We start from the raw sequence: 51,292 nt of genomic DNA on the forward strand, positions 1-51,292 counted from the left end.
GGGGACGTACTTCGCCGGCTACGACAAGACGCAGGTCAGTGCCCTGTCCTGCCCGGACAACCTGGAGTTCGACCCGGCCGGCAACCTGTGGATCTCCACCGACGGGACCGTGCTCTCCACGAGGAACCGGGAGGTCGGCACGTACGCCGGGACGAACGACGGGCTCTTCGCCGTGCCGACGGCCGGGCCCGAGCGCGGGCACCTCAAGGCGTTCCTGACGGTGCCGATCGGTGCGGAGTGCAGCGGGCCGCTGATCACCCCGGACGTCCGCTCCGTGTTCGTCGCGGTGCAGCACCCCGGCGAGACCCCCGGATCGACCCGGGAGGCACCGTCCAGCACCTGGCCGGACCGGTTGGCCGAGCGGCCGTTCCCCCGGCCCAGCGTGGCGGTCGTCTTCCGGACCGACGGCGGTCGGATCGGCAGCTGACCGGCTGACGCAGGGGCCCGGCCGCACACGGCGGCCGGGCTCCTGCTGCGCTCTGGCCGCTGGACTCCCAGGCCGCTGCGGCCCACGTCGACCCGGAGCCGGCCGGACGGTCGCTGTGGTCCGACGCGCTGATCGGCGGCCACCTCGGGTCGCCGGCGGGAGTGCCTCGGCGCGACACGCCCGGTCGTCGCCGGGGCCCCCACCGGTCACCCTCGCTTCTGCTGCCGTTCACCGGCTGGGTGGGCCGCCCTTCCTAGCGTCCGGGTCGGACCGTCCACCCGACCAGAGGACCCCTCCCATGACGGACATCGTCCCCGCCCGCCGTCGTCTGCTGCTCCCGCTGCTGAACTCCGTCCGGCACGGCAGCCGCAGCCACACGACGTGCTACTACAAGTGCGGCAACGCCTGCGACGCCCCCGTGCCGAACAAGACGGACAACCCGACCATCGGCGAGGTCGTCGAGGGCGCGTTCAGCCGGCGGACCATGCTGAAGGCAGCCGGGGCCGGAGCCCTGGTCGTGGCGGCCGGTCCGCTGCAGGCCGCCCCGGCACGGGCCCATGAGACGGACCTGCTGAACTGGCGGCCGGCGCCCAACGCGCCGCTCACGTTCGAGCCGGTCGAGCAGAACCTCCTCGACGAACTGGTCACCGCCACCGGCTACACCTACGGCGTGGTGATGCGCTGGGGCGACCCGGTGCTCCCGGACGCCCCGGACTTCGACGTCGACGCCCAGACGCCGGAGGCCCAGGCCATGCAGTTCGGCTACAACTGCGACTACATCGGGCTGCTGCCGCTGGACCGGAAGGGGCGGCGGGCGCTGCTGGTGGTCAACCACGAGTACACCGACGAGCAGCTGATGTTCGCCGGCGTGGCCGACGAGGAGGCGCCCACCACCGAGGCGCAGAAGCGCATCGCGATGATGGCCCACGGGATCTCGGTGGTGGAGCTCCGCCGGGAGGGCAACTCGGGCAACTGGCAGCCCGACCGGAGGGGGAAGCGCAACCGCCGCATCACGGCGGTGACGACTTTCGAGCTGACCGGCCCGGTGGCCGGTTCGGAGTACGTGCAGACCACTGCCGACCCGGCGGGCCGGCACGTCCTCGGGACGCTGAACAACTGCGCCGGCGGGATGACCCCGTGGGGCACGACCCTGCACGGTGAGGAGAACTTCAACCAGTACTTCGGGACGTCGACGGTCATCACGGAGGACCCGCGGGAGCCCCGGTTGTCCCGTTACGGCATCTCCACCGACGAGCTCCCCGGCCGCCGCTGGGACGAGATCGACCCTCGCTTCGACCTCACCCAGGAGCCCAACGAGCCGAACCGCTTCGGCTACGTCGTGGAGCTCGACCCGTACGACCCCACGTCCACCCCGAAGAAGCGCACTGCCCTCGGTCGGTTCAAGCACGAGGGGGCCAACGTCCAGATCGCCGAGGACGGGCGGGTGGTCGCGTACTCCGGCGACGACGAGCGGTTCGACTACATCTACAAGTTCGTGTCCAAGGCGCGCTACCGGCCCGGCATCGACCGAGCGTCGCGGGCGCACAACATGACCCTCCTCGAGGAGGGCGACCTCTACGTCGCGCGCTTCACCGGCGACTCGCCGCCCGAGCAGATCGACGGACTCGCGACGCTGCCCGCCGACGGTGAGTTCGACGGAACCGGCCAGTGGCTCCCGCTGGTGAAGGACGGGCAGTCGATGATCCCGGGCAAGTCCGTGCCCTGGGTGCTCACCTTCACCCGGCTGGCCGCCGACCGGCTGGGCAAGGAGCTGGACGCCAACGGCGACTTCCCCGACCCGGCCGCCCCGGTGGTCCTCGACCCGTCCCAGCTGCCGACCCGGATGGACCGGCCCGAGGACATCCAGGTCAACCCGGTCAACGGCCGGGTCTACGCGGCGCTGACCAACAACTCCCAGCGTGAGGTCGCCGACGAGCCCAACCCGGTGTCCCGGTCCTTCGCCTTCGACCTCGAGGACGGCACCTACGAGGAGCGGGCCGGCAACCGGAACGGCCACGTCCTGGAGTGGCTGGAGACCGACGGGATCGCCGGGGACGACTTCTACTGGCGGGTGTTCATCGTGGCCGGTGACCCGGAGACCCCCGGGACGTACTTCGCCGGCTACGACAAGAGCCAGGTCAGTGCCCTGTCCTGTCCGGACAACCTGGAGTTCGACCTGTCCGGCAACCTGTGGATCTCCACCGACGGGAACGTGCTCTCCACCCGGAACCGGGAGGTCGGCACCTACGCCGGGACCAACGACGGGCTCTTCGCCGTACCGACGGCCGGACCGGAGCGCGGTCACCTCAAGGCGTTCCTCACGGTGCCGATCGGTGCGGAGTGCAGCGGGCCGCTGATCACCCCGGACTCCCGCTCGGTCTTCGTGTCGGTGCAGCACCCCGGCGAGACGACCGGGTCGACGCGTGAGTCGCCGTCCAGCACCTGGCCGGACCGGTTGGCCGAGCGGCCGTTCCCCCGGCCCAGCGTGGCGGTCGTCTTCCGGACCGACGGCGGTCGGATCGGCAGCTGACCAGCTGACGCAGGAGCCCGGCCGTACAGCGGCCGGGCTCCTGGTGCGTCACGCCCTACGCGGTCTCGCCCGCGTCGTCGAGGTGCACATCGGCTCGGCGGGCGAACTCGACGTCGAGCTCGGTGACGCCGTCCACCGAGTGGGTGATCAGGTGGACGGTGAGGTTGCCGTAGCTGATCTCGACGTCGGGGTGGTGGTCCAGCTCCTCGGCGACGTCGGCCAGGGCTGTCACGCACCGGGCTGCGCTGCGGAAGTCGATCCCCTTCACCCGGCGGTGGATGCCGTGGACGTCCCCCGCCCACTCGGGCAGCTCCTCCAGGGCGTCGGAGAGCTCGTCAGGGTTCAGCAGGATGCGGCGGGCCATGTCGGCAGTGTGCTCGCCGGGTCCGACAGGATCAGGTGTGCAGCCCGCACTCGACCTTGTTCTTGCCGGCCCAGCGGCCGGCGCGCGGGTCCTCGCCCGGGGCGACCGGGCGGGTGCAGGGCGCGCAGCCGATCGAGGCGTAGCCGATCTCCGACAACGGGTTGACCGGCACCTGGTGCTCGGCGACGTAGCGGTCGACGTCGTCCTGGGTCCAGGCGGCCAACGGGTTGACCTTGACCATGCCGCGCTTGGCGTCCCAGTCGACGACCCGGGTGCCCGTCCGGGTGGCCGACTCGTCGCGGCGCACGCCCGACCCCCAGGCGGTGAAGCCGGCCAGCGCCTGCGCCAGCGGCTGCACCTTGCGCATCGAGCAGCAGAGATCGGGGTCGCGCTCGAAGAGCTTCGGCCCGTGCTCGGCGTCCTGCTCGGCAACGGTCAGCAGCGGCTGGACGTTGTGCAGGGTGATCGGCAGGACGCCGGTGATCCAGTCGCGGGTGCCGATCGTCTCGGCGAAGTGGTAGCCGGTGTCGAGGAAGACGACGTTCACGCCCGGGACGGCGCGGCTGGCCAGGTGCGCCAGCAGCCCGTCGGCCATCGAGGAGGTGATGGCGAAGGAGTCGCCGAACGTCTCGCCGGCCCAGGTGAGCACGGCCAGCGCCTGCTCGACCGGGTCGCTGATGCCCTCGAAGCGCGCATCGGCCTCGGCCGCGAGCTCCGGCGTCGGCGTGGTGATCGCGATCGTCATGGGTGCTGCACCCCCGTTCCGGTCAGGCGCAGGGTGAAGGTCCGCAGGCAGGCACCGCAGTGCCAGCCGGTCGCGTCGTCACCGTGCGGGGTGAGGTCTTCTTCGCCGCAGTACGGACAGTGGAACGGTGGCAGCTGTCGCGTCCTTCCGGACGTGCTGTCTGTCACACCAGCCACTCGTCGTCGGCCCGCGCCACGTAGGCGGCGAACCGCTCGCCGGGCTCGCGGCGGTCGAGGTAGCCGCGGAGCACCCGCTCGCAGTAGTCCGCGGTCTCCTCCTTGGTGATCTTGTGGCCGCGGAACTTCCGGCCGAACGAGGCGTCGACACCGAGGTGGCCGCCCAGGTGGACCTGGAAGCCCTCGACGCTCTCACCTGCGGCGTTGCGGACGATCATGCCCTTGAAGCCGATGTCGGCCGTCTGGAACCGGGCGCAGCTGTTCGGGCAGCCGTTGACGTTGATCCCGATCGGTTCGTCGAACTCCGGCAGCCGGCGCTCCAGCTCGGCGTAGAGCTCCTGGGCGTGCTGCTTGGTCTCGACGATCGCGAGCTTGCAGAACTCCAGCCCGGTGCAGGCCATGGTGCCGCGCCGGAAGGCGCTCGGGCGCACCAGCAGGTCGTGCTCGGCCAGCGCGGCGACCAGGTCCTCGACGCGGGCGTCGGGGACGTCGAGGATGACCAGCTTCTGCTGGGTCGTGGTCCGGATGCGCCCGCCCTGGGTGCCGTACTCCTCGGCGAGGTCGGCGATCCGGGTGAGCAGCGTGCCGCTGATCCGGCCGGTGCGCAGCGCGAAGCCCAGCGCGTTGGTGCCGTCCTTCTGCTTGCTGACCCCGACGTGGTCGCGCTGGTCGTGCTTCGCCGGGGCCGGGGCCGGGCCGTCGGGCAGCTCGGCGTGCAGGTACTCGTCCTGCAGCACCTGGCGGAACTTCTCCGGGCCCCAGTCGGCCATCAGGAACTTGATCCGGGCGTGGTTGCGGGACCGGCGGTAACCGTAGTCGCGGAAGATCGAGGTGCAGCCGGCCCAGACGTCGGTGACCTGGTCGGGGCGGACGAAGACGCCGATCCGCTTGGCGAACATCGGGTTGGTGGACAGACCGCCGCCGACCCACAGGTCGTAACCGGCCTCGCCGGCCTCGTTCACCACGCCGACGAAGGAGACGTCGTCGATCTCGGGCTCGGTGCAGTGGTCGACGCAGCCGGACATCGACGTCTTCCACTTGCGCGGCAGGTTGCTGAACGCCGGGTCGCCCAGGTACTTCGCGACCGTCTCGGCCAGCACCTCGGAGGCATCGATCACCTCGTCGGCGAGGATCCCCGCCATCGGGCAGTTCAGCATCACGCGCGGGACGTCCCCGCAGGCCTCCATCGTGCTCAGGCCGACCGACTCGAGCCGCCGCCAGATCTCCGGCACGTCCTCGATCCGGATCCAGTGGTACTGGACGTTCTGGCGGTCGGTGACGTCGGCGACGTCCCGGCCGAACTCGGTGCTGATCCCGCCGAGGACGCGCAGCGCCTCACTGGTCAGCGCACCGCCGTCGATGCGGGCCCGCATCATGAAGTAGGAGTCCTCGAGCTCCTCGGCCTCCAGCACGGCGGTCTTGCCGCCGGGGATGCCCTGGGCCCGCTGGGTGTACAGCCCCATCCAGCGCATCCGCCCGCGCAGGTCGCCGGGGTCGATGCCGTCGAAACCGGTGTGCGCGTAGATGTCCAGGATCCGCTGGCGTACGTCCAACCCGTCGGAGTCCTTCTTCATCCGCTCGTTCGGGTTCAGCGGCTCGCGGTAGCCCAGGGCCCACTGACCCTGTCCGCGGACGGGGCGGTTGCTGCTGCGGGTGGGGGTCGACACGTCAGTCGTTCTCCTCTGCGCCGGCACGCCGAGCGTGCGCGACGCGGCCGGGTGTGGGTGCAGCAGGGAGGCTGCGGGGGAGCGGGCCGTGGTCAGCGCGCGGCGCGACACGCGGCGCTGGAGACCCGCGCCAGGTCGACGTGCAGGCGCTCCACGAGGAGCGCGCCGCAGTCCGTCACGGCTCGATCGTGCCACACCCAGCCGACTCGTGTTCCCGTCCGCACTCGCGGTCAGTCCGCGGCCGGGACGCCGAAGGAACGCCACGCACTGTCCAGCTCGATCATCTCGGCCACGTGCGGCGGCATGGTGCCGGCGACGACGTCGGCCAGGGTCACGTTCTCCAGCACCCGGCGGTAGGACTCCCGGGCCGCCACCCACACCGAGGCGAGCGGCCCGGCGGCGCCCGGGTACTCGACGTCCTCGGGGCGCTGCCCGTGCACCTCGGCGAGGAAGCCCTGCTCCACCCGCATGACCCGGGCGACGGAGATCTCCGACGGCGGCATCGCCAGCCGGTAGCCGCCCTCCCGGCCGCGCTGGCTGGTCACCAGCCGGGCGTGCTGGAGGTCACCGAGGATGGCCTGCAGGAAGCGGGCCGGGATGCCCTGTGCCTGGGCGATCCGCTCGGAGGTCAGCGAGTCGGGTGCCACGGCAGCCAGTTCGACGGCGGCGCGGACTGCGTAGTCGACCCGGGCGGAGATGCGCACGACGTCCATCCTGCCGTGTCTGCGACGCTGCTCCCCGTGTTCCAGCTGCGGTTCACCACCTTGGTGGAGGCGCCCCTGACCGTCGCCTTCGACGTCGCCCGGTCCCTGGGGCGGCCGTGGCCGCACCCGTTGCAGGAGGTCGTCTCCGAGCGGCCCTGGCGCGACGTGCACGTGGTGGCGCCCGGCCGCGGCTGGCGGACCCTGGTCCACACCCGTTCCTTCACCGCCACCGCGGCCGGCACGCTCGTCGAGGAGCAGGTCGACGCGGAGGCCGCGCTGCCGGGGTGGCTGGGTCGGCTGGTGCCGCGGCGCCGGGTCGCGCGGGCGATGCAGGCGCACCTGGACGCCTACGCAGCGGCGGCAGCCCGCCGGGCGCAGGAGGTCACCCAGGTCGTCGGTGCCGCACTGGTCGACGACCGGCAGCGGGTGCTGGTCGCCCAGCGGGGCTCGGGGCCGCTGGCCGGGCTGTGGGAGTTCCCCGGCGGCAAGGTCGAGCCGGGGGAGTCCGAGGTGTCGGCGCTGGTCCGGGAGTGCCGGGAGGAGCTCGGTGTCGGGATCGCACCCGAGGCGTTCCTCGGGGAGGTGCCGCTGGACGGCGTGGTCGCCGGCGGCGTGCCGGGGGCCTCGACCCTGCGCCTGTACGGGGGTCGGATCATCGCAGGTGAGCTGGTCGCCCACGAGCACAGCGAGCTGCGCTGGCTGGGGCCCGACGAGCTGGAGGGCCTGGCCTGGATCCCGGCCGACCGCCCGCTGCTCCCCGCCGTCCGCGACCTCCTCGCCCGCGGGTGACCCTCCGGCCCCGGGTGGGGCCGTCGGCAGCGGCGCGCACGCTGCGTGACCACGGCAGAACAGCACCATGATCACGTTGTCCGGGATGCACCGAGGACGGCCGGAAAGACTGCGGCGGAGGGCGCCGTATTGCCACGATGTTCCAGGTCCTCAGCGATGGTCGTTCGCACAGGTCACAAAATGATGACGGCCGTGGACGGCCTCTTCCAGCTCTGCCTAGGGTCTGGCCGTTGCGCTCGTCCGAAAGCGTCCCGACAGCTGGATGACAGTGCGTGTTCATGTAGGTGCCCAGTCCGCCGGGCGATCCCCGGTCGGTCAGACCTGATCGTTCCCCCCGCTCCTGCGGGTCGAGGAGGCAAGCGAACGTGAAGTTGAGCAAGCGCACTTCCATGCTCATCGCGACCGGGCTCACCGGTGCGATGGCGCTCTCGGCGTGTGGTGGTGGCAGCGACGACGGCGAGGGCGGCGGCGAGGCCAGCGGCGGCTCGGGTCGCGTCGTCTTCGGCGAGTCCACCGACTTCCCGGAGAACCTCTACCCCAACATCGCCGCGGGCAACGCCACCTCGGTGGCCAACGTCCTCATCAAGGTGCTGCCCTCGGCCTACCAGGTCCAGCCCGACTTCACCGTCGAGTACAACGACGAGCTGTTCACCAGCGAGCCGGCCCTCGAGGAGACCGACGGTCAGCAGGTGAACACCTACGAGATCAACCCGGACGCGGTCTGGAGCGACGGCACGCCGATCACCGCCGACGACTTCGAGTTCACCTGGCGGGCCAACCGCAGCGGTGACCCGGCCGACGACGGCTGCCCCGCGGTCCTGTCGACCACCGGCTACGAGCTGATCTCCTCGGTCGAGGCGGGCGAGGACGAGAACACCGTCGTCGTCACCTACGAGACCCCGTACGCCGACTGGCAGGGCCTCTTCGAGAACATCCTGCCGGCCCACCTCATGGACGCCGAGGACGCGGCTGCGGTGTGCGAGACGATCACGGCGGGATGGCCGATCGCGGAGGGCCTCCCGGAGAACATCTCCGGTGGTCCGTGGCAGGTGTCGAACGTCGACGCCGGCGCGCAGGTCATCGTGCTGACCCCCAACCCGGAGTGGTGGGGCGACGGGCCGAACCTCGAGCAGCTGATCATCCAGAACATCGGCAACGACCCGACGACCGCCGTCCAGGGCCTCTCGTCCGGTGAGCTCGGGGTCATCTACCCGCAGCCGCAGCTCGACCTCGTCGAGCAGGTCCAGGCCCTCGAGCCGAACGTCGAGAGCGAGATCAACTTCGGTCTCACCTTCGAGCACGTCGACCTCAACACCCAGGACCCGCACCTCGCGGACCCGCTGGTGCGCCAGGCGTTCGCGATGGCCCTGGACCGCGAGGAGATCGTGGACCAGACCGTCGGGCAGTTCTCGTCCGACGCGCAGGTGCTCAACAACCGGATCTGGCTGAACACCCAGCCGGAGTACGAGGACACCGCGCCGGACGAGGTCAAGAGCCAGAACGTCGAGATGGCCCGCCAGCTGCTGGAGCAGGCCGGGTACACCGCCGGGCCGGACGGGTTCTACACCCACCCCGAGCGCGGGCCGCTGAACATCCAGATCGACACCACGGAGAACAACCCGCTGCGGCAGACCACGATCGAGGTCATGATCCCGCAGCTGGCCGAGGCCGGGATCAACGCGTCGTTCAACGCCAACCCGGACATCTTCGCCGGTGCCGAGCAGCCGACCTCCCTGGAGGGCGGCGGCTTCCAGGCGGCGCTCTTCGCCTGGGTCGGCAACCCGTTCGTCAGCTCGACACAGTCGATCTACGGGTCCCCGCAGGGTGACAACATCCAGCAGAACTACAGCCGGATCGGCAACCCCGAGATCGACGCGCTCTTCGCGGAGCTGGCCACCGAGCCGGACCGTGAGCGGCAGGCCGAGCTGGGCAACCAGATCGACGCCCTCCTCTGGGAGCAGATGGCCACCATCCCGCTCTACCAGAAGCCGACCTTCATCGCGTACCAGTCCTCGATCGAGGGTGTGCAGGACAACCCCACCGAGGCCGGTCCGCTGTGGAACTCGGAGACCTGGACGATCGAGTGACCTGCAGCGTCACCCAGTACGGCTGAGCACGACGCAGCACGGCTGAGCTCCACCTGAGCACGACCGCACCACCCGGACCGGCGCCGCCCTCGGCGGCGCCGGCCACCGGCTGCCGTGGCCCCCGGGGAGACCGTTCCCGGGGGTCGCGGTGCGTCCGGACCCAGCACGACCTGCGCGGGTCCGGTGAAGGCACGCTGAACTGGTCGTTCGACCGGACGGCTTCCGCTCTCGGCGTAAGGTCACCACATGTTCTTCTTCACGATCCGGCGTCTGCTCGCGTCGGTCCTCGTGTTGCTGGTCAGCTCGTTCCTGGTGTTCGCGCTGTGCGCGGCGAGCTTCGACCCGCTGGAGAGGTACTACACGCAGAACCCCCGGCCGCCGGAGTCGTTCTTCAACAACCTCCGCGAGACGCTGGGCCTGAACGACAACTTCTTCGTCCGGTACTGGCGCTGGCTCTCCGGGGCGGTCACCGGCGACTTCGGCGAGACGATCAACGGCACACCGGTCGTCGACCAGCTCTGGCCGCGGCTGCTGGTGACCGGCCGGATGATCATCGGGGCCATCGTGATCGCCATCCTGCTGGCGATCATCGTGGGGGTCATCGGCGCGGTGCGGCAGTACAAGGCGTCGGACTACACCTTCACCTTCATCGCGTACATCCTCATCGCCCTGCCGACCTTCTGGTTCGCCGCGCTGCTCAAGGAGTACGTCGCCGGCGGCGTCAACGACCTGTTCGGGCAACAGCTCCTGTACACGATCGGTGAGGAGACCCCGGGGTTGTCGCTGTACGCCTCCGGCTGGGAACTCTGGTCCGACCGGCTCGGGCACCTGGTGCTGCCCACGGTCAGCCTGGCCGCGCTGTCCTTCGCCGCGTGGAGCCGGTTCCAGCGGGCGGCCATGCTGGACGTGCTGGGGTCGGACTACATCCGCCTGGCCCGGGCCAAGGGGCTCACCTACCGCCGCACCGTGGTCAAGCACGGGCTGCGCAACGCGCTGATCCCGCTGACCACAGTGGTCGCGCTGGGCATCGGCACGCTGTTCGGCGGCGCGGTCATCACCGAGACGGTCTTCGTCTGGCACGGCATGGGCGAGTACCTGATCAGCAACGGCATCCGCCAGGAGGACATCAACGTGGTGCTGGGCTGGCTGCTGGTCAGCGCCGTCTTCATCGTCGTCTTCAACCTGGTCGCCGACCTCCTGTACGCGGTGCTCGACCCGCGCATCCGGCTGTCCTGACCCGGCCCCGCGAGAAGGAACGAGCCCATGGCCACCACTCAGACCACCACCGGACCCGTGGTCCCGGCGACACCCGGCACCCCCGAGGGCGGCGGGGTCGAGCGCGAGTTCACCGTCAAGGCGCGCAGCCAGCGCCAGCAGATCTTCGGCCGCTTCCTGCGCAACAAGGTGGGCATGACCGGGCTGGTCATCTTCCTGCTGCTGCTGGCCTTCGGATTCCTCGGCCCGCTGGTCACCGGTGTCGACTACGCCGACCAGGACAGGGACTTCCAGTCGGTGCCCCCGGGCACCGCGGGCTACCTGCTGGGCAGCGATGCGATCGGCCGTGACCTGATGGCCGGGATCATGACCGGGGTCCAGCGCTCGCTGTTCATCGTCCTGCTCTTCGTGGCGATCGCGCTCCCGCTCGGCCTGCTGGTCGGGGCGCTGGCCGGGTACTTCGGCAAGTGGGTGGACAGCGTCCTGATGCGGCTGGTCGACCTGATCCTCACCGTGCCGCTGCTGGTCGTGCTGATCGTCGTGGCCAGCAACTTCCCGGGCTCCCGCACCCCGCTGGGCGTCGGGATCATCCTGGGGCTGTTCGGCTGGCTCGACCTCGCCCGGATCGTCCGCAGCCAGTTCCTCTCCCTGCGCGAGAAGGAGTACGTGGAGGCCGCGCACGCGATGGGCGCCTCGAACGTGCGGATCATCTTCAAGCACCTGATCCCCAACGCGCTGGGGTCGCTGATCGTCTGGACGACGCTGGCCGCCGCCACGGCGATCATCCTCGAGGCCTCGCTGACCTACCTGGGCTTCGGCGTCAACGGCGCCAACCAGACCTCGCTGGGGCGGCTGGTGTCCGACGGTGTCCAGGCGGCGAGCACCCGCCCCTGGCTCTTCTACTTCCCCGGCATCACCCTGCTGATCATCGTGCTGTCGATCAACCTGATCGGCGACGGGATCCGCGATGCCTTCGACCCGAGCAACCGCCGCGTGCGGGCCTGAGGAGCTCCATGTCCACGATCGGGACCACGGGCCCCACCACGTCCGGTGCCACCTCCACGGGCACCATGAACCAGGGCCGGACCACCAGCCTCCCCGGCTTCGACCCGAACGCGCCGCTGCTGGAGGTCACCGACCTCAACGTCCGGTTCCCCACCGAGGACGGCCTGGTCCACGCCGTCCGCGGCGTCGACTACGCGCTGCGCTCCGGTGAGGTGCTCGGCATCGTCGGCGAGTCCGGCTCCGGCAAGTCGGTGACGTCGCTGACGGTGATGGGGCTGCTGCCCGGCTCCGCCCGGGTCACCGGCTCGATCAAGTACCGCGGTCAGGAGCTGCTCGGGCAGAGCGACCGCAGCATGTCGCGGATCCGCGGCAAGGGCGTCTCGATGATCTTCCAGGACCCGATGACGTCGCTGGACCCGGTCTACAAGGTCGGCGTGCAGATCGAGGAGACGCTGCGCATCCACGACAAGTCGCTGTCGTCCAAGGCCGCGGAGGCACGGGCGGTCGAGCTGCTGGAGTTGGTCGGCATCCCCAACGCCGGCGACCGCGTGGACGCCTACCCGCACGAGTTCTCCGGCGGCATGCGCCAGCGGGTGGTCATCGCGATCGCCATGGCCAACCAGCCCGAGGTGATCATCGCCGACGAGCCGACCACGGCTCTCGACGTCACCGTCCAGGCGCAGATCCTCGAGGTGCTGCAGACCGCCCTCCAGGAGACCGGCGCCGCGATGGTCATGATCACCCACGACCTGGGTGTCGTGGCCGGGATCGCCGACCGCGTGCTGGTCATGTACGCCGGGCGGCCGGTGGAGATCGGCAGCGTCGAGGACATCTACTACGAGCCCCGGATGCCGTACACGCTCGGCCTCCTCGGCTCGCTGCCGCGACTGGACTCCTCGACCCGTGAGCGGCTCACCCCGATCCAGGGTGCGCCGCCCTCCGTGGTGAACATGCCACCAGGCTGCCCGTTCGCGCCGCGCTGCCCGCTGCACATCGCCGAGTGCGACGAGGCCGAGCCCGAGCGCTTCCAGGTCGGCCCCGGTCACACCGCCGCCTGCATCCGCACCGAGCAGGTCGCCGCCGCCCACGGGCGGGCCGCCGACATCTTCAGCGAGTCCGCCGCCGACGCCACCATGGCGGGCGTACCCGCCCCGGCCGGAGTCGCCGACGCCCAGAGCGACCTGGACGACGACGGTCCCGCCGTCCCGCCCGGCGACCAGACCGCGCCCCGGGCGGGTCTGAGCGACGCCGGCACCCAGAGCGTCGTCAGCGCCCCGCCACGCCCCACGAACGGAGACCGGGCATGACCGCCCCCACCACCCAGCGGCCTGCCGACGGCGCGCCCGACCGCGGCGAGCCGATCCTGTCGGTGCGCGGCCTGGAGAAGCACTTCCCGATCAAGGGCGGTGGCCTGATCAAGCGGACCGTCGGCGCCGTGCGTGCCGTCGACGGCGTCGACCTGGACCTCTACCCCGGTGAGGTGCTCGGCCTGGTCGGTGAGTCCGGGTGCGGCAAGTCCACGACCGGGCGCGCCATCCTCAACCTCCAGCCGGCGACCGGCGGTTCGGTGGTCTTCGAGGGCCGGGAGATCGTCGGGCTCAACCGCAAGCAGATGCGCCCGCTGCGCCGGGACATCCAGCTGGTCTTCCAGGACCCCTACGCCTCGCTGAACCCGCGGCTGCCGGTCTTCGACATCGTCGCCGAGCCCATGATCATCCACGGGCTCACCAAGGACGAGGCCGACCTGCGCTCCCGGGTGAAGGAGCTGGTGGAGACCGTCGGGCTGAACCCGGAGCACACCAACCGGTACCCGGCCGAGTTCTCCGGCGGGCAGCGGCAGCGCATCGGGATTGCCCGTGCGCTGGCCCTGCAGCCCAAGGTGCTGGTCCTCGACGAGCCGGTGTCGGCGCTGGACGTCTCGATCCAGGCCGGCGTCATCAACCTGCTCGAGGACCTGAAGAGCAGCCTGGGGCTGAGCTACCTGTTCATCGCCCACGACCTGTCGGTGGTCCGGCACATCTCCGACCGGGTCGCGGTCATGTACCTGGGGCGGATCATCGAGATCGCCGACCAGGAGGAGCTGTTCAACCGCCCGGCGCACCCGTACACGCAGGCGCTGCTGTCGGCGATCCCGCTGCCCGACCCGCGCCGCGAGCGCGCCCGGCAGCGGATCATCATCACCGGCGACGTCCCGAGCCCGGCCAACCCGCCCTCGGGGTGCCGGTTCCGCACCCGCTGTCAGAAGTTCGCCAACGAGCTCACCGACGGCCAGCGCGAGCTGTGCCTGACCGTCGACCCGAAGCTCGAGGACCGCGGCGCCGGCCACCTCAACGCCTGCCACTACGCCGAGGTCAAGGCCGTGTTGTGAGGTCGCGGTCCGGGGAGATCACACCGCGGCCAGCTGCCGTCCTCCCGCAGCACTGACTGTCCCCCCGCACCAACGCTGGTGCGGGGGGACAGCCAGTGATCAGGTCACCTGATCACTGCTGGGCGGGCCGTGTCGGGGCGGGCGGGCCCTCCGGGAAGATGACACCCGTGACTGCTCCACGCCGGCTGATGCTCGTGCACGCCCATCCCGACGACGAGACGATCAACAACGGGGCCACGATGGCCCGGTACGTCGCCGAGGGGGTGCACGTCACCCTGCTCACCTGCACGCTGGGGGAGGAGGGGGAGGTGCTGGTGCCCGAGCTCGCCCAGCTGGCCGCCGACCAGGCCGACCAGCTCGGTGGCTACCGGATCGGTGAGCTGGCCGCGGCGATGGCTGCCCTCGGCGTCACCGACTGGCGGTTCCTCGGCGGGGCGGGCCGGTACCGCGACTCCGGGATGATGGGGACGGCGGCCAACGACGCGCCCCGCGCCTTCTGGCGGGCCGACCTGGACGAGGCGGTCGCGCACGCGGTCGCCGTCGTCCGTGAGGTGCGCCCGCAGGTGTTGGTCACCTACGACGAGGACGGCGGCTACGGGCACCCCGACCACATCCAGGCGCACCGGGTCGCGATGGGCGCGGTGGAGGCGGCCGCCGACCCGGGCTACCGGGCCGACCTCGGGCCGGCCTGGCAGGTCGCGAAGGTCTACTGGAACGCCATGCCCCGCTCGGTGGTGCAGCGGGGGATCAAAGCGATGGCCGCCCTGGGGGAGGAGTCGCCGTTCGCCGCGCTGGGCGACCTGGACGAGGTGCCGTTCGCCGTCGCCGACGACGTCGTCACCACCGAGGTCGACGCGCGCGCCCACGCCGCGCGCAAGGAGGCCGCGATGCGCGCCCACCCGACCCAGATGACCGTGGACGGCCCGTTCTTCGCACTGTCGAACAACCTGGGCCAGGAGGTGCTGGCCACCGAGCACTACCGGCTCGTCCGCGGGGAGCGGGGCCCGGCCGGGTCGAGCCCGCAGGGCTGGGAGGACGACCTGTTCGCCGGGCTGCCGGGGTGAGGCTGCTCCGGCTGCTGGGCTGGTCGGTCGTGGCGGTGGTCGTGTCCGCCTGGCTCGCGCTGGTCGAGGTGTTCTGGCTGCCCTGGCGGGTCGGCGGGGTGCCGGTGCCGATCTCCCTGCTCGTGGCCGTGGTCGGCAACCTGCTGCTGGTCGACGCGGCCCGCCGGCTGTCGGGCTCGCGGCTGGTCGCCGTCCTGCCCGCGGTGGTCTGGTTGGCCGTCGCGCTGACCGGCACGATGCGCCGGCCGGAGGGCGACCTGCTGCTCCCCGGCGGCGGCGCCGCCACGCAGGCGATCACGCTCGGGTTCCTGCTGGTCGGCGTGGTCGCTGCCGCCTTCGCCGTCGGCCGGGCGCTGGGCGCTGCGCCGGTCAGGCCGGCCGGTGCCGGTAGTGGTAGCGGTGGTGCTCGATGAACCCCGCCTGCCGGTAGAGCGCCCGGGCTGGGGCGTTCCCCGCGGTGACCTGCAGGTAGACCGAGTGCGCGCCCCGTTCGGCCGCCCACCGCCCCAGCGCGGCCATCACGGCGGTGGCCAGCCCGCGACGCCGGTGCTCCTCGGCCACGGTGACCGCGGTGACCCCCAGCCAGCCGTCGGACAGTGCACCCCGGGCGACCGCCGCCAGCGGGGCCGGGGCCGGGGCGAGCCGCACCGAGGCGAAGACGGCGTCCGCGGCGGAGGTGAGCACCTGGCGGGCGACCGGCGGCAGCGCCGCCCCCCGGTGCCGGTAGCCGGCCAGCCAGGCGTCGTCCGGCGTGGGGGAGAGGTCGACCGGGACGGCGGGCTCGGCCGGCCGGCCGACCGGTGCGGTGAGCACCAGCACGTCCTCGTCCCGGGTCCATCCGGCCGCGTCGAAGGCCGCGTCGGCGCGCCGGGACTGCACGCCGGGCAGTTGGGCGGACGGCCGGAGCCCTCGGTCGTCGTACCAGCGGGTGACGGCGGCGACCGCCTCCGGCAGCGGCAGCCCGGGGTCACCGACGACCAGCGCCGAGTTGGCCCGCCCGGTGAAGCCGCCACCGGCGCGCAGCAGCCAGTCGCCCAACCGCTCCTCCGCCAGCGCCTGCCAGCCACGGGCGGCCAGCAGCTCCAGCTCCGGTACCCCCAGGGGTGAGCGCCGCTGTCCCATGGGGTCGATCCTGCGGTCTCAGGTGGGCGGGGCCGTCACCGGGGTCGGCAGCCGCTCGGCGAGCCAGTCGAGGAGGTGCTCGGCCGCCATCGGCCGGGCCACGTGGTAGCCCTGGGCGACGTCGCACCCCCACTGCCGCAGTGCGGCCAGCGCGGCGGCGTCCTCGACGCCCTCCACCACGATCGTCATCCCCAGGTCCCGGCCCAGCTGGAGCGTGCTCCGCACGATGGCCGCGGCCCGGACGTCGGAGGTGAGCTGGCCGACGAAGCTCCGGTCCAGCTTCAGCTCGTGCACCGGCAGGGCGCGCAGGTACGTCAGGGACGAGTAGCCGGTGCCGTAGTCGTCGATCGAGAGCCGGACGCCGAGGGCCCGCAGCCCGGCGAGCACCTGGGAGCTGCGCGCCGCGTCGGCCATCAGCACGTCCTCGGTGATCTCCAGGGTGAGCGCGGCGGCGGGCACCTCGGTCGCCTCCAGCAGCATGGCGACCTGGTCGGGCAGGGCGACGTCGGCGAGGTTGGACACCGACAGGTTCACCGCCACCGACAGGTCGTGACCGGCGGCGCGCCAGCCCTGCAGGTCGCGGAGGGAGCGCTCCAGCACCCGCAGTGCGAGCCGGCGCATCAGGCCAGCCTGCTCGGCGAGCCCGAGGAAGGCGTCCGGGGCGAGCAGGCCACGCTCGGGGTGCTCCCAGCGCACCAGCGCCTCCACGCCGGTGACCTGGCCGCTGCGCAGGTCCAGTTGGGGCTGGTAGTGCGGCACGAGCTGGTCGGAGTCCAGTGCGCCGCGCAGCTCCTCGAGGGTCTGCAGCCGGTCGCGGGGGTCCGTGGCGCCGTCCGGCGTCCAGACCTGGGAGCCGTCCCGGGCCCGCTTGGCCGAGTACATGGCGGTGTCGGCGCGGGCGAGCAGCAGCGAGCGGTCCCGGCCGTGGTCGGGGCACACCGCGATGCCGATGCTGGCGTCGACGTGCAGTGACATGCCGTCGAGCACGAAGGCCTCGCGCAGGGCGGCGCCGAGCCGGTCGGCGACCTCCTGGGCCCGGGCGGCGTCGGCGTCGGGCAGCAGGACGGCGAACTCGTCGCCCCCCATCCGGGCCAGCAGGTCCGCCGGCCCCAGTGGTTGCTCGAGGCGGGGGCCGACCAGGCGGAGCAGTTCGTCGCCGACGCTGTGCCCGAAGCTGTCGTTGACCTCCTTGAAGCGGTCCAGGTCGATCATCAGCACCGCACAGGACCGGCCCGGCGTCGCGTAGACGGTGCGCTCCAGCTCCTCGGTGAAGCGCCGTCGGTTGGCCAGTCCGGTGAGCGGGTCGTTGTGCGCCTCGAGCGCCAGCTGCTGGACGCGCAGCTGCTCCACCGCCCGCAGCTCGGCGTTCTGCACGACCAGGGCACCTTCGAGGACCACCTGCTGGACGGCCTGGCGCTGCGCCGGGGACCACTCGCCGGCCCCGCTGGAGGAGCCGGTGACGACCATGCCGAGCAGCCGGTCGCCGGACAGCAGCGGCACGCTGAGGTAGGAGGTGAGACCCAGCGCCTGCACCAGCTTTGGGTCCAGCAGGTCGCTGGCGACGGCGTCGGGGACGAAGACCGGGCGCCGGTCGCGGACGGTCAGCTGCCACAACCGGACGTCGCTGACGTCCTGGCCGACCAGCCGGTCGCGGATCACCTGGATGTTCTGCTCGGGCCACCCGACGTGGCGGACCTCGCCCAGCCGGCCGGCGTCGTCGAGCAGGTAGGCGGCGCTGCGCTCGGTGCCGGCCAGTCCCCGCACCACGGTGGCCAGCACCTCGGCGGCCTCGGCCACCCCGGTCGCCGACGCCCCGTCGACGAGCAGCTGGCGGACGGCGCGGGCGGTGCTGAGCGACGCGGCGCGGGCCTCGGTGGCGCGCGCCTGCTCGATGACCCCACCCAGGTGTGCGCCGGCGGCCGAGGCGAGCCGGCGGACGTCCTCGGAGAAGGGCTGGATGGAAGGGCTGTCCAGGGTCAGCACGCCGGACAGCTGGGGGCTGCGGCCCAGGGGCACGGCCAGCCCCGAGGCGATGCCGAACGCGTCGACCCACCAGCCGGCCAGCAGGTCGGAGTCCCGGTCGGCGGACATCGGGCGACCGGTGCGCAGCACCTCGTCGGCCAGCCGGAGCGGCTCCGGTGCCTGGCGGAACTGCGTCCAGGAGCCGACGTCGCGCCGGCCGTCGGCGTAGCTGGCCATCCGCGGCACCAGGACGCCGTCCTCCAGGAGGAAGACGCAGGCGCGGTGGACCTCGCCCAGCGCGGCGAGCTGCTCGCAGGCCGAGCCGAGGAGCTGGTCCATCGACCGGGCGAGGGCCGCGCTCTCGATCAGGCCGAGCAGCACCTCGGCCTGGGCCAGCCGACGCTGCTCCGACCGGCGCGTCCAGGCCGCCTGCAGGGCCACCGCCAGCCGCGGGGTGGCGTGCCGCAGCTGCGACGCCGAGGCCGCCGCGGCCGGCTCGATGACGAGGGCACCGACGACCTCGTCGCCCACCAGGAGCGGTTCGCCGTGGGCGGAGCGGACGCCGTACCGGCCTGCCTCGTCGGCGAGCGACCGCGGGGCGTCGTCGAGGGTCATGTTCAGGGTGCGGCGCTCGCCGATCACCGCGGAGAGCACCGGTGAACGCTGCAGGGACAGCGGCACCCGTTCGCTGGGCGGCACCTGGCCGACCGGTCCACCGGAGCGGACCTGGCGGAAGGGGACGGCGACGCCGGTGCTGGCCTCGTGCACCCAGACGGCGACCCGGCTGGCGCCGGAGCTGCGCTGCAGCCGGAGCAGGAGCTGTTCGAGGGCGGCGACGGCGTCGTACGGAGAGGGTGGGCGCTCGTCTGCCGGCGCACCTGCACCGGACGTCCGGACCTCTGACACACCACTCCATCGGCGGGACGGGACGGTCCTGGAGGGTGTGCACCAGGTCACCCCCCGATCGGGTGGCGCGGTCCGGCGGCGCGTCGGCGGCCCACCCGTCGCGCTGAGCGGGCAGGCCTCGGGTGATACTGGACATGATCCACCGCAGTCCCTGGCCTGCCAGGGAGCTCACCGCCCCGCACGTCCCGGAGGAACCCCGTGACCTACGTCATCACCCAGGCCTGTGTCGACGTCCTCGACAAGGCGTGCATCGACGAGTGTCCGGTGGACTGCATCTACGAGGGCGACCGGATGCTCTACATCCACCCCGACGAGTGCGTGGACTGCGGCGCCTGCGAGCCGGTCTGCCCGGTGGAGGCCATCTACTACGAGGACGACGTCCCGGACAAGTGGAAGGACTTCTACAACGCCAACGTGGAGTTCTTCTCCGACCTGGGCAGCCCCGGTGGTGCCGCCAAGACCGGCAAGATCGACAAGGACCACCCGCTGGTGGCCGCGCTCCCGCCCCAGGGCGAGTGAGCGCGGTCCGGCTGCCGGACTTCCCCTGGGACTCGCTGGGCCCCGCCCGCGCCCGCGCCGCTGAGCACCCCGGTGGGGCGGTCGACCTGTCGATCGGCACGCCGGTGGACCCGACCCCGACCCTGCTGGGGGAGGCGCTGGCCGCGGCCGCAGACGCTCCCGGGTACCCGACGGCGTTGGGCACCGTGGACGCGCGGCGGGCGGCGGCCGGCTGGCTCTCCCGCCGGCTCGGCGTCCAGTTGGCCGACCCGCTGGGGGCCGTGCCCTCGGTGATCCCCACGGTGGGCTCCAAGGAGCTCGTCGCGCTGCTGCCGACGCTGCTGGGGCTCTCCGGCACCGGGACGGTGCTGATCCCCGAGGTCGCCTACCCGACCTATGAGGTGGGGGCGGTGGTCGCGGGACTGCAGGTGCTGCGCACCGACACCCCGCCGGCCGACCCCGGCGATGCTGTTCTGGTCTGGCTGAACTCGCCGGGCAACCCGCACGGCCGGGTGCTGACCGACGACGAGCTGCGCGCCTGGGCGGCCTGGGGCCGCACGCACGGCGTGCCCGTGGTGGCCGACGAGTGCTACGTCGAGCTGGGCTGGGACGGCGTCCGGCCCAGGTCGGTGCTGCACCCCGACGTCGCCGGGCCGGACCACACCGGTCTGCTGGCCGTCCACTCGCTGTCCAAGCAGTCGACCGCCGCCGGCTACCGCGCCGGCCTGCTGTCCGGTGACCCGGCGCTGGTCCGCCGGGTGTGGGAGGTGCGCCGCCACCTCGGTCTGCTGGTGCCCACGCCGGTGCAGGCGGCGATGGCCGCCGCGCTGGCCGACGACGGCCACGTGGACGCCCAGCGGGAGCGCTACCGGTCCCGCCGGGACCGGCTGGCCCCGGCCGTGCGGGCCGCTGGTGCCCGGATCGACCACTCCGAGGCCGGCCTGTACCTCTGGGTCACCCGCGACGAGGACTGCTGGGCGACGATCGACTGGCTCGCCGGGCTGGGCATCGTGGCCGCACCCGGCAGCTTCTACGGTCCGGCCGGGAGCCGGCACGTCCGGCTGGCGCTCACCGCCACCGACGAGCGGATCGACGCCGCCGTGGAGCGCCTCACCAGCTAGTACCCCGGCCGCCAACGTTCGCCCCCTGCCCGATGCGGCGCCGACTGTAGACGCAAGATGCCGAATGGCGAAAGGTGATGGTCATGACAGCACCGGACGATGCTCGTACACGCTGGCCTGACAGCGGCAGCCCCGACTATCAGCACTTGCCGGAGCCCGTAGCGCTCGAAGAGACGATCGCTCTTCACCCAGCCGGGCCAGCGGAGCCCCCGCCAGACGGGAGCACTGGCTTCGGTGACTCGGGGGACGACGGCGACGGCGAGGGCTAACGGGCACTACCGGAACCCCTCACTCGGTGTGACAGGTCGCGACGCGCGTGGCGCTGTCTCCGGAGCCGCCGTTGGGGCGAACGTTGCCGGGTGCGGCACTAGCTCGCGAGAGTGGCGCGGTGGGCAGCCGGGCTGACCCCGGTGGCCCGCTTGAACGCGGTGCTCAGCGCGAAGGGGCTGGTGTAGCCCACCCTGCGGGCGATGCCGGAGAGGGTCAGGCTGCGGTCGCGGAGCAGGTCGGTGGCGAGCGCGATCCGCCAGCTGGTCAGGTAGCTCATCGGCGGCTCGCCGACGAGCTCGGTGAACCGCCGCGCCAGCGTCGCCCGGGCGACCCCCACCGCGTCGGCGAGCGAGGCGACGGTCCACGGCTCCGCCGGGCGGTCGTGGAGCAGGGTCAGCGCGGGCCCGACGACCGGGTCGCCGGCGGCCACGTACCAGCCGGGCGCGCGTGCCTCCGGGCTGGCGGCCCAGACCCGCAGGGCGGACACGAGGGTGACGTCCAGCAGTCGGTCCAGCACGGCCTCCTGGCCGGGCGCCTCCCGGGCCACCTCCGCGGCGAGCAGCCGGGTCACCGCGGACGTGCCCTCGTCGGCGGGGACGACCACCAGTGGCGGGAGCGCCCGCACCAGCCGCTCGCCCACCGCGCCGGGCCGGGGGTAGGTGCCGGTGAGCAGCACGGTGCCCCCGGCGGCGTCGTTGCCCCACGCGCGGGTGCCCAGCTCGGCCATCCCGGTGCCCGACCCGACGGGGGTGCACTGCTGCCCTGGGCCGACGGACACCTGCGGCGGTGTCGACGGCTCGTCGGCCACCGTGTAGTGCTGCGGGCCGCGGACCAGGGCGACGTCGCCGGCGCCGATGTGCTCGGTGCGCCCGCCGGCGAGCACCACCCACGCCGAGCCGTGCAGGACGGCGAGCAGGGTCAGTGGCGCCTCGTCGGCGATCCGCATCGACCAGGGCGGGCTGAGCAGGGAGCGCAGCAGGAACGCCCCGCGCGCGTACGGGCCGTCGAGCAGGGCGGAGACGGCGTCCATGCGGCGCAGCGTAGACGCTGACGCATGTGATCGCGCTCCTCGGCGATGGATCGTCTCGATCCGCCTCGCTGTACTGACGTCATGACCGAACAGCTGATCCTCGTGACCGGCGGCACCGGGACGACCGGTGGCCGCATCGCCCATCGACTGCGGGCCCGTGGCGTGCCCGTGCGGGTCGCTTCCCGGCGCGCTGCCTGCCGGCTCGACTGGGCCGACCCCACCACCTGGGACGCCGCCCTGGCCGGCACCTCCGCGGTGTACCTGGCGTACGCGCCGGACCTCGCCGTCCCGGGGGCGGACGACGTCCTGGCCGCCTTCACCGACCGGGCCGCCCGGGCCGGGGTCGGCCGGGTGGTGCTGTTGTCCGGGCGCGGCGAGCCCGCCGCGCAGCGGGCGGAGCAGGCGGTACGGGAGACCGCCAGCAGCGCCGGGCTGGACTGGACCGTGGTGCGCTGCAGCTGGTTCGCGCAGAACTTCACCGAGGGGCAGTTCGCCGATGCGGTGCGCGCCGGTGAGCTGGCGCTGCCCGTGGACGACGTGGTCGAGCCGTTCGTGGACGCCGACGACATCGCCGACGTGGCCGTCGCCGCACTGCTCGACGACGGGCACGCCGGGCTCACCCACGAGCTGACCGGGCCGCGGGCGCTGACCTTCGCCGCGGCGGTGGCCGAGCTGGCCGCGGCGACGGGCCGGCCGGTGGCCTTCCGGTCGGTGCCGCTGGCGGAGTTCACCGCTGCCCTGGCAGGGGACGGCGTGCCGCCGGAGGTGGTCGAGCTGATGACCCACCTGTTCACCGAGGTCCTGGACGGCCGCAACGCCGCGCCTGCACACGGGGTGCAGCAGGCGCTGGGCCGCCCGGCCACCGACTTCACCGACGCAGTGCGGCGCAGCACGCTCGCCGGGAGCCGGGCGTGAGCGCGCGCCCACCCGTGCTGGTGGTCGCGACGGTCGGTTCAGGGCTGGTCGCCGGCGCCTTCGCCGTCTTCAGCCTGATGGTGGTGCCGGCCCTGACCGCCCTGCCCGGCGCCGCCGGTGCGACGGCGATGCAGTCGGTCAACCGCACGGCGGTCCGCCCGGGCTTCATGACGCTGCTGTTCGGCATCGCGCTGGTCTGCCTGGTGCTGGGCGGGGCCGAGCTGGCCGGGTCGCGCCGGCCGGCCGTGCTGACCGGCGTCGCGCTGTACCTGTTCGGGGTCGTCGGGGTCACCGTGCTGGCTAACGTCCCGCTCAACGACGCGTTGGCCCGGCTGGACGCCGCGGCGCCGGGTGCCGCGGAGGCGTGGCGGGAGAACGCCGGCCGCTGGACCCGGTGGAACACCGTGCGCTCGCTCGCCGCGACGGGCGCGGCGACCGCCTTCCTGCTCGGGTCGGCCGACTGACCGCCGGTCAGTCCAGGCGGAGCCGGAGCGGGAGCTCGAGGGTGCTCGGGGTGCTCTCCCAGCCGAGCGCGGGGGTCCAGCGCCAGCCGTCCATCGCCACCTCGGTGAGGCCGAAGCGCTCGGCGTACGCCACCGCCCAGGTGGCCTCATGGGGCCCGCCTTCAGCAGTCCTTCAACCGCCGCTGGGAGGCTGGACCGGTGGCACCAGTGAGGGGCGGTCCCAGCGGCGTCGTCTGTGACGACCGCGTCGCCATGCAGACCGCCGTGGCAGCGCTGTTCGACCGGAGCGGTGTCCGCTTGCTGCAGGTCACGCCTTCGTTCGCGGACCTGATGGCGCTGCTGGTGGCCACCTCTCCCGACGTGGTGGTCCTGGCGCTGCCCACTCCTGGGGCGGACGGTGTGGCTGCGGTACGGCAGGTGCGGCTCGCCGCACCCCGGGCACAGCTGGTCGTACTGTCCTCGTTCACCGAGCTGGAGGATGCTGCACTGCACGCCGGCGCGCATGCCCTGGTGCGGGACGAGGACCTGCGGGACCTTCGAGCAGTCCTGCTCGGCATCGCCTCCAGTGAGGTGCCGCCGGGGGACGCCGTTCAGCCGATCCGCGAGGCACCGGTCGACTCCGCGCCTCGGTCGCTCGTCGCGACGGCCGGCAGAGTCAGCTCGAACCCGGCGTCGTAGCGGAGGTCGCCGTTCATGGCCCGGGCGAGGCCGCGGGCCACGGGCAGACCGAGCCCTGAGCCGCCACGCCCGTCCAGGCTGACGAAGCGATCGAAGATCAGATCGCGGTCCTCGATCGGAACACCGCCGCCGTCGTCGGTCACCCGGATGACCAGCTGGGGTGGCTGGACGTCGAGGACGACGTGCAGCTCGGTGGAGGCGTGCCGGCGCCCGTTGTCCAGCAGGTTGCTCAGTACCTCCCGGACTGCGGCCCCGTCCAGCAGCCAGCGGCCCTGGGGAGTGCCGCGGAGAGTGAGCCGGACGTCGAGGTCCGGTGAGAGCAGGTCGACCCGGTCGACCTCGTCGGCGCACAACGCGACCAGGTCCACCGGCTCGGCAGCCAGTGGTCTGCCCTGGTCGAGACGGGCGATCTGCAGAAGTGAGCTCACCAGCCGCCCGGCGCGCGACGTCTCCCGCACCATGGTCGCCAGCAGACGGTGCCGGTCCTCCTCCGAAGGGCTTCGCAGCAGCGTCTCCGCACACGCCCGGATCCCGGTGACCGGCGTACGCAACTGGTGGGCTGCGTCTGCCAGGAACCGACGGGTCGCCTCCTCGGACGTCTGGGCCTCGTCCAGCGCGTCCTGCAGAGCAACGAGCGTCCTGTCCAAGGCGGTGGTCATCGTCCGCTGCGCAGTCAGGTCGTGGGCGATGCCGGAGAGCGCGACGACGCGGCCATCGGAGTTGCGCACCGGAGAGATCGCCACCGAGACCTCCACCGTGTCCCCGCCCCGGGTGAACCGCACGGTCTCGTGGCCGCTGACCCGCTCACCGGCGGCGGCCCGCCGCCGCAGCTCGTCGGTCTCCGACAGGCGGTCAACGGGCACGATCAACGAACTCTGCTGCCCGAGCGCGTCCCCGGCGCGGTACCCGTACAGCCGTTCCGCGCCTTGGTTCCAGGAGAGGATGACCCCGTCGAGACTCTCGGTGACGATGGCGTCCGCCGACCCCTCGACGACAGCCGCGAGCAGCGCGGAGTTCTGCTGAGCGGCCGTTGCCTCCGCCAGCGCTGCCTCGAGCGCGTCCAACATGGCGTCGTAGGCCGTGGCCATCCGCCCGAGCTCGGTGGCCGGACGGTCCGGACGCAGTCGTTCCGCCATCCCGCCCTCAGCTGTGCGGGTGGCGGCTGCGGTGACCTGCCGGACCGGACGCAGGGCGACTCGGGACACCTGGCCCAGCAGGAGCGCGGCCAGGGCGACCGCCACCGCGGAGCCTGCCACCTCCAGCAGGACCAGCCTGCGGAGGGCCTCGGTGACCCCCGAGGTCCGGGCGAACACCTCGACCTGGCCACCGTCGGGGAGCACCACGACGCGGGAGATCGCGGTGCCGGCGTCGGTGGCGAGCGGCAAGTTGCCGTTCAGCTGCGGGGAGGGCGGTTCGGCACGTCGGACGGTGCCGTCGGGACTGCGGACGACGGCCCGCAGACCGAGCTCCTGCAACCGTCCGGCCAGGGCATCGGGGGGCACGTCGTCCGCTTGGGCCCGGGCGATCGCCGCACGGTCGGCCAGCAGGTCCTGCAACGACTGCTCGAGACCTGACCGGAGCGCGACGTACAGGAAGACGTCGACCAGGAGCAGCACGACGACCACGACCGCCGTTCCCCATCCCACGATGCGGCGACCGAGGGCCGGGGTGGCCGTCATGCCCGGAGCACGTAGCCGGCGCCACGGACGGTGTGCACCAGGCGCGGCCCCGCGGCCTCGAGCTTGCGGCGGAGCGCGCTCATGTGGACCTCGACCAGGTTCGTGTCGTAGGCGTCGAAGCCCCACACCTGGGTGAGCAGCTGGGTCTTGGACAGCACCCTGCCGACCTGCTGGACCAGCATGACCAGCAGGTCGTACTCGGTGCGGGTCAGCTCGAGCGGGACGCCGGCGCGCACGACGATGCGAGCCGCGTCGTCGACGAGCAAGTCGCCGACCTGCCAGGAGGCGGAGGCCAGTCGGCCGGACCGGCGCAGCAGCGCCTGTACCCGGGCCAGCAGCTCGGCCATCGAGAAGGGCTTGGCCAGGTAGTCGTCAGCGCCGGCCTGGAACCCGGCCAGCCGGTCGTCCACGGAATCCGCCGCAGTGAGAAACAGGATGGGGAGGCTGCTGGCGCGCCGGATCAGACGGCCCATGGCGTACCCGTCGGGGCCGACCGGGAGCCGCACGTCCAAGACGGCGAGGTCCGGCCGGAAGTCCGCCACCACCTGCTGCAAGCCGGTCCCGTCCGGCTCCGCCCTCACCTCGTAGCCCTCCCCGCGAAGGGCGACCTCCAGCGCCGAGCGGATCACGGCGTCGTCCTCGACGACCAGCACCCGCGGCCTGTTCGCGGCCACGTCTCCCCCGTTTCAAGCCCCCCCGACAGCTGGCGTCGAAACTTTAGCCGCACAGGCGGTTCTTCAGGAGAGCTTCAGAAGTGCTTCAACCCATCCACAGGCTGGACCGTGAGTGTCTTCCCCAGGAAGTTCGGCAGCGGAAGTCATCCGCGCCCGCCGGACGAACACGCCGACGCCACACCGGGAGAAGCACGTGACCGCACCGAAGTACATCAAGCGCAGCGCCGCCGGCGCTGTCATGATCCCCGCGCTCCTCGCGGGCATGGTCGCCTTCGGCGGGCCGGCTGCCGCCGCTCCCGCCGCGTCCGCCGCATCCGCCGGAATCTGCAACGGCGTGACCAACCAGATGGCGCACCGCGGCACGGTGCAGGAGAACCTGCTGAGGGCAGCGGCCAAGAAGAACGCCGAGCTGATCACCAAGCTGCAGGCCGAGCGTGCGGCCCTCCAGGGCAGTGCGGCCACCCTCACCAAGCAGATCGCCGACGGCCGGGCGGCGATTGCGGCGCTCGAGGCGCAGGACAAGCAGCTGGACACCGACATCACGGCCGCCACCACCGAGCTCGCCGGCCTCGAGGCCAAGCGGACCGCCGCGCTTACGGCCGCCGCGGACGCCACGAAGGCGCTCGCCGACCTGACGGAGCAGCGGGACACCGTGGAAGCGCAGCTCCAGCCGCTGCAGACCCAGCTGGCCGCGGCCCAGGCCGTGTCGGCCGCGCTGACCGAGCAGGCCGAGGCCGTGGAGGCCGACCGCGCCGCCAAGCAGCTGCAGGTCGACGTCGCGAACCAGCAGCTGGCCACGCTCGAGGCCGCCGCCACCAAGGCTGCCGACGACCTGGCCGGGACGAAGGAGCTGATCGCCGCCGGCGATGCGCAGCTGGCGACGCTGACCGCAACGGCGGAGCAGGCCGAGGCTGCCGCGGCGACGGCGGCTGAGGTGGTCACCGAAGCCGAGGCCGAACTGCAGCGGCTGGTGGCGAGCGGCACCGCCGCGCAGGCCGAGCTGGACGCGCAGCAGGTGAAGATCACCGCGGCCAAGGCCACCCTGAGCACGCTGGAGGGCGATGCCGAGAAGGCCGCCGCCGCCGTCACCGCGAAGCAGGCGGGAATCACCAAGGCGCAGGGCGAGCTGAGCACGCTGCAGGCCAACGCGAATACCGCCGCGGATGCACTCACGGCGAAGACCGCCGAGATCACCAAGGCGCAGAGCGAGCTGACCACCCTGCAGGCCGACGCCAAGAAGGCCGCGGACGCCGTCGCCGCCAACACCGCGAAGACCGCAGCGGTCAACGCGGAGGTCACCGCGCTGGAGAAGCAGATCGCCGACAAGAACGCGGCGATCACCGCCAAGAAGGCCGAGCAGAAGAAGGCCGAGGACGAGCTGGCCGCGCTCCAGGCGCGCAAGACCTTCCTGGATGGCGAGATCACCCGGCTCAAGGCGATCAACGGCGGCAGCAAGGGGGAGAGGGAGGCGCGGGCGGCGCAGATTGCCGCGTACGAGGCCGAGCTGAACACGGTGAACACGCAGATCACCGACAAGACCACGCAGATCTCCGGGCTGTCCGGCGACCTGAAGACGCTGCAGGCGCAGGTCGACAGCTTGAACGGCCAGCTGGCGACCAAGAAGGCGGAGAGCGCTGCGCTGCAGGTGCAGGCCGCTCCGCTGCAGGCGACGCTGACCGCCGCCAACGACGCGGTGACCGCCAAGCAGGGGCAGGTGGCCACCCTGCAGGGTCAGCTCCCCGCGCTGCAGGCCGCGGTGGACCAGGCGAACGCGGCAGTCACAGCCAAGCAGGCCGAGCTGGACACCCTCCAGGGTCAGCTCCCAGGCCTGCAGGCCACGGCGGCCGAGGCCGCTGACGCGGTGGCGGCGCAGCAGCAGACGATCAGGGACCTGGAGGCGGCCCTGCCGGGGCTGACCGACGGCGTGGCCGCGGCCCAGCAGCAGATCGCCGACCAGAAGACCGTGCTCGAGGAACTCCGCGGCACGCTGGCGGAGGCCAACAAGGCCCTCGCCGTCGCCAACCAGGCGGTGCTGGACAAGGCGACCCAGGTGGCCGACCTGCGCAGCCAGCTGCCGGCGCTGCAGAAGGCGCTGGACGATGCGAAGGCCGCGGTGACCGCTCAGCAGGGCGAGGTCACCAAGCTCACCGGCGACCTGGACGCGGTGGTCAGCAAGCTGACCGGGATCAACACCCAGATCACCGCCAAGGAGGCCGAGATCCTGTCGCTGCAGAGCCGGGTCGCTCCGCTGCTGACCCAGCTGGACAAGCTGAGCGGTGAGGTCAGCGCCACCGAAGCCCAGCTCAAGGCCCTGCAGGCGCAGGTGATCACGCTGGACGGGCAGGTCACCGCCGCGCAGAAGGTGCTCCGCGACCTCCAGGCGCAGAAGAAGCAGAACAAGGAAGCGATCGCCGCGCAGGTCGTCACCGTCGCCGCGCTGGAGGACAAGCTCGGCGCCGTCCAGAACCAGATCAAGGCCATCGACGGCACGATCGCCCTCGGCGGTTGCGTCGCCTGATCCAGCCGGACGGGTGCGGGGCGGAGCCGGCGGCTCCGCCCCGCACCTGTCTGTGCGTCTCCGCCCACGCGAGAGCCGCGGCGGTGCCGGAGCTCCGCCGACCAACCGGAGGGTGAGCGGCGAATCCGCGGCCCGCCGAGCCGCCGTCCACCGCCTGCTGGCCCGGACCACCTCGGTCCACTGCAGCCGCTCGGCCTGCGCCACCGTCCACCTGGCCCCCGGCAACCCGGCCGAGGACCGCAATGACATCGGCGGGCCGGACGGTCGGCGCCGGCCTCCCGACGGACGACGTGGGCGACCGGGCCGCCCGGTCGTCGACCGGACCGGTCGCCTGGGTCGGGTGGAAGGTGCACGACAGCTGCGCGAGAGCGTCCGGGATGGAGGCGCCGGACAGTGTTCGGGCCAGGGAGTCCCAGTCGGTCGACCGGACCGCGATCCGTCCGGGGCTCATGACGTTGCTCTTCGGCCTCGCGGTGCTCGGTCTGGTGCTGAGTGGCGCCGAGTCGGCCGGTCAGCGCCGGCCGGCCGTGCTCCCCGGTGCCGCCCTGGAGCGAGACCCGGTGGGACCGCGCGCTCGCCCGCTGCTGCGGGCGCGGCGACGGCCTTCGGGCTCGTAGCGGCGGATTGAGCTCGGGTCAGCCCAGTCGCAGCCGGAGCGGGAGCTCGAACGTGCTCGGGGTGCTCTCCCAGCCGACCGCGGGGGTCCAGCGCCAGCCGTCCATCACCACCTCGGTGAGGCCGAAGCGCTCGGCGTGCGCCACCGCCCAGGTGGCCTCCGGCCAGCCGGCGCCGGCGATGGAGACGGTGCCGTCGGTCTCGACCGTGGGCGGGCCGGCCTCCCGCCGGGCGGCCTCGGTGACCACGGCCGTCCGGTCGGCCAGGGTGGCCGGACCGGCGCCCGGCGCCGCGCCGCAGGTCAGGGCCTCCGGGGAGGTGGCGAGCAGGGCACCGCTCAGCGCGCTCGCCATCGGTTCCCACTGCTGGTACAGCTCCGGGTAGCCGCTGCGCTGGACCGCCTGGGCCACCTCGGTGAGCCGTCCGGTCTCCCAGCCGGGCACCTCCACCAGGCCGTCGAAGAACTTGCCGGCCGAGTAGACCGGGTCCCGCACCTGCGCCTCGCTGCCCCAGCCCTGCGAGGGTCGCTGCTGGAACAGACCGAGGGAGTCGCGGTCGCCGTAGTCGAGGTTGCGCAGCCGGGACTCCTGCTGCGCGGTCGCCAGCGCGATGACGGTGGCCCGCGGCGGCAGGCCACGCGAGCGGGCGACCGCCGCGATCGTCGCCGCGTTGGCCGCCTGCTCGGCGGTGACGCTGACGTCCGAGCCGGGGACCGTGCACCCGGCGAGCACCGACGGCGTGCCCTCCTCCTCCCGCCAGAGCAGCGCGACGGCGGCGAGGAGGGCGGCGACGAGCACCAGCGGCCACAGCGTCCGTGCGCGACTCGTCCGGCGGGCACGGCGCCGCGGGGCGGGTCGGGCCGGGGGACGGCGCGCCGGACGTGCCGCGGGGCGGGCGGCCCGCGGCGGGGGCCGTCGGCCCGCGACCGGGGGGCTCACCATCGCGCCGATCGTAGGTCGCCGAACTGTCAGGTACCTGGAAGGCGAGGGCCCGCGCGGCGGCCCCCGACCTCAGTTGGCGTGCAGTGCGGCGTTGAGGGCGCCCCAGTCGCCGTCACGGGGCAGGGCCTCGAGCGCGCCGCTGAGGGAGTTGCGGCGGAACAGCAGGCCGTCGCGACCGGAGAGCTCGCCGGCCTTGATCGACGTCCCGTCGGGGAGCGCCACCTTCGACCCGGCGGTGACGTAGCAGCCGGCCTCGACCACGCAGCCGTCGCCGAGGGAGATGCCGATGCCGGCGTTGGCGCCCAGCAGGCAGCCCTTGCCGATCGAGATGACCTGCTTGCCGCCACCGGAGAGCGTGCCCATGATCGAGGCGCCGCCGCCGACGTCGGAGTCGGCACCGACGACGACCCCCGCGCTGATCCGGCCCTCCACCATCGAGGGGCCCAGCGTGCCGGCGTTGAAGTTGACGAAGCCCTCGTGCATCACCGTGGTGCCCTCGGCGAGGTGCGCGCCCAGCCGCACCCGGTCGGCGTCGGCGATCCGCACGCCCGAGGGGACGACGTAGTCGACCATCCGCGGGAACTTGTCGACCCCGAAGACGGTCAGGTGCCCGGCGTCCGAGCGCAGCCGGGCGCGCGCCGCGTCCAGTTCGGTGGCGAGCACCGGGCCCGCGCTGGTCCAGGCCACGTTGGCCAGCAGCCCGAAGACGCCGTCCATGTTGACCCCGTGCGGCCGCACCAGCCGGGCGGAGAGCAGGTGCAGGCGCAGGTAGACGTCGTGGGCGTCGACCGGCGGGGCGGAGAGGTCGGCGATGGTGGTGGAGACGGCGACCGACTGCACGCCGCGGGCCTCGTCGGTGCGGACCAGCCCGGAGAAGTCGGGCCCGAGCAGCCCCTCCAGCTCCAGCACCCCGATCGGCTGGGTGCCGCTCTCGCCCTGGTCGGCGCTGCTGAGCGTCGGGGAGGGGAACCAGGTGTCGAGCACCGTCCCGTCGGAGGTGAGGGTGGCGATGCCGACGCCGTTCGCGCCGATGGTCTCTGCAGCGGTCGTCACGGGCAGTCAGGCTACCCAGGGTGTCGCAGCGCGGCCTGGCTGCAGGGGCACGGCCTGGCGTCGGCGAGGGGCGGGGGGCAGCCAGGTCCTCCCTCACTACCCTCGGCGGTCGTGAGCCCCGCCGACCAGCCGCTGCCCCCGCTCGACCTGAGCGCCGACGTCCTCACCCTGACCCGGGCCCTGGTCGACGCGCCCTCGGTCTCGGGCACCGAGGGGCCACTGGCCGACGCCGTCGAGGCGGCGCTGCGCGGGCTGGGCGGCCTGGAGGTCGAGCGGGTGGGGGACACGGTGCTGGCCCGCACGAACCTGGACCGGCCCACCCGGATCGTGCTCGCCGGGCACCTGGACACCGTGCCGATCGCCGACAACCTGCCCAGTCGGATCGAGGTCGTCGACGGCGAGGAACGGCTCTACGGCTGCGGTACCAGCGACATGAAGGCCGGCGACGCGGTGATGCTGCGGCTGGCCGGGATGTTCGGCGTCCCCGGGGCGCAGCCGGCCCGCGACCTCACGTTCGTCTTCTACGACAACGAGGAGGTCGAGGCGGTCCGCAACGGCCTGGGCCGGGTGGCCCGGGAGCGCCGCGGCTGGCTGTACGGCGACCTGGCGGTGCTGCTGGAGCCCACCGACGGGGTGGTCGAGGGCGGCTGCCAGGGCACGCTGCGCGTCGTCCTCACCGTGCCCGGGACCCGTGCGCACAGCGCCCGCTCCTGGCTCGGCGTCAACGCCGTGCACGGCGCCGCCGGCATCCTCGCCACCCTGGCCGCCCACCAGGCGCGGGAGGTCGAGATCGACGGTCTCCGCTACCGCGAGGGGCTCAACGCCGTGCGGATCGAGGGCGGGGTCGCCGGCAACGTCGTCCCCGACGTCTGCCGGGTGACCGTGAACTTCCGGTTCGCCCCGGACCGGGACGAGGACCAGGCCCTGGCGTACGTGCGCGAGGTGTTCGCCGACGCGCTGGCCGCCGGGGTCACCCTGGAGCTCACCGACACCTCCGGCGGCGCGCTGCCCGGCCTGTCGGAGCCGGCCGCCGCGGCCTTCGTCGCCGCGGTCGGGCAGCCGGCCCGGGCGAAGCTGGGCTGGACCGACGTGGCCCGCTTCGCCGCGTTCGGCATCCCGGCGGTGAACTACGGCCCGGGTGACCCGAACCTGGCCCACACCGTCGAGGAGCACGTCCGGGTCGACCGGCTGCAGCCGGCCGAGGACGCCTTGATCGCCTATCTGAGCGGGAGTGACGCATGAGCCAGACCGACGACGGTGCCCGGCGGCGGCCGATCCGGCACCGCGGGCCGATCACCCTGCGCGGCGGCGAGCCCGACCCGCAGATGGCGGGGACGACGACCGACCAGCGCCTGCTGGACCGGCGCGGCAGCAGCGACTGGGTGCACACCGACCCGTGGCGCGTGCTCCGGATCCAGGCCGAGTTCGTCGAGGGCTTCGGCCTGCTGGCCGACCTGCCGCGCGCGGTGAGCGTCTTCGGCAGCGCCCGCACCCCACGGGACTCCGAGTACTACGCCACCGGGGTGCAGCTGGGCGCAGCGCTGGCCGACGCCGGCTACGCGGTGATCACCGGCGGCGGCCCGGGCGCGATGGAGGCGGCGAACAAGGGCGCCTGCGACGCGGGGGGCACGTCGGTCGGGCTGGGCATCGAGCTGCCGTTCGAGCAGGAGCTCAACGAGTGGGTCGACGTCGGCGTGCTGTTCCGCTACTTCTTCGTGCGCAAGACGATGTTCGTCAAGTACGCCCAGGCGTTCGTCATCCTGCCCGGCGGTTTCGGCACGCTCGACGAGCTCTTCGAGGCGCTCACCCTGGTGCAGACCCGCAAGGTGACCCGGTTCCCGGTCATCCTGTTCGGCAGCGAGTACTGGTCCGGGCTGGTCGACTGGATCCGGCAGACGATGGTGGTGCAGGGCACGGTGAGCCCGGGGGACCTCGACCTGCTGCACGTCACCGACGACGTCGCCGAGGCGGTCGCGATCATCCAGGCCGCGGACGCCACCCGCGCCGAGCACGAGTCGGAGCCGCCCGCCGGGGAGGCGGTCCCCGACTCTGCTCCCGTCCCCGGCTCGGCCCCGGTCGACGACTGAGCATGGCCGGACTCGTCTTCGTCGTCAGCCTGCTGCTGGTCGGCGGGCTGCTGTTCCTCGGCGCCTCGCTGCTGCTCGGCCGGGGCGAGACGCAGCCCCCGGCCGAGCCCGAGCGCTCCCCGGTGCAGCTGCCGGAGGGGCGGGCGGTGGTCGCCGACGACGTCCGGGCGCTGCGCATCTCGGTGGCCGTGCGGGGGTACCGGATGACCGAGGTCGACTGGCTGCTGGACCAGCTGGCCTCGGTGCTGGACGACCGGGACGCGGAGATCGCGGCCCTGCGCGCACAGCTGCCGGGCGTCCAGTGTCCGGTCGACCAGCGAGACACCGACCCCGGAGGCCTCCCCGTCCTGGAGGACGGCCCCGGGAGTGACGAGGAGAGGCGGGCCGATGCCTGAACTGGTGGAGCAGGTGGAGGTGGACGCACCACCGGAGCAGGTGTGGGCGGCGCTGGTCGACTGGGACCGGCAGGGTGAGTGGATGCTGCTCACCGACGTGCGGGCCGGTGCCCACGACGGGCAGGGCGTGGGCGGGGAGCTCGCGGCCACCACCGGCGTCCGGCTGCCCGGTCCGCTCGGGGGCCGCCGGCTGGGGGTGCTGGACACCATGCTGATCACCGGCTGGGAGCCGCCCCGCCGGGTCGACGTGCGGCACACCGGGCGGGTGGTGCGCGGCACCGGCACCTTCGAGGTGCGGCCCCGGGACGGCGGCGGGTCGACGTTCGTCTGGACCGAGGGGCTGGACCTCCCGCTGGGCGCGCTGGGCCGGGCCGGCTGGCCGCTGGTTCGCCCGGTGATGGCCGCCGGGGTCCGGCTGTCGCTGCGCCGGTTCGCCGCCTACGCGCGGGCCCACCCCGCCTGACCCGCCGCGGCCCCGGTCGCGCTCTGCACGTTCTTCGTCCGCTCTGCACGTGCCGCAGCACGTGCAGAGCGGACAGAACGCGCGCAAAGGGGCAGGGGAGGGGCGGCGCGCTCAGGCAGGTGTGGGCAGGGCGGCGCGTTCGGCGTCCCGGACCGTCGCCCGCGACCGGTACCACTGCCGCCACAGCAGGGCGGCCACCAGCACGTGCACGACCGTGCCGCCGTGGTACATCAGCTGGGCGCCGGCCTCGGCTCCGGTCACCCCGGCCGGCGGGGCTGCGTACAGCGCCTTGGCCAGCACGTCGTGGGCGGCTGCTCCCGCCGCCAGCGCCACCGCGCGGGCGACCACGCCGCGGCGGTGCCCGATCGGGTCCAGGGCCAGGACGGCGGCCGTGGCCAGCCAGCCGGTGAGCAGCACGTGCACCGAGACCAGCAGGTGCAGCCCCGGCGAGTGCAGCATCGCCGTCAGCAGGCCGGTGCCGTAGAGCAGCCAGAGCCCGGCGGCGTTCAGCCCGGTGGCCACGAACGGGTCGGTGAGCACCCGGACCGGTGCCGTCCGGAGCCCTCGGCTGACCCGCCGGGCGGCGGGCGCCGGCAGGGCGCGCAGCAGCAGGGTCGACGGGCGGGCGAGCACGAGCAGCACCGGGGCGACCATCCCCAGCAGCAGGTGGGCGGCCATGTGCGCACGCAGGTCGCCGTGGGTCGCGGCGAGCGGCCCGGTGAGCGCGACGGCCAGGCAGCCCAGCCCGGCCAGCCAGGCCGCCGTCCGGCCCACCGGCCACGGCGAGCGTGAGCGGGCCACCCCGGCCAGGTAGAGCGCAGCCGGCACCAGCACGAGGGTCCACACGGCCTGCGTCACGGTGCCGGGGCTCCCGGGGCGCTGCGGGTGCGGGCCCGCCGGAGCAGCAGCACACCGGCCACCAGCACCAGGGCACCGGCGCCGATCCAGGCCAGGTCGTAGCCGGTGAGGTCGACGCCGTAGCGGACCTGGTGCAGCCGCAGCAGCTTGTGGTGGACGACGCCGTCCCAGACCTGGAACGCCCCGGCGGCCACCAGCACCGCGCCCCACCAGGTGTCCGCGGCGAACGACCGCCGCCGGCGGACGTCGGCGAGCAGCGCCAGGCCGGCCACGGTCGCCGACCAGGTGGCGGCGTGCAGCAGCCCGTCGGAGACGAGCCCGGCGGCTCCGCTGGCCCGGTCGTAGAAGTGGTGCCAGTGCAGCAGCTGGTGGAAGACGATCTCGTCGATCGCCCCGGCGGCGCCGAGACCGAACAGCAGGCCGGAGACGAGCAGCCGCCGACGGTCGGGCCGCCCGGGATCGGCTGCGGTCACGGGACCTCCGTCGTCCGGCTGCGGGTGGTGCCCGGTCGCTGCCCGGCCGCCGACCGGGGGAAACCCCCAGCCGGTCGTACGACCCAGGGCTGAGCCGGCTCTCCGGGCTTCCGTCCCCAGGGCGACGCGGTGCGCCGGGGCGGCGGCCGACGATCGGTCCATGACCGCGACCCTCTCCACCCGGGACCTCCGGATGACCTACGGCGACGGCCCGGCCGCCGCCCACGCCCTGGCCGGGGTCGACCTCGACGTCGGCGCTGAGTCGCTGGCCGTGATGGGGCCCTCCGGCTCCGGCAAGACCACCCTGCTGCACTGCCTGGCCGGGATCGTCCGGCCGACCTCCGGGTCGGTCACCTGGCAGGGGCAGGACCTCGCCCGGCTGTCCGACGCGCGGCGCACGGTGCTGCGCCGGTCGGACTTCGGGTTCGTCTTCCAGTCCGGTCAGCTGCTGCCCGAGCTGCCCGCGGTGGAGAACGCGGCGCTGCCGCTGATGCTGGCCGGGGTCGACCGCCGGACGGCGACCGAGCGGGCGGCCCGCTGGCTGGACCACCTGGGGCTGGCCGGGCTGGAGCAGCGCCGGCCCGGTGAGCTCTCCGGCGGGCAGGGGCAGCGCGTGGCGATCGCCCGAGCCCTGGTCACCGCGCCGGGCTTCGTCTTCGCCGACGAGCCCACCGGTGCCCTCGACGCCGCCACCGGGCAGGAGGTGATGAGCCTGCTGGTCCGCTCCACCTCGGCGGCCGGGGCGGCGCTCGTCGTCGTCACCCACGACGAGGGGGTCGCCGCCTGGTGCGGGCGGGTGGTCACCATGGGCGACGGCCAGCTGGTCGACGACCGACGGACGCCGGCCGCGGCGCCGGGCGGTGGCGTCCGATGAGGGCCGCCCTGCGGTTGTGGTGGGCGCTGGCCCGCAGGCAGGGGCCCGACCGGCTGACCACCGGCCTGGCCGTGCTCGCCTTCACCGCGGTGACCTGGGCGCTGCTGACCACCCTGGGCGGGCTGCGCGCCTTCGTCGACCGCGCCGCCGTCGAGCGGGCCGAGCCGGAGCCCTCGGGCATGGCCGAGGTCTACGTCGTCCTCGCCGTCGTCGCGGCTGCCCTCATCCTGGTGCCGCTGGTCACGCTCGGCGGTGCGGCGGCCCGGCTGGCCGTCGCGCGGCGCAACGCCCGGATGGCGGCGCTGCGGCTGGCCGGGGCGACCACCGGGCAGGTCGCGGGGATGGCGGTCGCGGACGCGCTGGCCCAGGCGGTCGCCGGCGCGCTGGCCGGTGCGGTGCTCTACGGGGCGACCCTGCCGCTGGTGGCGCTGCTGCACTTCCAGGGCCGGGCCTTCGCGGTGGGGGAGCTGTGGGTCGGCTCCTGGGGTGCGCTCGCCCTGCCGGCGGTGCCGCTGGTGGCCCTGGTCTCGGCGCTGGCGGCGCTGCGCCGGGTGGCGGTCACACCGCTGGGCGTGGCCGCGCGCACCGGGGTGAAGCCGCTGTCCTGGACCCGGCTGCTCCCGCTGTTCGTGCTGGTCGGGGTGTTCCTGCTCGCCGCCAACGGGCTGCTCCGGCTCGACGCGATCGTGGTGCTGGCGATCCTCGTCGGGACGCTGGCCGGCGCGATGTGGGTGTTCAACCTGGTCGGCCCGTGGCTGATCTCGGTGCTGGGCCGGGTGGTCGCCCGGCGGGCGCGCAGCGTGCCGACCCTGCTGGCCGGCCGTCGGATCGTCGACGACCCGAAGGCGGCCTGGCGCAGCGTGGGCGGGGTGGCGCTGGTCGCCTTCGTCGCCGGCGTGCTGAGCGTCAGCCCGGGCCTGGCGGCGACCGGCGCGGAGGAGGACCACCTCGGGGTGGACATCGCGACCGGGACGGCGATCACGCTGGTGATCGCGTCGCTGCTGGCCGCGGTCTCCACCGGGGTCACCCAGGCCGGCCGGGTGCTCGACCACGCCGGGGAGTACCGCGCCCTGCACCTGGCCGGGACCGAGGTGGCCACCCTGCACGCGGCCCGGATGCGGGAGACCTGGATCCCGCTGGCGGTCTGCGTGGGCGGCGCGAGCGTCACGGCGCTGGCGCTGATCACCCCCTTCATCGACGTGCTGGCCGACGAGCCGATCGGGGTGGTGCTCTTCCTCGGCTCCGTGGTGGCCGGCTGCGCGCTGGTGCTCGGCGGCACGGCGGCCAGCCGGCGGATGGTCGACCGGGCCGCCGGGGCGGCGGTCGCGGCCTGACCGGGCGCGGCCTGCGGCCATGGGTCCGCCGCCGTCGGGACCGTCGTACCCGGGAGCCATGATGACCCGGTGACGGCGGCGGCTGGGGGACGAGGATGAGTCGGCGGGGCTGGGCGCTGTTCGTGGCGATGTCGCTGATCTGGGGTCTGCCGTACCTGCTGATCAAGGTGGCGGTGGAGGACTTCTCCCCGGTCGTGGTGGTCTTCCTGCGCTGCGCGATCGGCGCGGCGCTGCTCGTGCCGTGGACCCTCGCCAGAGGACATCTGGGCACCGCACTGCGCCGGCACTGGCGGGCCCTGCTGCTGTTCACCGTGCTGGAGATGACCGGCCCCTGGCTGCTGCTGCCGTACGCCGAGCAGTCGCTGTCCAGTTCACTGACCGGGCTGCTCGTCGCGGCGGTGCCGTTCGTGGCCGCGGTGGCGGCCCTGCTCGCCGGGGACGAGGACCGGCTCTCCCCGCTGCGGGTGGTCGGGATGCTGATCGGGGTGGTGGGCATCGTCGCCCTGCTGGGGCTGGACGTCGGCGGGGCCCAGCTCAGCGCGATCGGGGCGGTCGCGCTGGTGGTGGTCGGCTACGCCGTCGCCCCGATCGTGATCAGCCACAAGCTGCCCGACGTGCCGGGCGTGACGGCGGCGTCCTTCGCGCTGCTGTTCACCGCGCTGGTCTACGCCCCGTTCGCGGTGCCCCGGCTCGGCGACGCCGTCGAGGCACCGACACGGGCCTGGCTCGCACTCCTCGCGCTGGGCACGGTCTGCACCGCGCTGGCCCTCGCGCTGTTCTTCGCGCTGATCCGGGAGGCCGGCCCGCAACGGGCGCTGGTGATCACCTTCGTCAACCCGGCGGTCGCCGTGCTGCTGGGCGTCCTGGTGCTCGACGAGCCGTTCACCCTGGGCCTGGCGCTCGGGCTGCCGCTGGTGCTCCTCGGCTGCGTGCTGGCCACCCGGCGCAGCCCCGTCCGCACCGCGCGGTCGGAGTTCGACGACGTCGACACCGCCGTCCCGTGACCGGCCGGACGCCGGACCCCGTGGAGATGGCCGTGGTCGAGAGGTGCGGCTGGGCGACGAGTGCGCCCGAGTACGTCCGTTACCACGACGAGGAGTGGGGGGTGCCGCTGCACGGCGACGACGCGTTGTTCGAGCGGGTCACCCTGGAGGCCTTCCAGTCGGGCCTGTCCTGGATCACCATCCTGCGCAAGCGTCCCGCCTTCCGGGCCGCGTTCGCCGGCTTCTCGATCCCGGCGGTGGCCGCCTTCACCGGCGACGACGTCGAGCGGCTGATGGCCGATGCGGCGATCGTCCGCAACCGCGCCAAGGTGACGGCCGCAGTGCGCAACGCCCGGGCTGCGCTCGACCTGCCGGAGGGGTTGTCGGCCCTGTTGTGGTCCTTCGCCCCGACCGCGCCGCGTCCGCGGCCACAGGTCCTCGCCGACGTCCCGGCGACCACCCCCGAGTCGGTTGCGCTGGCCAAGGAGCTGAAGCGGCGGGGGTTCTCCTTCGTCGGACCGACCACCTCCTACGCCTTGATGCAGGCCACCGGGATGGTCGACGACCACGTCGCGACCTGCTTCCGGGCAGGGGCGACGCACCCGGACTGAGGGGTCCGGCTTGGTCGATGGCCGGGGATACGGGATCATGGACCGCACAGCTCTGCACGAACAGTCGCCACACCACGGTCCAGCCGGGCCGTGGGTGGCCGGTGAAGGAGGCACGCATGGCGGCCATGAAGCCGCGTACGGGTGAAGGTCCCCTCGAGGTCACCAAGGAGGGCCGCGGCCTGGTCATGCGCGTCCCGCTGGAGGGTGGCGGCCGGCTGGTCGTCGAGCTGTCCCCCGACGAGGCGAGCGCCCTCTCCGAGGCCCTGAAGGGCGCGATCAGCTGAACACCGACGCGAGTCTGCCCCCGGGCAGCCCCGCGACAGACGACGCGGCCCCGGCCGTCGGCAGCACGCCGGCGACCGGGGCCGCGCCGTTGCCGCGGGTCGAGGTGGTCCCGGCGCTGCCGGTGCTGGGTCCCGACGACGTCCTGGCCGTGCCGGTGGGTGCCCGCGGTTCCCTGCCCGACTGGCTCACCGCGGCTGCCCAGCCGCCGGTCGACCCGGAGTTCCTCGCTGCGGCCCTGGCCGACACCGGCAACGGCGGCAAGCCCGGCGGGATCACCAACGTGCCGCTGGAGAGCCGGCACCCGCGCAGTGTGCTGGCGGTCGGGGTGGGCGATGCGACCCTGCCGCACCTGCGCTCCTACGTGGCGGTCGCCGTCCGGCGGGCCCAGACGCTCGCCGAGTCCGGCGCCCGCCGGCTCGTCCTGCCGCTGGACACCGCCGTCGCCCCGGCCGGGGCCGACGAGGTCCGTACCGCGGTGGAGACGGCGCTGCTGGCCGGCTACCGCTTCCGGGACACCTCCACCCCGCACCCGCCCCGGCTCGCCGAGGTCCTCGTGGTGGTCGCCGGTGCCGACGACCCGGCGGTGGCCGCCGGTGAGCTCGCCGGCCGGGTCGCTGCCGAGTCGGTGGTGTGGGCCCGCGACCTGGTCAACACGCCCAGCAGCACCAAGGACCCGGCCTGGCTCGCCGACCAGGCGCTCGGGCGGCTGGGCGCGGTCGACGGCGTGACGGTCACCGTGCTGGGGCCCGACGAGCTGCAGGCCGGCGGCTTCGGCGGCGTGCTCGCCGTCGGCGGGGGATCGGCCTCCCCACCGCGCGTGGTGATCGCCACCTACCGGCCGCACGGGGCCGGTCCGGCGCACCCGGTGCTGGTCGGCAAGGGCATCACCTTCGACACCGGTGGCATCTCGATCAAGAAGAACGCGGGCATGCGCGAGATGAAGACCGACATGGCCGGCGCCGCCGCGGTCCTCGCCGCCGTCGACGCCGCGGCCCGGCTGCAGCTCCCGGGTGCCGTCACCGCCGTCGTCGCGCTCTGCGAGAACGCCGTCTCCGGTGCCGCCTACCGACCGGCCGACGTCGTGCGGCACGTGGGCGGCCGCACCACCGAGGTGCGCAACACCGACGCCGAGGGCCGGCTGGTGCTCGCCGACGTCCTGGCGCACGCCCGGCTGGCGCTGGGCGCGACTGTGCTGGTCGACGTGGCCACCCTCACCGGGGCGATGAGGACGGCGCTGGGGGCCCGCACGGCCGGGCTGTACGCGACCGCCGACGGGCTCGCCGACGCCCTGCGCACCGCCGGCGGGCACGCCGGCGAGGCGTTCTGGCGGATGCCGCTGAGCGAGGAGCACGTCGGGCACCTGCGCGCGCAGCTCGACTCCGCGGTGGCCGATGCGAACAACGCCCCGGGCGACCCCGGGTCGACCACGGCGGCGCTGTTCCTGCAGCCCTTCGCCGGGGGCCTGCCGTGGGCCCACCTGGACATCGCCGGCCCGGCGCGCGCCGGACGCGACGAGGCGGAGGTGGTCAAGGGCGGCTCGGGGTTCGCCGTCCGCACACTGCTGCGCTGGCTGGAGGCCGGTGCACCGGCCGACCTGCCGGAACCGGTCGTGCGCGACTGAGCGGTTGGCGCCGCAGGTCGGTGGGCACTGCCGGGGTCGAGCCGCGCCGTCGGGCGCGACCGCATCCGAGGGGGATCCCCATGAGCATGATGGACAAGGCCAAGGGCGCGCTGAACAGCGACAAGGGCGAGCAGATGAGCGACAAGGGCCTCGACAAGGGCGAGCAGTTCGCGGACAAGAAGACCGGGGGCACGCACGACGCCCAGATCGACAAGGGCCGGGACGCCGCCGACGGCAAGATCGGCAACCAGTAACCGACGGTGCCGGCGGCTGGGGCCTGAGCGCCCCAGCCGCCGCCGGTCGGCCGGGTCGGGCAGGATCGGTCCGTGACCGAGGAACAGCGCGGAGTCGTCTTCCCAGCCGGGCCCGACGGCCGGCGCAGCACCGCCACGCTCGGCCGGGCGGTCGTCGCCGACGCGCTGCGGCCGGTCGACCCGACCGGGGCGCGGGCAGCTGAGCAGGAGACCAACTGGCGGGCCGGCTACCTGCCCCACCTGCGCCGCACGGTGGAGGCGGGGCTGAGCTCCCGCGACGCGGCGCTGCAGATCGCCGGTGCGGGGCTGGACTCGCTGCACGCCCGGATGCGGGTGGCCGGGCCGGACGGCGAGACCGACCTCGACGCGCTGCAGACCGCGCCGACCGCTCGCCGGCTGCGCACCGTCGAGGTGACCGGGGACGCCGAACCCGAGCGCGAGCTGTCGTTGCCCTACCGCGGCACCCGGCTGCGCGGTGACGACCTGCACCGCCGGCTGGTCGCCTGGGTCGACGCCGGGGTGGTCGAGCCCAGCTGCGCCGACGCCGTGCGCACCGTGGCCGACCATCCCGAGTGGCTCGCGCTGCCCGACCGCACGGTCGCGGTGCTGGGTGCAGGCGCAGAGATGGGGCCGCTGACCGCCCTGCTGCGCTGGGGTGCCCGGGTCGCCGCCGTCGACCTGCCCCGGCCGGCACTGTGGCAGCGGGTGCGCGAGACCGCCCAGCGCGGCGCGGGCACGCTGCTGCTGCCGGTCGCCGACGACGACACGGCCGGCGCCGACCTGATCACCGAGGTGCCCGAGGTCGCCGACTGGCTCGCGGCCCTGCCCGGCTCGCCGGTGCTCGGCAACTACGTCTACGCCGACGGCGCCACCAACGTCCGGGTCTCCACCGCTGTCGACGCCCTCACCCGGCGGCTGACCGGGGCCCGCCCCGAACTCGCGCTGGCGTTCCTCGCCACCCCGACCGACGTCTTCGCGGTGCCCGGCGAGGCGGTCGACCACTCCGTCGCCGCCTACGCCGCCCGGCCGCGGACGGCGAAGCTGGTGGGCCGGCCGCTGCGCACGCTGTCGGCCGGGCGGTTGCTGCGCCGGGCGTACGTGCCGGGTGCCGACCCGGGCATCGCCGACAGCCTGGTGCCGCAGCAGGGCCCGAACTACGCGCTGGCCAAGCGGCTGCAGCGCTGGCGTGCCTCGGTCGCCCGGGCGGCGGGCAGCACGGTGTCGATGAACGTCGCCCCGCCCACCCGCACCCGCTCGGTGGTCAAGAACCGCGCCCTGGCCGCCGCCTATGCCGGGGCCCACCGCTTCGGCGTGGAGGTGTTCGAGCCGGCGACGTCGAACGTGCTGATGGCGGCGCTGCTCGTGCACGACCTGCACACCGGTGGCGGCCCCGCGCAGCAGCACCCCTGGCAGGACGAGGCACACGCCGCCGCGCACGGCGGCCTGTGGCGCACCCCGTACGCCCCGCGCAGCGCGCTGGGGCTGGCGGCGGTGCTGGGCCTGGGCGCCGCGCGCAGCTGAACCGGCCGATGTCGTCCCGCTGACGGCCGGTCACCTCTTGCGCGTCGTCCCGCTGGTGGAGCCGTCCTCCTGGTCGGAGGTGCTCGGCTGGCGGCTGTCGAACTGGGCCGGCGCGATGCTGTTGGCGCACGGCCTGGCGGTGGTGCTCCTGCTCGTCGGCGGTCCACCCCCGGCCCGGGCCAGCCGCTGGGCCTGGTTCTGGCTGAGCTGGCCCCCGATCGGCAGCCTGGCGTTCCTGCTGCTGTCCGGGCCGTTCCCCGGTGTCCCGGCTCCCGCTTCGGAGCCCGCCGGCTGACCGGCGGCTGGGCGTTCCTGCTCAGCTGCGTCCTCGGCGCCCTGCTCAGCGGCGGCTGATCCGGTCGCCCTCGGGGGCATGCAACCTCCCGGCCCCGGATCCCGTCTCCAGGGCATGAACAGATCGGACACCACGTGAGGCCGGGGCGCGACGAGGAGTTCTCCACGTTCGTCGTCGCGAGGCGGGGCGACCTGCTGCGCTCGGCGACGCTGCTGGCGGCCGGTGACCGGCACCTGGCCGAGGACCTCGTGCAGGTCGGCCTCACCCGGCTCTACGTCGCCTGGGGTCGGCTGCGCGCACCGGAGGCGCGGTACGCCTACGCCCGCCGGGCGCTGGTGACCACGCTCATCGACGAGACCCGCCGGCCCTGGCGGCGTCGGGAGCACTCCCGCGCCGAGCTCCCCGACACCGCCGTCGACACCGCCGACGACCGGGACGACGAGATGCTGGCCCGGCTGCGACCGGCGCTGGCGCAGTTGCCGCCGCGGATGCGGGCGGCGGTGGTCTTCCGGCACCTGCACGAGCTGAGCGTCGCCGAGACCGCCGACGTCCTGAACTGCTCGCAGGGCACCGTGAAGAGCCAGACCGCCCGCGGCCTGGACCACCTCCGCCGGGCGCTCGGCGTCCCCCTGGAGGAGCCGTCGTCGGCCCCGCCGCCCGCCCGCACCGCCGTCGACCACCGCACCACCGTGACCACCTGGAGCGCCTCGTGAACGTCCACACCCTCCTGTCCGACGCCGCCGCCGAGGTCGACACCACCGTCGCCGACAAGACCGTGCAGGCGGACCTGCTCCGTGGCCGCCGTGCGCTCAGCCGCCGCCGGGCACAGCGCACGGGGGTGGCCGGCCTCGTCGTCGCCGGTGCAGCCGTCGGCGCGCTGGTCCTCGGTGGGGCGACCCCCACCCCGGTCAGCCCGGAGGCAGGGGGCAGCAGCGACACCGTCCTGGCGCCCGGGGCGATCGCGCTCGTCGACTTCACCGGCGACCAGCTGGCGGGGTACTCCGTCGACGAGGTCCCCGAGAGCTGGACGCTGCTGCACTCCGATCAGTACGCGCTCACCGTCGGGCCACGGTCCATGGTCGACACCGACCCGGACTCCTACGTGGGCAAGCTGACCGTGATGCTGCTGTCCGCCGACGCGACCCTGCCGACCGAGGGCACCACGGTCCCGGTCGGCGCCGGTGAGGGCGTCTACGTCGAGTCGGCGGACCAGGTGGACGTCGACCGGCCGGCGGCCGGGGGCCTGGGCGTCGACCCGTTCGCCGGCTCGCTGTTCTACGTCGACCAGGCGTCGGGTCTGCCGGTCGTCGTCCAGGTGCCGGCCGAGCTGGACTGGACGGCGGCGCAGGCCGCCGAGTTCGCGGCGGGCGTGCACGTGACCGACGCCGCCGAGCGCAGCGTCGGCTGATCCGGTCAGGCGGGGCGTCGACCGTCGGCAGCGGGGCGGTCCGGCTGGCCGGTCGTCGTCGGGCGGGTCCGCCGGCCTCGGGCCACCTCGGTGGCCAGCGCGTCCAGCGGCTGGGCGAACTGCGCCAGCGGGTCGACGAGCCCGGACAACCACGCGCGGGCGGCGTCCAGGCCGTCCGGGTCGAGTGCGTAGAACCGTCGGGACCCCTCGGCGCGCACCGTGACCAGCCCGGCGTCCCGCAGCACCCGGAGGTGCTGCGATACACCGGGCTGGGAGATGGGCGCCCGGGCCTGCAGCGCCGCGACGATCTCACCGGCCGGCCGCTCGCCTGCGGCGAGCAGTTCCAGGACGTGCCGCCGGACGGGGTCGCCCAGCGCCTCGAATGCTCCGGTCACTGGTGCTCGGGTCACTGCGCTCCTGGCACGTCCTCGGGCGGGGTGGTGTAGAAGTCGACCGTACGGGCCGCCGCCTCCTGCGCCGGGCCCCGTTCGTCGCCGTCGGCGACCGCCGCGTCGGCCCAGCCGGTCGCCGCCCGCCGGACGAACTCGCGCCCCTCCGGCGACAGGGGGAACGCCAACGCCTCGGCCGGGTCGACCGCAGCGCCGCTCTCCAGGTGCAGGCCCAGCCCCATCAGGCCGAGGTCCCAGCCGACGCCCACCGCGCCCGGCCCGAACTGGTCCCACATCTCGGGGTCGACCGGAGCCTCGTGCAGCAGCTCCAGCTCGGTGCCGGTGGAAGCCGGGGTCAACCGGACCTGCAGCCAGGACACCATCGGCCCGTACTCCCAGGTGACCGAGAAGGTCTCCGGCGCCGCGCAGTGCTCGACGGTGCCACCGGCGTTGCCCTCGAGCTGGTAGCGGCCGCCGACGCGCAGGTCACCGCTCACCGGCAGGAACCAGCGGGGGAGCCGGTCCGGGTCGGTCACGGCGGCCCAGAGGTCGGGCCGGTCGGTCGGGTAGGTGCGGCGGGCGACCGCGATCCGGGTGGGTGTGCCCCCGCGGGAGCCGGTGCGGACCTCTCGGGTCACCAGCCCGGCGGATGCGGCGGCGTCGGTGATGGTCATGAGCCCTCCTCCATAAGCAGGAACTTATAGGTCGACCGTAGCCCGGGGACCGGACTTGGACAAGGCCGTGCGGCGCCGCTGCTCAGGGGCCGCTCAGGGACGCCGGTCAGGGGTGGTTCAGGGTCGGTTCAGGGCGCTCCCCGATGTCCCCGGTGCCGCGCCGCCGACAGGCTCGTCGGCATGGACACCACCTCTCCCGCCCACCCCGGGGGGACGCTGTGATCGTCGCCCGGGGACTCACCAAGACCTACGGCCCCAAGACCGCCGTCGACCACCTGAGCTTCACCGTCGGGCCCGGCCGGGTGACCGGCTTCCTCGGCCCGAACGGGGCCGGCAAGTCCACGACGATGCGGATGATCCTGGGGCTGGACCGCCCCACGTCGGGCAGCGTGACCGTGAACGGCCGGTCCTACGCCGCGTCGCCGGCGCCGCTGCGCGAGGTCGGTGCGCTGCTGGAGGCCCGGGCCCTGCACCCCGGCCGCAGCGCCCGCGACCACCTGCGCTGGCTGGCCGCCAGCAACGGCATCCCGCGCACCCGGATCGACGAGGTGCTCGACCTGGTCGGGCTGGAGGCGGTCGCCGAGCAGCGGGTGGGTCGTTTCTCCCTGGGCATGGGTCAGCGGCTCGGCATCGCGGTGGCGCTGCTCGGCGACCCGCCGGTCGTCGTCCTGGACGAACCGGTCAACGGGCTGGACCCGGAGGGCATCCGCTGGGTGCGCAACCTCGCCCGGGAGCTGGCCGGGCAGGGCCGCACCGTGCTGGTCTCCAGCCACCTGATGTCGGAGATGGCGCTCACCGCCGACCACCTGATCGTGGTCGGCCGCGGACGGATGCTGGCCGACTGCTCGATGGCCGACTTCATCACCGAGCACGCGTCCTCCTACGTCCGGGTGCGCAGTCCGCGGGTCTCCGACGCCGAGGCGCTGCTGCGCGGCAACGGCCTGGACGTCGACCGGCTGGACGACGAGCTGCGGGTGCGCGGCCGGAACGCCGCCGAGATCGGTGAGCTGCTCGGCGGTGCCGGGCTGTACGTCCACGAGCTCGCCCTCGTCCAGTCCTCGCTGGAGGACGCCTTCATGACCCTGACCGCCGACAGCGTCGAGTACGCCACCCACCCGGCCGAGACCGCAGGAGCCGTGCGATGAGCGCCACCCCCACCATGAGCACCGCCCCGGCCCGACCCGGGAGCGGCTCCTCGTCCGCCGCCGACGTGGTGCGGCTCGACCCGAACCGGCACGTGCCCGGCGTCCGGCAGCCCGGCTTCGCGCAGGTGCTGCACGCGGAGTGGGTCAAGTTCTGGACCGTCCGCTCCACCCGCTGGTCGCTGGGCCTGCTGTTCGCACTCGGCGCCGGCCTGACGACGCTCGTCTGCTGGGCCGCGGCCACGGACCTGGCCGCCGGCGACACCGGGGAGGCGCCGGCCGCCTTCCTCACCTGGGGGCTGCTGTTCTCCCAGCTCACCGCGCTGGCGCTGGGCACGCTGGTGGTCACCAGCGAGTACGGCACCGGGATGATGCGGGCCACCGTCACCGCGGTGCCCCGCCGCGGACGGGTGGTGGCGGCCAAGGTCGTGGTGCTCACCGTCGTGCTCTTCGTGGCCGGCGTGGTCACCGCGGTGGCCGGCTACCTCGGCGGCAACTGGTTCCTCGACCGGGAGGGCGTGGGCCTGGCGCTGTCGGACGACGGGGTGCTCCGCGCGCTGCTGGGCAACGGGCTGTACCTCGCCGGCCTCGGGGTGTTCGCGCTGGCCACCGGGCTGCTGATCCGGCACACCGCGGCGGCGCTGACCGTCGGCATGGCGCTGGTGCTGGTGGTCGGCAACGTCGCCTACGCACTGCCGGGCACGTGGGGGGAGTGGGTGGCCAAGCTGCTGCCCGGCAACGCCGGCGGGGCGGTCGCGCAGGTCGCTCCCTTCAACGGCGGAGCGGTGCTCGCCCCGTGGACCGGCTTCGGGGTCTTCGTCGCCGAGGTGGCCGCGCTGCTGCTGGTGGCGGTCCTGGTCTTCCGCCGGCGCGACGCCTGACAGCCTCAGCTCCCCTCGACTCCCCCCTCACCCCGCGGTGAGGGGGGAGTCGCTGCGTCGACGGGGATGGACGGCGGGGCGCCGGGCACGGGAGGCTACCGGTCGTGCGCCAGCGTGTGCTCGACCTCGCCCGCCGCCGGCCGCTGACCCTCGCCGCGGGGGCCACGGTGGTCTGGCACCTGGTGCTGTTCGCCGTCGAGGACCTGCTGCCGCCGTTGCGGCCGGGGTGGTTCCCCGACCTGGGGGCGGCGGTGGTCAACGTCGTGCTCGCCGGTCTCACCCTGGCGCTGATCGGCTGGCTCGGCTGGTGGCGCGAGACCGGGCTCGCCTGGCGGTGGCCGGACCGCTCGTGGTGGCTGCTGCTGCCGCTGCTGGGGGAAGGGCTGCTGCACCTCGTCGACGGGCTGGCCGGGTCGGCGACGGTGCTGGCCAGCGCGGCGGTGACCATGCTGGCGGTCGGGCTGGCCGAGGAGTCGCTCAGCCGGGGGCTGGTGCAGCGGCTGCTGAGCCCGCTGGGCCTGGCCCGGGCGGCGGTCCTGGTGGGCGTGCTGTTCGGCCTGGGACACGCGATGAGCGGGCTCTGGTTCGGGCGTGCGCCGGACGAGATCGCCTTCCAGGTGGTCAACACCGCCGCCTTCGGGTTCTGCCTGGCGGCGCTGCGCTGGCACGTCGGCACGCTCTGGCCGCTGGTCGTGCTGCACGCGTGGGTGAACGTCGCCAGCATCCGGAGCCCGGGAGCGCTGCCCGACGTCGTCCAGGTGTCGATCATCCTGGTGCTGATCGGCTACGGCTGGTGGTTGCTGCGGCTGCTCGACCGGCGACCGGAACGGACCCCGGACCCGGCCCGCACCGGCTGACCAGGGCTCCGGCCCCGAGCCCGCGGCGGCCGGGCCTCGCGGTGCCGTCCGGTCGCCCCTCCCGCATCATCGGCTGGGCGGGGGCGGCGACGGAGCCGGCCCGGAGGACGGGAGTCGTCGATGCGCAGGTGCTGGACGGTGCTGGTCTGTGCGGTGGCGGTGCTGCTGGCCGGCCAGGGAACGGCGGCGGCGGCCCCGGTGGCCGGCGGGTACGCGGACCTGGACCAGCGCGGCCCCGCACTCGCTGTCCCGGCGGCGCAACTGGCCGCCTCGCTGCACTGCAACGGCCCGGTCACCAAGGGCGGGCGGGGCGCCGGTGCTGCTGCTGCCCGGCACCACGATGGACCCTGAGGTCGGCTTCGCCTGGAACTACGAGCGGGCGTTCGACCGCCTGGGCTGGCGCTGGTGTGCGGTGACCCTGCCGGACGACGCCACCGGCGACATCCAGGTGGCCGCCGAACACGTGGTCTCTGCGGTGCGCACGGTGAGCAAGCAGGCAGGCCAGCGCGTCGACGTGGTCGGCTGGAGCCAGGGCGGCATGATCGGACGCTGGGCGCTGCGGTTCTGGCCGGACACCCGGGCGATGGTGGACGACCTGGTCGGGCTGAGCCCGTCCAACCACGGGACGACGGTCGCCGACCTCGCCTGCCAGACCACCTGTACACCGGCGAACTGGCAGCAGCGGTCGATCTCCTCGTTCACCGCCGCGCTCAACAGCGGCGCGGAGACCTTCGCCGGCGTCTCGTACACGGTCGCCTACACCCGGGCCGACGAGGTGGTCGTCCCGAACGCCGGGCCCACCGCGAGCTCGGTGCTGCGGACCGGGGAGGGGCGGATCTCGAACATCGCCACCCAGGACGTCTGCCCGGCGAACGCGGCCGACCACTTCGCGATCGGCAGCTACGACCCGGTGGGCTACGCGATCGTGATCGACGCGCTGACCCACGACGGCCCGGCGGTGCGCGCCCGGGTCCCGGTGAGCACCTGCCTGCAGGTCTTCCAGCCCGGCGTCGACCCGGCGACCTTCGCGACCGACTACGCCGCGTTCGTCGCCTACGCCACGGACGGGGAGGGGGACGCCGCGGACGTCCCGGCTGAGCCCGCACTGCAGCCGTACGTGTTCGCCCGGCGCTGAGGGCCCGCCCGGCGCCGGGTCGGACCGCCGCTGGGTCAGGCCGGGCCGATGAGCCCGGAGACGATCTCAGCGGAGAGGGTGACCAGCGGGAGCCCGCCGCCGGGGTGCGCCGAGCCGCCGACCAGGAACAAACCCGGGAGGCGGGCCGCGTTGGCCGGCCGCAGGAAGGCCGCACGGGCCCCGTTGCTGGACGTGCCGTAGATCGAGCCGCCGGGGCTGGCGGTCTCCCGCTCCAGGTCGGCCGGGGTGCGCACCACCCGCCAGCGGACCCGGTCGCGCACGTCGAGCCCGCGGGCGGCCATGGTCGCCAGCACCTGGTCGGCGTAGCGGTCGGCCAGCCCGGGGGCGGTCCAGTCGACGCCGGTGCCCGGCTCGTGCCGCGGCGCGTTGACCAGCACGAACCACGACTCGCTGTCGGCGTCGGGTCGGGTGGCCGGGTCGTCGGGGGCGCTCACGTAGACCGTCGGGTCGGCGACCGGCCGGCTGGGCCCGCCCCGTCCGAACCTGCCCCCTCCGAACAGGGCGTCGAACTCGGCGTCGTAGTCGGTGGGGAACAGCACGGAGTGGTGGGCCAGCCCGGGCGTGCGGCCGCGGAGGGCGAGCAGCAGCACGAACCCCGAGGACGACGGCGTCACCCGGCGCAGCGCGGCCCGGACCCGCCGCACCGGCGCGTGCGGCGGCAGCAGGCTGCCGTAGAGGCTCGTCGCGTCGGCGTTGCAGACGACGACGTCGGCCGGCACCACCTCGCCGTCGGCCAGTCGCACCCCGGTCGCCCGGCCCGCCGTCACCAGCACCTCGCTGACCGCAGCGCCGGTGCGCACGACCGCTCCTCGCTCGACCGCGCGCGCGGCCACCGCCTCGGGCAGCCGGCGCAGTCCGCCGGGGACGTACCAGGAACCGAAGGCCTGCTCGGCGTAGGGCACGGTGAGCAGCGCGGCGGGTGCCCGTCGGGGGTCCGAGCCGGAGTAGGTCGCGTACCGGTCCAGCAGCATCCGCAGCCGCGGGTCGGTCAGGTACCGGTGCCCCAGGCCGCGCAGCGTGCGGCCGGGCGCGACGGTGCGGAGGTCGGTGGTGTTGCGGGCGAGCCGGGCCAGGGTGGCCGCACCGGCCAGCGGGGTGCGCAGGAACGGCTGCTCGGTGGCCCGCCACATCGCCTCGGCGCGGG

General features: G+C 73.9%; 54 protein-coding genes. 36 read left to right on the forward strand and 18 right to left on the reverse strand.

Annotated features, from left to right (window positions below; translation table 11 throughout):
- Window positions 1-427 (forward strand): alkaline phosphatase PhoX (locus IN07_RS16525; protein ID WP_036337456.1); only part of this gene is annotated, 427 nt, incomplete at its 5' end.
- Between the two features lie 298 nt (window positions 428-725).
- Window positions 726-2,957: a PhoX family protein gene (locus IN07_RS16530; protein ID WP_036337457.1), complete on the forward strand. Its 2,232-nt coding sequence runs from the start codon at window positions 726-728 to the stop codon at window positions 2,955-2,957.
- A gap of 55 nt (window positions 2,958-3,012) precedes the next feature.
- Here IN07_RS16530 and IN07_RS16535 read toward each other — a convergent pair whose 3' ends face one another.
- The 5 genes from IN07_RS16535 to IN07_RS16550 all read right to left on the reverse strand — a co-directional run bounded on the left by IN07_RS16535 (window position 3,013) and on the right by IN07_RS16550 (window position 6,622).
- Window positions 3,013-3,321, reverse strand: coding sequence for a 4a-hydroxytetrahydrobiopterin dehydratase (locus IN07_RS16535; RefSeq protein WP_036337459.1), 309 nt, complete (start codon window positions 3,319-3,321; stop codon window positions 3,013-3,015).
- Window positions 3,322-3,352: 31 nt separating this feature from the next.
- The gene (locus tag IN07_RS16540; protein ID WP_036337460.1) at window positions 3,353-4,066 is read right to left on the reverse strand and encodes a phosphoadenylyl-sulfate reductase; all 714 of its coding nucleotides are present in this window, start codon (window positions 4,064-4,066) and stop codon (window positions 3,353-3,355) included.
- 163 nt (window positions 4,067-4,229) lie between these two features.
- A complete protein-coding gene (locus IN07_RS16545; RefSeq protein ID WP_036337462.1) occupies window positions 4,230-5,909 on the reverse strand; it encodes a nitrite/sulfite reductase in 1,680 nt (559 codons plus the stop codon).
- Window positions 5,910-6,001: 92 nt separating this feature from the next.
- Window positions 6,002-6,133, reverse strand: coding sequence for a putative leader peptide (locus IN07_RS26970; protein ID WP_407937438.1), 132 nt, complete (start codon window positions 6,131-6,133; stop codon window positions 6,002-6,004).
- Window positions 6,134-6,139: 6 nt separating this feature from the next.
- On the reverse strand, window positions 6,140-6,622 hold the full coding sequence (locus IN07_RS16550; protein WP_231558426.1) for an RrF2 family transcriptional regulator: 483 nt from the start codon (window positions 6,620-6,622) through the stop codon (window positions 6,140-6,142).
- 27 nt (window positions 6,623-6,649) lie between these two features.
- On the opposite strand from IN07_RS16550, the gene IN07_RS25875 reads away from it, so the two are divergent.
- The 8 genes from IN07_RS25875 (at window position 6,650) to IN07_RS16590 (ending at window position 15,554) form a co-directional block, all read left to right on the forward strand.
- Complete coding sequence (locus IN07_RS25875; protein WP_197058515.1) at window positions 6,650-7,402, forward strand: (deoxy)nucleoside triphosphate pyrophosphohydrolase; 753 nt, start codon at window positions 6,650-6,652, stop codon at window positions 7,400-7,402.
- A gap of 365 nt (window positions 7,403-7,767) precedes the next feature.
- The gene (locus tag IN07_RS16560; RefSeq protein WP_156119242.1) at window positions 7,768-9,489 is read left to right on the forward strand and encodes an ABC transporter family substrate-binding protein; all 1,722 of its coding nucleotides are present in this window, start codon (window positions 7,768-7,770) and stop codon (window positions 9,487-9,489) included.
- 246 nt (window positions 9,490-9,735) lie between these two features.
- The gene (locus IN07_RS16565) at window positions 9,736-10,725 is read left to right on the forward strand and encodes an ABC transporter permease (RefSeq protein WP_036337464.1); all 990 of its coding nucleotides are present in this window, start codon (window positions 9,736-9,738) and stop codon (window positions 10,723-10,725) included.
- 27 nt (window positions 10,726-10,752) lie between these two features.
- A complete protein-coding gene (locus IN07_RS16570) occupies window positions 10,753-11,709 on the forward strand; it encodes an ABC transporter permease (RefSeq protein ID WP_052091376.1) in 957 nt (318 codons plus the stop codon).
- An 8-nt stretch (window positions 11,710-11,717) separates the two neighbouring features.
- Window positions 11,718-13,016 (forward strand): ABC transporter ATP-binding protein, encoded by a 1,299-nt coding sequence (locus IN07_RS16575; protein WP_036337466.1) that lies wholly within the window; start codon window positions 11,718-11,720, stop codon window positions 13,014-13,016.
- A complete protein-coding gene (locus IN07_RS16580; RefSeq protein WP_052091377.1) occupies window positions 13,013-14,077 on the forward strand; it encodes an ABC transporter ATP-binding protein in 1,065 nt (354 codons plus the stop codon). The genes IN07_RS16575 and IN07_RS16580 overlap by 4 nt, the downstream gene beginning before the upstream one ends.
- A 158-nt stretch (window positions 14,078-14,235) precedes the next feature.
- Window positions 14,236-15,141 carry an N-acetyl-1-D-myo-inositol-2-amino-2-deoxy-alpha-D-glucopyranoside deacetylase gene (gene mshB / locus IN07_RS16585; RefSeq protein ID WP_036337467.1) on the forward strand — a complete coding sequence of 302 codons (906 nt, stop codon included), beginning with the start codon at window positions 14,236-14,238 and terminating at the stop codon, window positions 15,139-15,141.
- Window positions 15,138-15,554: a hypothetical protein gene (locus tag IN07_RS16590; RefSeq protein ID WP_036337468.1), complete on the forward strand. Its 417-nt coding sequence runs from the start codon at window positions 15,138-15,140 to the stop codon at window positions 15,552-15,554. Before mshB ends, IN07_RS16590 begins: the two co-directional genes overlap by 4 nt.
- On the opposite strand, the gene IN07_RS16595 is transcribed toward IN07_RS16590, so the two are convergent.
- Together IN07_RS16595 and IN07_RS24110 are read right to left on the reverse strand one after the other, a co-directional pair.
- On the reverse strand, window positions 15,511-16,263 hold the full coding sequence (locus IN07_RS16595) for a GNAT family N-acetyltransferase (protein ID WP_036337470.1): 753 nt from the start codon (window positions 16,261-16,263) through the stop codon (window positions 15,511-15,513). The two genes, IN07_RS16590 and IN07_RS16595, sit on opposite strands and share 44 nt — an antisense overlap.
- 18 nt (window positions 16,264-16,281) lie before the next feature.
- Window positions 16,282-19,131, reverse strand: coding sequence for a bifunctional diguanylate cyclase/phosphodiesterase (locus IN07_RS24110; RefSeq protein WP_052091378.1), 2,850 nt, complete (start codon window positions 19,129-19,131; stop codon window positions 16,282-16,284).
- Window positions 19,132-19,329: 198 nt separating this feature from the next.
- On the opposite strand from IN07_RS24110, the gene fdxA reads away from it, so the two are divergent.
- Both fdxA and dapC read left to right on the forward strand, forming a co-directional pair.
- Window positions 19,330-19,650, forward strand: a complete 321-nt coding sequence (gene fdxA, locus IN07_RS16605) for a ferredoxin (protein ID WP_036337472.1) — start codon at window positions 19,330-19,332, stop codon at window positions 19,648-19,650.
- Complete coding sequence (gene dapC, locus IN07_RS16610) at window positions 19,647-20,750, forward strand: succinyldiaminopimelate transaminase (RefSeq protein ID WP_036337473.1); 1,104 nt, start codon at window positions 19,647-19,649, stop codon at window positions 20,748-20,750. The genes fdxA and dapC overlap by 4 nt, the downstream gene beginning before the upstream one ends.
- 367 nt (window positions 20,751-21,117) lie before the next feature.
- Here the strand turns inward: dapC and IN07_RS16615 are convergent, their stop codons facing one another.
- On the reverse strand, window positions 21,118-22,050 hold the full coding sequence (locus tag IN07_RS16615) for an AraC family transcriptional regulator (RefSeq protein ID WP_036337475.1): 933 nt from the start codon (window positions 22,048-22,050) through the stop codon (window positions 21,118-21,120).
- An 81-nt stretch (window positions 22,051-22,131) separates the two neighbouring features.
- Between IN07_RS16615 and IN07_RS16620 the strand changes: the two genes are divergently transcribed.
- A complete protein-coding gene (locus tag IN07_RS16620) occupies window positions 22,132-22,965 on the forward strand; it encodes an NmrA family NAD(P)-binding protein (RefSeq protein WP_036337477.1) in 834 nt (277 codons plus the stop codon).
- Window positions 22,962-23,429 carry an anthrone oxygenase family protein gene (locus IN07_RS16625; protein ID WP_036337479.1) on the forward strand — a complete coding sequence of 156 codons (468 nt, stop codon included), beginning with the start codon at window positions 22,962-22,964 and terminating at the stop codon, window positions 23,427-23,429. The genes IN07_RS16620 and IN07_RS16625 overlap by 4 nt, the downstream gene beginning before the upstream one ends.
- Before the next feature lie 7 nt (window positions 23,430-23,436).
- Here the strand turns inward: IN07_RS16625 and IN07_RS26740 are convergent, their stop codons facing one another.
- Complete coding sequence (locus IN07_RS26740) at window positions 23,437-23,562, reverse strand: hypothetical protein (protein WP_269429969.1); 126 nt, start codon at window positions 23,560-23,562, stop codon at window positions 23,437-23,439.
- 74 nt (window positions 23,563-23,636) lie between these two features.
- Here IN07_RS26740 and IN07_RS24820 point away from each other — a divergent pair, with 74 nt between their 5' ends.
- Window positions 23,637-24,107 (forward strand): response regulator, encoded by a 471-nt coding sequence (locus tag IN07_RS24820; RefSeq protein ID WP_269429972.1) that lies wholly within the window; start codon window positions 23,637-23,639, stop codon window positions 24,105-24,107.
- Here the strand turns inward: IN07_RS24820 and IN07_RS24115 are convergent.
- Both IN07_RS24115 and IN07_RS16640 read right to left on the reverse strand, forming a co-directional pair.
- Window positions 24,020-25,786 carry a sensor histidine kinase gene (locus tag IN07_RS24115; RefSeq protein ID WP_052091380.1) on the reverse strand — a complete coding sequence of 589 codons (1,767 nt, stop codon included), beginning with the start codon at window positions 25,784-25,786 and terminating at the stop codon, window positions 24,020-24,022. The genes IN07_RS24820 and IN07_RS24115 overlap by 88 nt on opposite strands.
- Window positions 25,783-26,460, reverse strand: coding sequence for a response regulator transcription factor (locus tag IN07_RS16640; RefSeq protein WP_036337483.1), 678 nt, complete (start codon window positions 26,458-26,460; stop codon window positions 25,783-25,785). Before IN07_RS16640 ends, IN07_RS24115 begins: the two co-directional genes overlap by 4 nt.
- 193 nt (window positions 26,461-26,653) lie before the next feature.
- On the opposite strand from IN07_RS16640, the gene IN07_RS16645 reads away from it, so the two are divergent.
- Entirely contained in the window at window positions 26,654-28,978 is a 2,325-nt protein-coding gene (locus IN07_RS16645; protein ID WP_036337485.1) for a coiled-coil domain-containing protein, read from the forward strand.
- Window positions 28,979-29,613: 635 nt separating this feature from the next.
- Here IN07_RS16645 and IN07_RS26745 read toward each other — a convergent pair.
- Together IN07_RS26745 and dapD are read right to left on the reverse strand one after the other, a co-directional pair.
- Window positions 29,614-30,390, reverse strand: coding sequence for a hypothetical protein (locus IN07_RS26745; protein ID WP_052091381.1), 777 nt, complete (start codon window positions 30,388-30,390; stop codon window positions 29,614-29,616).
- A gap of 213 nt (window positions 30,391-30,603) precedes the next feature.
- Complete coding sequence (gene dapD / locus IN07_RS16660; RefSeq protein ID WP_036337489.1) at window positions 30,604-31,587, reverse strand: 2,3,4,5-tetrahydropyridine-2,6-dicarboxylate N-succinyltransferase; 984 nt, start codon at window positions 31,585-31,587, stop codon at window positions 30,604-30,606.
- Between the two features lie 111 nt (window positions 31,588-31,698).
- On the opposite strand from dapD, the gene dapE reads away from it, so the two are divergent.
- Genes dapE through IN07_RS16680 form a run of 4 tightly spaced genes read left to right on the forward strand, consistent with a single transcriptional unit; the run spans window position 31,699 to window position 34,532 of the window.
- Window positions 31,699-32,829 (forward strand): succinyl-diaminopimelate desuccinylase, encoded by a 1,131-nt coding sequence (dapE, locus tag IN07_RS16665; protein ID WP_231558427.1) that lies wholly within the window; start codon window positions 31,699-31,701, stop codon window positions 32,827-32,829.
- On the forward strand, window positions 32,826-33,674 hold the full coding sequence (locus tag IN07_RS16670) for an LOG family protein (RefSeq protein WP_052091382.1): 849 nt from the start codon (window positions 32,826-32,828) through the stop codon (window positions 33,672-33,674). The genes dapE and IN07_RS16670 overlap by 4 nt, the downstream gene beginning before the upstream one ends.
- A 2-nt stretch (window positions 33,675-33,676) precedes the next feature.
- Window positions 33,677-34,069, forward strand: a complete 393-nt coding sequence (locus IN07_RS16675; protein WP_036337491.1) for a DivIVA domain-containing protein — start codon at window positions 33,677-33,679, stop codon at window positions 34,067-34,069.
- Window positions 34,062-34,532, forward strand: coding sequence for an SRPBCC family protein (locus IN07_RS16680; RefSeq protein WP_036337493.1), 471 nt, complete (start codon window positions 34,062-34,064; stop codon window positions 34,530-34,532). Before IN07_RS16675 ends, IN07_RS16680 begins: the two co-directional genes overlap by 8 nt.
- Before the next feature lie 111 nt (window positions 34,533-34,643).
- On the opposite strand, the gene IN07_RS16685 is transcribed toward IN07_RS16680, so the two are convergent.
- On the reverse strand, window positions 34,644-35,390 hold the full coding sequence (locus IN07_RS16685) for a cytochrome c oxidase assembly protein (RefSeq protein ID WP_231558428.1): 747 nt from the start codon (window positions 35,388-35,390) through the stop codon (window positions 34,644-34,646).
- Window positions 35,387-35,863: a DUF2243 domain-containing protein gene (locus tag IN07_RS16690; RefSeq protein WP_036337494.1), complete on the reverse strand. Its 477-nt coding sequence runs from the start codon at window positions 35,861-35,863 to the stop codon at window positions 35,387-35,389. Before IN07_RS16690 ends, IN07_RS16685 begins: the two co-directional genes overlap by 4 nt.
- A 160-nt stretch (window positions 35,864-36,023) precedes the next feature.
- Between IN07_RS16690 and IN07_RS16695 the strand changes: the two genes are divergently transcribed.
- The 11 genes from IN07_RS16695 (at window position 36,024) to IN07_RS16735 (ending at window position 45,049) form a co-directional block, all read left to right on the forward strand.
- Window positions 36,024-36,737, forward strand: a complete 714-nt coding sequence (locus IN07_RS16695) for an ABC transporter ATP-binding protein (RefSeq protein ID WP_036337496.1) — start codon at window positions 36,024-36,026, stop codon at window positions 36,735-36,737.
- Complete coding sequence (locus IN07_RS16700; protein WP_036337498.1) at window positions 36,734-38,071, forward strand: hypothetical protein; 1,338 nt, start codon at window positions 36,734-36,736, stop codon at window positions 38,069-38,071. The genes IN07_RS16695 and IN07_RS16700 overlap by 4 nt, the downstream gene beginning before the upstream one ends.
- Before the next feature lie 95 nt (window positions 38,072-38,166).
- On the forward strand, window positions 38,167-39,075 hold the full coding sequence (locus tag IN07_RS16705) for a DMT family transporter (protein WP_036337500.1): 909 nt from the start codon (window positions 38,167-38,169) through the stop codon (window positions 39,073-39,075).
- Window positions 39,072-39,665 carry a DNA-3-methyladenine glycosylase I gene (locus IN07_RS16710; protein ID WP_269429970.1) on the forward strand — a complete coding sequence of 198 codons (594 nt, stop codon included), beginning with the start codon at window positions 39,072-39,074 and terminating at the stop codon, window positions 39,663-39,665. Before IN07_RS16705 ends, IN07_RS16710 begins: the two co-directional genes overlap by 4 nt.
- Before the next feature lie 116 nt (window positions 39,666-39,781).
- Complete coding sequence (locus IN07_RS24395; protein WP_064972432.1) at window positions 39,782-39,949, forward strand: DUF3117 domain-containing protein; 168 nt, start codon at window positions 39,782-39,784, stop codon at window positions 39,947-39,949.
- 89 nt (window positions 39,950-40,038) lie between these two features.
- Window positions 40,039-41,571: a leucyl aminopeptidase family protein gene (locus IN07_RS16715; RefSeq protein ID WP_052091383.1), complete on the forward strand. Its 1,533-nt coding sequence runs from the start codon at window positions 40,039-40,041 to the stop codon at window positions 41,569-41,571.
- An 80-nt stretch (window positions 41,572-41,651) separates the two neighbouring features.
- Window positions 41,652-41,825: an antitoxin gene (locus IN07_RS24825; RefSeq protein WP_081975475.1), complete on the forward strand. Its 174-nt coding sequence runs from the start codon at window positions 41,652-41,654 to the stop codon at window positions 41,823-41,825.
- Between the two features lie 72 nt (window positions 41,826-41,897).
- Complete coding sequence (locus tag IN07_RS16720) at window positions 41,898-43,346, forward strand: hypothetical protein (protein ID WP_036337501.1); 1,449 nt, start codon at window positions 41,898-41,900, stop codon at window positions 43,344-43,346.
- Window positions 43,347-43,383: 37 nt separating this feature from the next.
- Window positions 43,384-43,641: a hypothetical protein gene (locus IN07_RS16725; protein WP_036337503.1), complete on the forward strand. Its 258-nt coding sequence runs from the start codon at window positions 43,384-43,386 to the stop codon at window positions 43,639-43,641.
- 134 nt (window positions 43,642-43,775) lie between these two features.
- Entirely contained in the window at window positions 43,776-44,354 is a 579-nt protein-coding gene (locus tag IN07_RS16730; protein WP_064972433.1) for a SigE family RNA polymerase sigma factor, read from the forward strand.
- Window positions 44,351-45,049 (forward strand): hypothetical protein, encoded by a 699-nt coding sequence (locus tag IN07_RS16735; protein WP_036337505.1) that lies wholly within the window; start codon window positions 44,351-44,353, stop codon window positions 45,047-45,049. The genes IN07_RS16730 and IN07_RS16735 overlap by 4 nt, the downstream gene beginning before the upstream one ends.
- Before the next feature lie 5 nt (window positions 45,050-45,054).
- On the opposite strand, the gene IN07_RS16740 is transcribed toward IN07_RS16735, so the two are convergent.
- Together IN07_RS16740 and IN07_RS16745 are read right to left on the reverse strand one after the other, a co-directional pair.
- A complete protein-coding gene (locus IN07_RS16740) occupies window positions 45,055-45,459 on the reverse strand; it encodes an ArsR/SmtB family transcription factor (RefSeq protein WP_231558429.1) in 405 nt (134 codons plus the stop codon).
- Entirely contained in the window at window positions 45,456-46,112 is a 657-nt protein-coding gene (locus tag IN07_RS16745; RefSeq protein WP_036337509.1) for an SRPBCC domain-containing protein, read from the reverse strand. The genes IN07_RS16740 and IN07_RS16745 overlap by 4 nt, the downstream gene beginning before the upstream one ends.
- A gap of 218 nt (window positions 46,113-46,330) precedes the next feature.
- Here IN07_RS16745 and IN07_RS16750 point away from each other — a divergent pair, with 218 nt between their 5' ends.
- From IN07_RS16750 to IN07_RS16765, 5 genes are all read left to right on the forward strand, one after another.
- A complete protein-coding gene (locus IN07_RS16750) occupies window positions 46,331-47,257 on the forward strand; it encodes an ABC transporter ATP-binding protein (protein WP_036337511.1) in 927 nt (308 codons plus the stop codon).
- Window positions 47,254-48,135, forward strand: coding sequence for an ABC transporter permease (locus tag IN07_RS16755; protein WP_231558430.1), 882 nt, complete (start codon window positions 47,254-47,256; stop codon window positions 48,133-48,135). Before IN07_RS16750 ends, IN07_RS16755 begins: the two co-directional genes overlap by 4 nt.
- A gap of 104 nt (window positions 48,136-48,239) precedes the next feature.
- On the forward strand, window positions 48,240-48,992 hold the full coding sequence (locus IN07_RS16760) for a CPBP family intramembrane glutamic endopeptidase (RefSeq protein ID WP_156119243.1): 753 nt from the start codon (window positions 48,240-48,242) through the stop codon (window positions 48,990-48,992).
- Between the two features lie 120 nt (window positions 48,993-49,112).
- Complete coding sequence (locus tag IN07_RS25390) at window positions 49,113-49,343, forward strand: hypothetical protein (protein WP_156119244.1); 231 nt, start codon at window positions 49,113-49,115, stop codon at window positions 49,341-49,343.
- On the forward strand, window positions 49,309-50,127 hold the full coding sequence (locus IN07_RS16765; RefSeq protein WP_156119245.1) for a lipase family alpha/beta hydrolase: 819 nt from the start codon (window positions 49,309-49,311) through the stop codon (window positions 50,125-50,127). Before IN07_RS25390 ends, IN07_RS16765 begins: the two co-directional genes overlap by 35 nt.
- A 35-nt stretch (window positions 50,128-50,162) precedes the next feature.
- Here the strand turns inward: IN07_RS16765 and IN07_RS16770 are convergent.
- Window positions 50,163-51,292 (reverse strand): phytoene desaturase family protein (locus IN07_RS16770; protein ID WP_231558431.1); only part of this gene is annotated, 1,130 nt, incomplete at its 5' end.

It is taken from the genome of Modestobacter caceresii (assembly GCF_000761485.1).
GTDB lineage: Bacteria > Actinomycetota > Actinomycetes > Mycobacteriales > Geodermatophilaceae > Modestobacter > Modestobacter caceresii.

What these genes read in the sequence shown, in the direction of transcription:
- IN07_RS24825 (WP_081975475.1), top strand. Translation starts at nt 41,652, where the DNA reads ATGAGCATGATGGACAAGGCCAAGGGCGCGCTGAACAGCGACAAGGGC.
- IN07_RS16580 (WP_052091377.1), top strand. Translation starts at nt 13,013, where the DNA reads ATGACCGCCCCCACCACCCAGCGGCCTGCCGACGGCGCGCCCGACCGC.
- IN07_RS24395 (WP_064972432.1), top strand. Translation starts at nt 39,782, where the DNA reads ATGGCGGCCATGAAGCCGCGTACGGGTGAAGGTCCCCTCGAGGTCACC.
- IN07_RS16575 (WP_036337466.1), top strand. Translation starts at nt 11,718, where the DNA reads ATGTCCACGATCGGGACCACGGGCCCCACCACGTCCGGTGCCACCTCC.
- IN07_RS16565 (WP_036337464.1), top strand. Translation starts at nt 9,736, where the DNA reads ATGTTCTTCTTCACGATCCGGCGTCTGCTCGCGTCGGTCCTCGTGTTG.
- IN07_RS16540 (WP_036337460.1), bottom strand. Translation starts at nt 4,066, where the DNA reads ATGACGATCGCGATCACCACGCCGACGCCGGAGCTCGCGGCCGAGGCC.
- IN07_RS16615 (WP_036337475.1), bottom strand. Translation starts at nt 22,050, where the DNA reads ATGGACGCCGTCTCCGCCCTGCTCGACGGCCCGTACGCGCGCGGGGCG.
- IN07_RS16700 (WP_036337498.1), top strand. Translation starts at nt 36,734, where the DNA reads ATGAGGGCCGCCCTGCGGTTGTGGTGGGCGCTGGCCCGCAGGCAGGGG.
- IN07_RS16620 (WP_036337477.1), top strand. Translation starts at nt 22,132, where the DNA reads ATGACCGAACAGCTGATCCTCGTGACCGGCGGCACCGGGACGACCGGT.
- IN07_RS16745 (WP_036337509.1), bottom strand. Translation starts at nt 46,112, where the DNA reads ATGACCATCACCGACGCCGCCGCATCCGCCGGGCTGGTGACCCGAGAG.
- IN07_RS16680 (WP_036337493.1), top strand. Translation starts at nt 34,062, where the DNA reads ATGCCTGAACTGGTGGAGCAGGTGGAGGTGGACGCACCACCGGAGCAG.
- IN07_RS16530 (WP_036337457.1), top strand. Translation starts at nt 726, where the DNA reads ATGACGGACATCGTCCCCGCCCGCCGTCGTCTGCTGCTCCCGCTGCTG.
- IN07_RS16670 (WP_052091382.1), top strand. Translation starts at nt 32,826, where the DNA reads ATGAGCCAGACCGACGACGGTGCCCGGCGGCGGCCGATCCGGCACCGC.
- IN07_RS16755 (WP_231558430.1), top strand. Translation starts at nt 47,254, where the DNA reads ATGAGCGCCACCCCCACCATGAGCACCGCCCCGGCCCGACCCGGGAGC.
- IN07_RS16675 (WP_036337491.1), top strand. Translation starts at nt 33,677, where the DNA reads ATGGCCGGACTCGTCTTCGTCGTCAGCCTGCTGCTGGTCGGCGGGCTG.
- IN07_RS16550 (WP_231558426.1), bottom strand. Translation starts at nt 6,622, where the DNA reads ATGGACGTCGTGCGCATCTCCGCCCGGGTCGACTACGCAGTCCGCGCC.
- IN07_RS16595 (WP_036337470.1), bottom strand. Translation starts at nt 16,263, where the DNA reads ATGGGACAGCGGCGCTCACCCCTGGGGGTACCGGAGCTGGAGCTGCTG.
- IN07_RS24115 (WP_052091380.1), bottom strand. Translation starts at nt 25,786, where the DNA reads ATGACGGCCACCCCGGCCCTCGGTCGCCGCATCGTGGGATGGGGAACG.
- IN07_RS16570 (WP_052091376.1), top strand. Translation starts at nt 10,753, where the DNA reads ATGGCCACCACTCAGACCACCACCGGACCCGTGGTCCCGGCGACACCC.
- IN07_RS16705 (WP_036337500.1), top strand. Translation starts at nt 38,167, where the DNA reads ATGAGTCGGCGGGGCTGGGCGCTGTTCGTGGCGATGTCGCTGATCTGG.
- IN07_RS25390 (WP_156119244.1), top strand. Translation starts at nt 49,113, where the DNA reads ATGCGCAGGTGCTGGACGGTGCTGGTCTGTGCGGTGGCGGTGCTGCTG.
- IN07_RS16535 (WP_036337459.1), bottom strand. Translation starts at nt 3,321, where the DNA reads ATGGCCCGCCGCATCCTGCTGAACCCTGACGAGCTCTCCGACGCCCTG.
- mshB (WP_036337467.1), top strand. Translation starts at nt 14,236, where the DNA reads ATGACACCCGTGACTGCTCCACGCCGGCTGATGCTCGTGCACGCCCAT.
- IN07_RS16695 (WP_036337496.1), top strand. Translation starts at nt 36,024, where the DNA reads ATGACCGCGACCCTCTCCACCCGGGACCTCCGGATGACCTACGGCGAC.